The organism is Bdellovibrio sp. GT3 (genome assembly GCF_037996765.1).
In the GTDB taxonomy this organism is placed as follows: domain Bacteria; phylum Bdellovibrionota; class Bdellovibrionia; order Bdellovibrionales; family Bdellovibrionaceae; genus Bdellovibrio.
Map to the genome: position 1 here is coordinate 57672 of NZ_JBBNAD010000006.1, position 57671 is coordinate 115342.

Sequence of the window (57671 nt, forward strand, 5' to 3'; positions counted from 1 at the left end):
GGCTCCACTTTACCTCCGGGGAACTCCCAAAAGCCCGCACCGCTTTGACCGGGTCCTCGACGCACCAGCAAAATGCGCATTTCCGAGTCATCCTTTTTGCGAATGACCGCCGCCACAACCAAAACCGGCTTTTTAAGATCTGCCATGAAACTCTCCTCCGAGGTGGACTCAGCATAAATCAGAATTCGCCCTTCCTTAAACGAAAAATGGTGCTATGATGAATCTTTATGATTGATACACAGAATTCCTATTTCATCATCTTGATCAGCGGCGTGGCTTTGTTCCTGTACGGCATGAGCATGACCAGTTCTTCCCTTGAAAAACTGATGGCCGGTAAAATCACCCATCTTCTGAATCACCTTTCGCAAAACAAGCTGCTTTCCATTTTGACGGGCGTGGGGCTGACAACCCTGATGCAAAGTTCAGGAGCGGCGACCTCGATGCTGGTAGGCCTCGGCTCTGCCCGTGTTATCAATCTTCGCCAAGTGATGGGTGTGATCATCGGAACTGCGATTGGTACAACGATCACGGTTCAATTGATCTCGTTTGACCTGACCCAATATGCGCTGCCCTTGTTTGCCATTTCTTTTGCGTTTTATTTTAAATCCAAAAAGACCGTATTCAAAAATCTGTCTCTGGTCTTGATGGGATTTGGTTTGTTGTTCCTGGGGCTGAAGCTGGTTTCCACATCTTCACATCACTTTGCCGAAAACCCGATGTTGACGGAGTTCTTTCAAAGTGTCCGTGATAATCCTGGATACTCGTTGCTGATTTCCATCGTCTTTTGCGCTTTTGTGCAAAGTTCGGCGATCACCATTGGTCTGGCGATGAGCTTGGCAGCAGTTAAAGCGATCACTTTTTACGATGCCATGATTTGGGTTTACGGTGCCAACATTGGAACGACTTCGGTGGCCTTGATCTCGGCCGCTGGTGGAAATTACATCGGACGCCAGGTGGCCTGGGCGCATTTCTTCTATAAAACCATCAGTGTCGTGATCTTCTATCCGTTCACGCAGATATTCATCGACTTCCTGATGACCTTTGATACGACGGTGGCGCGATCCATCGCCAATGCCCATTTAATTTTCAATGTCATTTCTGCGATCATCTTCTATCCATTCATCGATAAAGGTGCCCAGTGGATTGAAAAGATGTTCCCGAAGGCGGCTTCCGAGGAGTTTGGTACCGAGTTCGTGAACATGAACAATTACCAAAGCTCCGCCCTGGCGGTGTCCTACGCAAATCGCGAAATCATGCGCACAGCGGATATCGTTCTGGGTATGATCAAGGACTCCATCAAACTCTTTGAAACCAATGATCCCAAAGTCTTTGATTCCATCAAGGATCGCGATAACAAAGTGGACTTCCTGTACCGCGAAACCAAAATGTTCCTTTTGGACCATGCCAATAAATCCAGCACAGTCGTGCATCAAAATATCATGAACATGATCATGTTCCTGTCTGATGCGGAACGTGCGGCGGATGCCATCGACATCAACATCCTGGCCTTGGCGATCAAAAAGAACGCCTTGAAGCTTGAGTTCTCCGGCGAAGGCTGGGCCGAGATTCGCGAGATGCACGAGCAAGTGGTGAAGGTTTCTGCCATGGCTATTAATGCCTATCAGAACCGTGAGCTTTGCGAAGAGGCCATTCAACTGAAACGGGATCTCGCGAAATTGGAAATCTCCCTCAGAGAGAATCACATTAGTCGTTTGAACCGTGGTTTGAATACGTCCATCAACACCAGTTCCATCCATTTGGATTTGCTGAGTGAGTACCGCCGCATTGCCAGCTTGCTGTGCAATCACGCTTACAACCAAAGGTCTCATAAATAATGCTTCAGTATGTAAGCCCTCTCGTGCTGCTATTGATCTCCAACGTCTTTATGACCTTTGCGTGGTACGGACATTTAAAAAACTTCAAAAGCTCGGCCCTGTGGATTGTGATCCTGGGAAGCTGGGCCATCGCATTGTTTGAGTATATCTTTCAAGTGCCGGCGAATCGCCTGGGTTCTGAAGTCTACACACTGCCACAGCTTAAGATCATTCAGGAAGTCATCACCATGGTGGTCTTTGCCGGGTTTTCTTATTGGTATATGGGACAGCCTTTAAAGCTGGATTACCTGTGGGCCTCCCTGTGTCTGGTCGGTGCGGTTTACTTTCTATTCAGATAAATTCCCACATCGAGACAGTGGTCCAGTAATCTGGTTTTTAGTCTCATTCCAATATACAATAGTAATATGAAGTTCATCCTGATTTTGGAAGACGACGAGAGAACCAGTCAGGATCTATATGACAGCCTAAAAAGTATAGATCCTCAGCTCTCTATTCGCTTTTTCAAAGACTTGGCTTCATTTCATGAATTCCTTAAGATCGCGATGGTTGAGGGCCCCAAAGCCCTGGCAAACGCAGGTCACAAACACCCCTCTGATCTCTCTGACACTCCAGAACCCACTGTCGCTGATGAACTGCGCCTGGTGGTTGCCAAGAATGAATTCTTGGGCACGCAAAACATGGGACTGGTACGCAGAGCCCGGGATTTCTTTATTCGCAAAAAAATGTGCTCTGAACAAGAGCCGACAGCCCTGATCCTGACAGCCTTCGATAATCCGGATTTTGATATCAAACTGGCTGAGGAGCGCATCATCAATAATGTGCTCTACAAGCCCTTTGATAAATTGATCGTCAAAGAACATCTGCAATACGCCCTCACCGGACATCATCCTGTGACCAGCACAACACTGACGGCGGCGAAAATTTCAGCCACTATTGAGATGCTTAAGGACATTCAATTTCAATCCCTGTCTGAAATCGGCTTCACCAGTCTGAATAATCACGAAATTAAGATTGGCGCGATCACCAAGTACTACAGTGATTCATTCTCATCAGACAGCAAGAAAAGTATTATCGCGGTCTGCGTGGCCTGCAAGGAGATATCCATTAAGGAATTTCTGTGCACATTCCAATTCGTCGCCGCCGACCCCGCGCAAATCACGAAAATCCGCCGCGACATCATCCAGAACAAAGACCACAAGACCATTGATTTGCAGACACCCAAGGGCAATACCAAAACCAGCATCATTCTTTTGAATGACGATGAGACTTTGGATATTGAATTCAAAACCATGCTGAATCAACGCTTCCAGAATGTGGAGGTCTTCAGCTATAAAAGCCAGGGACAATTACTTTCAGACCTGCAGGATCTGGACAGTAAAGATCGCCAGAATCCCGCAATCAATCCTGACCTTGTCATCGTGAACTATCACATGCTGGATGTTGAAAAGGAAAAAACCTGGCAGTCCCTGGTTGAAAAGATGCAGGCCCGGGGCAAAAAACACAGTGTGGAATGGAAAGGCACTCCGCAGTTAATCATTCTTTCCAGAACCAAGATCGCTCCGCCGGAGGTTATGGACATGAGCCGCTGGTGCAAAGACATTTTCTTTGCACCGCTGGATAAACCTTATATCGCGAAAAAACTGATCACGAATTTCGCGATCACCACGGTAGAGTCCACGTCCCTCCCCTATATCAAAGGCATCGTATCAGCCAAAGTTGCAAACCCCGTTGAGATCACGCAGATTTCCGAGGCTGGACTTGTCATGAAGTATCACCGCGCCATTTCCACCGGAGCCTTCCGCGAATTTATCCTGTGGCGGGTTCAGGAGCACCAGAATCCCGAAATCATTGCCACCGTGAATTACTCCGAGGAAAACAAAGCCTCTGAGGGCTACTTAAACCATTTCGTATTCTTTGGCATGAAAGACGGATTTCTAAAACACATCAGACTTTGGTTGGTAGATGCTCATATCAAAGCGAAGGAAAAAGACTCCGCCTAATCAGGCAGTGGAGTCCTGTATCATTCAGAGACATTCTGATTTCGCCCGGCTTACCATTAGCCAGTCTAAACAATAATGAATCAAGTTTCAGTGAAATAATCCGAAAAATTATTCATGAAAACAACTATGATTTCAATAACATCTCTTCTTCTGATGACTGCTTCCTTGACTGCCCACGCGGATTGGATGAGCGAGCAGGAAGCGAATTTCACCATCGTCAATTCAACAGACACAGTCACTGTGGATAAGAATGGCCTTGCAGAAAGCGTGATGGAATCAGAGCTGCAAGTGCTCAATGAAAAAGGTCGCAACGAGTTAGTGTTGCAGACCATTCCTTTTGTTCCCGATGCCGTCACTGTTACTTTTATCAAAGCCTCCACAATGACAGAGGGCGTGGAATCCCAGGTGAATGCCAAAGACGTTACGATTCGTGCTGCCAAGGGCCCTGTTCAGGGTTTAAGTCATTTACGTGAAATGGTGATTCCGTTTAATAACCTGAAAATCGGTTCCGTCACCAAATACTCAGTTAAAATTAAATACAAAAAAAATGTTCATACGGGACTGTTTAATCAATCCTATGTGATCGGGCTTCACGCCCCGGAAAAAGCCGGCAAGGCCAAAATCAAATCCCTTCTTCCCTTGTATTGGCACGTGAACGATCCGTGGAATGTACTGACAAAAAAAGAAAGCCGCGAAGGCGAATACTACGTGTTTGAGTTTGAACAGATTAAACCCCTCTTCAAGGTACCCAAAGAACCCCTGGCGGTTTTAAACAGGGATCTGGTTTCGCGCGTGGACATCTCAACCATGAATGACTGGAATAATTTTGTCGCTCCGCTGGCAAAAAAGTACGAAGCCATTCTGGCGGTTAAATCCCTGCCCGCGCCATTTACCCGCATCGTGACCAAAGCAAAAAAAGGCAAAACAACGGCCGAGAAGATCGACATCGTCACTTCTGAGTTATCGAATATCATGACTTATTCCGGCAACTGGACAAGCCTTGAAAAAATGGTGATAGCCCAGCCATTAAAAGATATCTCCAGAACTAAAACCGGCGATTGTAAGGACTTTTCCCTGGCGACAACAGCGATGTTAAGAGCCTTGGGGATCGACGCCAAGGTCGCTCTGGTTCGCAGAACCTCCATCCAGGAAGCAAGCCGCATCACCATGGAGGCCATCGCTCCGAATCTGGTTATGGCCGAACGCTTTAATCACGCGATTGTGAAAGTGACTGAAGGTGACAAGATTTACTGGGTGGATCCAACGAATATCGTCAGCAACTCTGACTTTGTTTTCTCTGATATCGCAGGCTCCAAAGCATTGGAAGTAAGCCTTGCCGCAAAGGACCTTGAAACTGTTCCTCACCCCACTGCTGCCCAATCCCGTCTGACTTTTGATAAGACCATCAAAATCAACATGGACCGCAGCAGCGACACCGTCACAAACTTTGAGGCTCTGGGCGACTATGCCAAATATATCTCCGAAGCTTCTTTTGCAACCAGCGAAGACTCAGCCAAGAAAACATTGATGACTTATCTTCGTAACGACAGCAAAAATGCCAAAGGTATCTACGAAGGAATTAACTTCCGCAATCGTATTGCCAGCTCCCTCACGGGCACACAAAAAACCATCGGCGAGGAAATCGTCAAATGGGAAGATCAAAAACTTCTCTTGAACCTGGGCTTCCCCTTGTCCGCTTTGACGCCGATGGCCCTGAACGGCTACCGTGTCACCCCGGCCACTTTGATTGGAAGATTTTCTGAATCCACTGTGACTCACATCACTGGCTATGACTTTGTCGGCTATGAGCTGGGCTGCAATATTTTGACCCCGTGGTATAGAATCACCCGCGACTTCATCAAAGAAGACAAAGGTTTCAAAGTCGTCGACGAAGTCACCTTTGAACAGGTGCAGGTCTCTGCAGATGATCTGAATTCAGAAAAATTCCAATACATGCTGGGCTCCCTGGCTGACTGTATGGAAAGCAGTATCGTGAAAATAACGCCACTGGCGCCAGCCGATACCCTGCAAGGTCGTCTTGATAAATACACAGTCCAAATCGCAGAAGACAAAATGGCAGTGGGTGGACCAAAATCCATTGATGGTGCCCGCGAGGCCTATCACATTGCCGGACAGATTTTATCAAAAGAACCAGAAAACAAAGAGGCTCTATTAATTCGCGCACGCGCAGTACGCCGAGTGAATTACTTTAACAACAGCATCGACAGTTCGGAATACCTGAACGAGTCAGCAAAAATTCTGGACGCTCTTGAACTTCGCTACCCGCAAGACCCCAAAGTCCTGCAACAAAAAACCTGGGTGGCGGTTTATCGCAATGATAAAGAGAAAATCTCCGGGCTTTTCAACCAAGCGTACAAAACGTCTCAGAAGGACTATGAGTTGTACAAACTGGGTGGCCGCGTTTTGGAAGACATGAAACAAACCCAGGCTGCCATTGGCTCTTATACAAAGGCCTTCGAGCTTGCTAAAAACCCAAGAGACAAAGCCACTGTGGCCGAGTCATTGGGCCACTTGCTGATCACCAACAATCAAATTGAAAACGGCATCGGCTACTACAAGTACGCGATCAAAGCAGATCCCGGAAATGCTTGGCTTGCGGGCAACTTCGCATCTTTGATTCAGCACTATGGCCGCTGGGATGATGCCATCACCGTGGGCGAAGAAGTCGTAAAATCCAATCCTTATGGCATGGCCAAAACAACTCTAGCCAAAGCCTATGCGGGAAAAGCCAACACGATTATGGCCGTTCCCGTGAACAATCCTTTGGATCAGGCCAAGAATCTGGATGCCTCTGAAAAACTGTATTCCAAAGGCCTCACCCACGTCCCGAACAACGAGGAATGTCTTTTGGGGCTTTCCAAGATCTATCACATCCGCGCTAATATTGATTTAAATCCAATGACGGCGCAAAAATCTTTGCGCTATCTGGATAAGGCTTTGGAAAGTAAAAAGATCTCTGTGGAGCGCGTTGCGCACATGAAGAAAAATCTTTTGATGATTGCTGATGGCAAGAAGCCCACTCCGAACAGCTCAGGCACCACTGAGTTTGCAACCGAAGTGATTCCAGCTGCGAGCCCGATTGTGGTCACTGTTCCACCGAACCAAAGAGTCCCAGCAGCAGCTGCTGCTGCTGCTACTCCTGCCGCGGCACCTCAAACTCCGCCGCCTGTGGTGGCGCCAGCCGCGAAATAATCAGACAAACAAATCAGTCTAACTTCTTGCTCTTTAAGAGCAGGGAGTTACTAACGACGGAAACAGAGCTCATGGCCATCGCAGCACCGGCGATCACCGGATTTAGCAAACCCAATGCCGCAAGCGGAATTCCCAGAGTGTTATAGAAGAACGCAAAGAAAAGGTTCTGACGAATTTTCTTAAGTGTCACTCTGGAGAGCTGTATAGCCTGAGCGACACCTTGCAAATCATTATGCATCAACGTCACATCCGCAGTCTCGATGGCAATATCAGTCCCCGACGACATTGAAAAACTCACATCCGCCATCGCAAGGGCCGGCGCATCGTTGATACCGTCCCCCACCATGGCCACTGTTTTCTTTTGTCTTTTTAAGGTCACAATGACATTGGCTTTATCCGAAGGTTTAACTCCGGCTTTGAATTCAAGAATCCCCGACTGGCGAGCGATCTCCTTGGCAGTCCCTTGGTTATCACCCGTTAACATCATGACCTGTACACCCAAGGCCTGCAATTCCGCGACCGCTTGTTTTGAACTCTCGCGAATTCGATCGGCCACTGCGACATAACCCAAAATGCGCTCTTCTGCTCCAAGCACCATCACAGTTTGACCTTGCGATTCCAGCTTTTGCAGCAAATCCAGCTGCAGAAATCCGCCGCTAGAAACCCAATCCGGTCGTCCAAGTTTGTAGCAAATTCCCTCTATAGTTCCTGTAACACCATGACCGCTAACAACTGCAAAATCCTGCACCGATTTTAATTCAATCCCCCGATCCAAGGCCCCTTGAGTCAGAGCGTGTGCCAAAGGATGAGAAGAGCCATTTTCCAGACTTGCTGCAAGGGTCAGAACTTGATCTTGATTGAACGATGAAACTCCATGCACCTCGGTGACAACGGGTTTCCCCTCAGTTATGGTGCCGGTTTTATCAAGCACCACGACGCTGATCTTTTCAGCCTGCTCCAGCGCACGGGCATCTTTAAACAAAATCCCCAGACGTGCCGCTCGACCTATCCCCACAACCACTGCGGTCGGCGTCGCAAGTCCCAAAGCACAAGGACAGGCAATAACCAGCACTGAAACTGAAGCAACAAAGGCCGCCTGCATATCCTGCACAAACAGCCATGTTCCAAAAAAAGTTAAAATGCTGATCACAACCACGACAGGTACGAAGATGCGGGAAATACGGTCCGCCAAACGCTGAATGGGTGCCTTGGAGCCCTGAGCTGCCGTGACTATCTTGATGATTTGTGCCAGTTGAGTTTTAGAACCCACACTGGTTGCTTTAACTTGCAAGGAGCCTTGTTGATTCAAAGTGGCTGCATAGACATGACTGTCTGGATTTTTTTCCACTGGCAAACTCTCGCCGGTCAACATGGACTCATCCACCGATGAATTTCCCGCTACTACAATTCCATCAACTGGAATGGCTTCACCATTTTTTACCAGGACCTTGTCACCCGTATTCACCTCAGAGATGGAAATAGAAACCCAAGTGCCGTCCCGCTCTACCAAGGCCATCTTGGGTTGCAGTCGAATCAGACTCTCCACAGCTTCAGAGGTTTTGCCTTTGGCTCTGGATTCCATCAGCTTACCTAACAGGATCAATGTAATCACCGCGGTACTGGCTTCAAAGTAAACGTGCTGATCATGCCAATTCTTAAGTGTCACGACGGCACTCAATACATAAGCCATGGTAGTTCCCAGTGCGATCAGAACATCCATATTGGCACTTTTAGCTTTTAGTGCGTGGTATGATCCCACATAAAATCTCCAACCAATCCAAAACTGCACTGGCGTTGCCAGCAGTAGCTGCAGCCAACGGGGGATCAACTCGTGATCGTGACGAACAAACATCACTATCATTTCCACGATAAATGGCGCCGTTAGTATTGCCGAAATAACAAAATGCCGTAGATCCCGACGGTATTCGGCCGCGGCAATTTCTTTTACATTTTGAACATCAATATCAGAATTAATCTCAAAAGCCTGGTAACCCAGGTTTTGAATGGCTTTTATCAGAGTCTCAGGAGTGATTGAACTTGGATCAAATTCAACATGTGCTTTTTCCGTTGCGAAGTTAACGGTGGCCTGAACTTCAGGAAGTTCATTAAGTGCTTTTTCAATTTTGCCGGCACAATTCACACAGGACATGCCTATGAGCTGCAATTCCATAATTCACCCTGGCACCTTTGGCCCTTACCCACTATTAGGACATGGGGAGCCATTTTGTGACAAAGATTTAGGGAACTGGTCGGACTTTTTGAGTGGCTATTGTAATGGACTGGAACTCTTTTGTGAATAATGACATCAAATGATGAGCTGTCTCTCGAGGATCCAGCTTAAAATCCCCCAGACACGCCGTTTTCACCGGGGTGCCTTCGTTCGTCACATTCATTGCAAAGTGAACCATTGTTGAAACCGGTGATTTCGTGGCGATACTGATGGAAAGCTTGCGATCCCCCCAGTAAATATCATCCCCATCGCGAATCAAGGTATCGGACTTAAGATGAGTGCCGGCATGAGCCTGGATATAGTCACGTGCGATGGCAGCAAACAATCTTTGCAAAGCCACACCGCTAAATAGATCACGATCAAATACTTCAATGATAAAGTGAAGCATCTCGTCGCCTGCGATCACAGCATTAGCCAGCAAATCCTCGCCATCCACCATGTGTGCCGCCGGGATATCACATTTGCCAACCCAGGAAATAATGGAAGGTCCCAGTTTCCCGTGATCCAGATATGCAAATAGCGAATGAAGCTGACTGCCATCGTAGGCGAATTTCTTTTCGATAAAATGCATTTCCATAACTTACCCCTTAAACAAACTTTTCACATCGACCTTGGCGGAAGCAAAGGCACGCTTGGCGCGCTGACAGGATTCACACTGCCCACACCATTCCTCTCCGGCAAAATAACAGGGCCAAGTCAGCTCCCAAGGAACATCCAGTCCCTGTCCCAATAGAACAATGGCTGGCTTGTTCAAATGAGCCGTGTAACAACCCACGGTCACTTTGTTTGAAGTCGAATATGAAAGCGCGTGAGTTGCAGCTTTTAGGAAGTCCACGGAATTATCCGGGAATGTCGCTGCTTCTTCAGCATTGAATCCTGGAATGACAGAGTCCGCGCCCAAAGCTTCCGCGTAGGCTGCAGCAATATTCAGGAAAATCCCATTGCGATTTGGCACCCACACGGATTTGGCTGTTTCGCCGGATTTTTCCAGATTATCAATTTCAACGTCTTTACCCGTGGGAACTTCTTGATCCTCCACCAGCAAAGAAGATTTATTGAACTCCTTAAACCACGTCACATCCAGGACCTTATGGGGCACATTCAGAAACTTTGCGATTTTAGCAGATTGTTCGATTTCTTTTTTTGCGGCCTTCTGCCCATAATTAAAAGTCAGGGCCAGCACCACTTCGTGGTGATGCTTGATGGCTTCAAAAATATTAACAGTCGAGTCCAAGCCCGACGACAGCAATACGACGACTTTTTTCTTTTTCTTCATGACATGGCCTTCAGATCACGAACCAGGATTTGTATGGTTTTTTGCCCAGCAAAATAATTCCACTGCAGCTCCCCCAGAATATCATAAAAACCCGGCACATTGTGCAAAGTTTCCACCTGACGAGGAGTCGGAGTAAATAACAAAGCTTCCATAGTGGCATTGCTGTCTGGATCAAATAGCTTCAAACGCAGATGTCCACCTTTGAGTTCCCGTTTTGACAAGACTTGAATATTGGAAAAATGAATAAGCGGAATCGCGAAACCGGCACCAAACGGACCGACAAAATCATACCACTTCATTAGATTGGTACTGACTTCCGGCAAACTCGCCTGAACGTCGTAGAAAATTTCCAATGGCTTTGGTTTTTCGCGAAGATCTGAAAAGTGTGAATCCAGGCGATTCACAAATTGTGACACCTTGGCTTCTGCGATCTCAAAACCTGCAGCCGCAGAATGCCCACCAAAACGACTCATTAGTTCCGCTGCCGTGGACATCGCCTCGACCAAGCAGGCTTCCTGTCCCTGAGGCAAACGCGCAGATCCCACGATCATCCCATCGTCACCAACAGAACCCACGAAAGCTGGTTTGTTGTAGACCTGAGTCAACTTTGTAGCAATCAGTCCAACCACCCCACGGTGGAAGCTGGAAGAAGCCACAAAAACAAAGTCCTTATGAGGCCAGTCTTTAAGTAACTCTTGAGCTTCAGCTTCCGCATCACTTTGCAATTGCACCCGTGTGGAATTGTTCTTCATCACCTGGCGAACCATGTCGCGGGCTTTACCTTGATCTTCCAACAAGAAGATATCAATTGGCAAAATCCCCGATTCCATACGTGATAGAGCATTCAATTTTGGTGCGAAACGAATTGCCACATCCTGACTGGTCAGTGCGCGATCCTGCAGATCCAACTCTTCAAGTAATGCTCTAAGTCCGGCTCTTTTCGTCTCTGCCAACTTCACCAGGCCGTGCTTCACCAGGACTCGATTGTCGTCCACCAAAGGCACCATGTCGGTCAAAGTCCCAATCGTGAAGTAGTCCAGCACCTCTTTAAGATCCCAATTGTTTTTAGGTAGTTGCGCGTGATCATGAAAGTATCTTTTCAATCCACGCAGAAGATAGAATGCAACTCCCGCACCACACAAATAACCTAAACCACTTTCGCAAGTTCCTTGGTTTGGATTAATAATCACGTAGGCCGATGGCAACGTATCTGCTGGTAAGTGATGATCTGTTAAAATAACATCAACACCCAACTCGCGGGCCTTATCGATCGCCGCATGCGCAGTGATGCCAACGTCAACCGTGATAATCAGGGAAACACCTTGAGATTTAAGCTCCTCAACCGCGGCCGCATGGAAACCATATCCCTCAGACAAGCGCTTCGGTTGGTAGTGCAAAACTTCGGTAAAACCCAAAGCCTGCATCCCGGTTTTTAACAAAGCCAATCCGGAAGTTCCATCCAGGTCAAAGTCTGCATAAATGCAGATCTTTTCTTTATTAATATATGCCTGACCCAGACGCTCGAGTGCTTGAGACATCCCCTTCAATAGAAGTGGATCTTTCAAATCTCCAAGTTTTGGAAACAACAGCTTATCAACATCACCGGCTTGAGTGAATCCACGGGCCGCAAGAAGCTTGCCGATCAAGGATGGCCATTGCCCCTCGACCTTTGCGGGTGTTGCCACCTCGCCATTTGCTTCTCTAAGTTTCCAAAGTGGATTCACTATCACTCCGCGGGAATAATTCCCCAGTTAAAACACAAAGGCCCCTTATCGGGGCCTTCGATTTATTAAGCCTTTTTACTAACCAATTTATCCATGTACATAACAAACGGTGCTGCTACGTAAATGGAAGAGTAAGTACCGAATGCGATACCCACGCAGATCGCGAAGGCGATATCGCCCACTGTACCACCCGAGAACAACCACAAGCACAAAGCTGAAGTGAAAACTGTTCCGGAAGTCATGAACGTACGACGAAGCATATCGTTGATCGCTTTATTGATGATAAATTTGTAGCCTTTATCATGATACAAGCTATCAGTTTCACGAATACGGTCGAATACGACGATCGTGTCATTCAGTGAGTAACCGATCAAAGTCAAAATCGCCGCCAGGATAGGAACGTTCACTTCCTTACCAACTGCTACAAAGATCGCCAAAGTGATTACCGCATCATGGAACAAGCAGAATACTGCGCCCGGAGCGTATTTGTAATCGAAACGAAGACCTACGTAGATCAAGATCACCAGCAAGCAATAGAAAACTGCCAGCAATCCGTTACGTTTCAACTCCGCACCCACTTGAGGTCCCACGGTGTCGACACGACGGATATCAGGGCTATGATCAGCAAACTTTGTTTCGATCATAGTTCTGATTTTAGCGATATCCTGATTTAGGATTTCATTTGTTTCTTTATCAGTTTTACCCTGTTGTCCTTGGAAGCGAATGATGAATTCGTTGTTTTCGCCGATAGCTTGAACACCGACATCACCCAATTTCAAATCGTCAACGGACTGACGAACTTGATCGATCGCCACGCCTTGAGCAAATTTAACCTGGAACTCAGTACCACCTTTAAAGTCGATACCGTAGTTAACACCCTTGATCGCCAAGTAGGCCAGGGAGATCACAACCAACAAAACGGAAATACCTGTGAAAAGGTTTGTTTTGCCGACGAAATCGATTTTGCCCCAAGATTCAGTTGTCGTAGTTTTTGTATTATTAGTCATTTTTGCACCAATCCTAGATGGACAACTTTTTCACGTTAAATTTGTAAATCAACTGATCCACGATAACTTTGGATACGAACACGTTCGCAAACATAGTTGTCACGATACCAATCAACAAGCTCACCGCGAAACCACGCACCGGACCTGTACCGAAGTACAATAGGATCACAGCAGTAGCACCTGTAGTTACGTTGGAATCGATGATCGCAGACATCGCACGGTTGTAGCCCTCTTTGATTGCGGCTTTCAAACTGTGCCCTTGCGCCAACTCTTCCTTGATACGCTCGTTAATCAACACGTTCGCATCGACCGCGAAACCCACCGTCAAGGCGATAGCCGCGATACCAGGCAACGTCAAAGTTGCACCGAAAGAAGTCAATAGAGCCAACACACCCAGAACGTTCAGTCCCAAGCACACTGCCACCACGCAACCCATGCCTTTGTAGTAAACAATCATGAACAAGCAGATCAATGCGGCACCAATGTAAGCACCCATTTTCGCTTTATCGATAGAGTCAGCACCCAAAGTTGGACCCACGCGACGCTCTTCCAATTGCTCCAAAGAAGCAGGCAATGCACCCGCGCGAAGAGCTGTGGAAATCATTTTCGCTTCGTCCATCATTTGGTTACGATCACGGCCACCACCCAAAGTGATTGTCGCCTGACCGCCACCAATACGCTCACGAATGCTTGGAGCGGATTTGATGATTTTATCAAGTACGATCGCCATTTGTCTGCCCGAGTTTGAACCCGTCAAGTCAGCGAACTTTGTCGCACCTGCAGAGTTGAAACGAAGAGAAACCATTGGCGCTCCGTAGTTGTCATAACCAACGCTTGCATCATCCAATGCAGAACCACCAAGATCCGTGTCTTCTTTAAGAAGGTACGGAATGGCGCCCGTTTCCATTGAAGTCGCATTCGCAGACTTTTCAAAGTAGATCACAGACTTTGCAGGCAATTTACCTTTAAGGTCCGCATTCAAACGAGTCACGTAGTCTGAATACTTCATGGAATCCATTTTATAACCGCCCGCTTTTTCAGCGTCAGCGATCATCACTTGAAGTTCCTGTGGAGTTTTCTCAGTGGATACGATCATGAAATCAAGCTTTGCAGTTGTATTGATCAACTGTTTTGCTTTTTCAGCATCCGCCATACCTGGCAATTGAACCAGAATACGGTTTGTACCTTGTTGAGAGATGGAAGGCTCAGCCACACCAAACTCATCGATACGGTTACGGATTGTTTCAATCGCCTGTTGAATCACGCGATTTTTGTAGTCATTCAAATAAGCATCAAAGTAACGGTACGTAGCCGTTGTATCCGTGGAACCCACTTCTTGAAGGTCCGCTGGATGCTTTTCAGACATGTATTTTTCAACTTTGGCTTTTTCAGCCGCCGCGAAAGACAAAGTCACTTCACCCGCCTCAAGGCGCTCGGATTTAACATCCGTCAAAGTGATGCCGTCTTTGGCAGTGTCTGTTTTAAGGGAGGAGATCAAACGAGTCGTGGACTCTTTCACCACGCCGTCTACGTCAACGCCCATAACAAGGTGCAAACCACCTTGAATATCAAGTCCATAGTTCATCTTTTGTTTAGATGGCCACCATGAGTTTCCGAAATTCACTACGTTTGGCATAAACCAAACGAGAGCCAAAATGATACCCAAGGCCGCAGCCAGGGTTCTCCAACGAAGTCCGTCCATTATTTCTTTTCCTCTGTCGCTGTTGCTGCTTTCTGAGTTGTCGCAATTTGAGTACGAAGCATTTTAACTTTCACGCCATCCGCGATCTCAACAGTCACGAATTGGTCAGTGATGCCCTCGATACGACCCAAGATACCTGAAGAAGTGATAACTTCGTCGCCACGTTTGATTTCATTCAAGAACTTTTGATGGTCTTTTTGGCGCTTGGATTGAGGACGGATAATAAGGAAGTAGAAAATAACGAAGATAAAGATAAACGGAACAAACATCTCAAGAGTGGATGGTTGTCCAGCTGCTGGAGCTGCCGTTTGCGCGTGTGCTGTATTAACAAGAAGTTCGAATAACATGATTCCTCCAATGATGCTGCTTCAGCCTCCACCCCTACCGGGGTTTCGGCACTGCCCGGCAAAGCCGGCACTAAAATTCAGCATTATTCCATGGAAGAATCAATAGTTATGTCAGTTAGCCTTTCTTTACGAAACGCGTTAGACAGTCGTCACGGAACGCCGCCCAACGACCTTCAGCGATCGCTTCGCGGGCCTTTTCCATCAATTTCATATAGAAATGAATGTTGTGGATTGTGTTCAAACGAGAGCCTAAAATTTCACCACTCAAGAACATGTGACGTAAATAAGCCTTCGAATAATTCGTGCACGTATAGCAATCACACTCTGGATCAAGCGGTGATGGGTCTTCTTTGTATTCACTGCGCTTGATGCTGACTTTACCTTGCCACGTGAAGATCGTACCGTTACGTGCCACTCGAGTAGGCATGACGCAATCGAACATATCGATGCCCGAATCTATTGCAATAATTAAATCCGTTGGCGTCCCAACGCCCATCAAATAACGCGGCTTATTGGCCGGCATTTTTGGAGCTACGTGTGGCAAAAGCTCATGCATCAAGTGAATAGGCTCGCCCACCGAGAAACCACCCAGGGCATATCCTGGCAAATCCACGGAAGTGATTTGCTCAAGGGATTTCAAACGGTGCTTCAAACTTAATCCACCCTGAACGATACCGAACAACAAGCTCTCTTTGCGAGTCATCGCTGCTTTGGAACGCAACAACCAGCGATAGGTCAAAGCCATGGAGCTTTCAATTTGCTCGTCTGTTGCCGGATACTGCAAGCATTCATCAAAAGCCATGATGACATCAGAGCCCAGATCCATTTGGATCTCCATGCTCTTTTCAGGAGAGATAAAATGTTTGGCGCCATCCAGGTGAGAACGGAACTCCACACCTTCTTCATTCATATTGCGAAGTTTGGACAAAGAGAAAACCTGAAAGCCGCCGGAATCGGTCAGGATCGGACCGTGCCAGTTCATGAACTTGTGCAAGCCACCCATTTTTTTGATGGTCTTTTCACCAGGGCGCAAATGCAGATGGTAGGTGTTGCCCAAGACAACTTGAGTTCCGCATTCTTTTAGCTCTTCAGGAGTCATGGCCTTAACAGTGGCTTTTGTACCGACGGCCATAAAGACCGGTGTTTGCACAGGTCCGTGGGCAGTCATCAGCGTGGCACGACGGGCATTGCCTTCAGTTTTATGGACAACGAATTGGCCCAGGTTCATTTCAGTTTCAGTTGTATTGGTCGTCATAGTTTTACCATCTAGCATAATTACTTACCTATCCAGACTGTCAGGTCGCCATAAGAAAAGAGCCGGAACTTTCTCTCAATCGCCCATAAGTAGCAAGTTTTAACTGTTTCCAAGGAAGAAAATCCCGAAACCAAAGCAAGCAAAGTGGATTCCGGTTGGTGGAAGTTGGTCAGAAGTCTTTGCACCACTTTGAATTGGTACCCAGGCTGAATCAACAGCTTGGTGAAGCCCCGATAGCCCTCAGAATCCGAACCTTGCAACAATCCCCCTGCCGCACTCTCCAAAGAGCGCGTGGTGGTTGTTCCCAAGGACCAGATCAAGTGCCCCGATACCCGGGCTTTTTGAATCGCCTGCCAGCTGGCTGCGGAAATCTCCACGTACTCCTCATGCATGTCGTGATCGTTAAGGTCCTCCGCCGTCACCGGCAGGAAAGTCCCCAACCCCACATGAAGTGTGACTTCAATGATTTGCACGCCTTGAGCGCGCAACTGTTCCATATCGGCGTGAGAAAAATGCAGACTTGCGGTGGGAGCAGCAAAACTCCCCGGAGTTTTCGCCCAGGCGGTTTGGTACCAGGATTCATCCGCATCCACGGTGTGGCGCTCGTTACGAGCTTTTTGTATATACGGCGGAAGTGGGAGTTCGGCCACTTTTTGAAAGTAGTCCTCGGTGACAGCCTGACTCAAGGTCACCTTTTGCGGACGGCCTTTTTCCTTTAACGTCATGGAGACGCCCAAAGGCAGCTCCAATGCCTGGCCAATTTTGAATTTCTTTGAGGGAAACAGTACTTCCCAATCAAACTCTGAAGTTTGCTTTAGGAACAGAATTTCAACATCACCGGAAAACACGCGACGCTTTAGAACCCGAGTGTTGTTCACGACCAACACATCCCCATTGTTCATTTTGCTTTTCAAATCCTCGATGGAAATTTCACATGGCTGGTTGTTTTCAACCCACATAACACGTGAAGGACGCTGAGGAGCGGTTGCTACCAACTCTTCGGGATAGGAAAAAATGAGGTCAGTGATTTTCATAGGAGGCCTTCATAGCATAGCTCCTTTGAAGATAGTAGCTGCGAGAGTAACTTTTACCTGACTTTTACAATGCGACTTGATCCCGCCGGCCAATTGCGCAAAAGTACACAGCAATTCATGAAATTCACCAGAAACTTGATCCTTACTTCCGTTTTCCTCTTAAGTCCTGTGCTTTTTGCAATGGACAGCGACCTGTTTGGTGAATGCCCCACATCTAATACTTCTTGTGAATTCTACCGCTGCAAAGCTGCGCAACAGCCTTGCGGTAAAAATGGCTACTGGGAAAACTTCGGCATTCCTTACTGCGAAGTCTTCGTCAAAGATGAACATAAGTTCAGCCCAGACAGCCAGATCTGGCTTCAGGACGTGCGCCTTTGCCTGCAAGTTCGCCTGCAGGAAACGGCTACAGGACTGACTTGTTCCAAAATCAAAAAAGCTGCGATGCACGACCATGTCAGCTGTTACGTCGACACCGGCTTTTGCAACCTGACCATGCGGGAACAGTTTAAGATCATGTGGTACCTAAAAGGTGCTCTCCGCGACCTGAAAACTTGGCAAGAGGCAGAGCTTTTGCGTCGTGCTTGTCAAAACACCTATTTTCCCCAGTAGATTCATAAACTCCATCTCGTTAACATAGGGTCCCTTAGGAGAACACTATGACGAAATGGATTCTGATACTGATACTGCCCTTCTTGCCGGCTCTTGGTTTTGCCAAACCTGAAATGCGCGGACTCCGCGTGGACCCCTCTTATTTCTATGAACTTTATCCTGAAAAAACCGCTCCTGAAATCGCACAATTGGTTGTTCATAAAGCGATGCAGGCCCATGTGAATACTTTGTTTCTGTATGCTTATGTTTCAAACCATGGCGCCTTTTATCCTACGGACTATCCTTTAACCACCGTCGAAACTCATTTTGGTGAGAAGAATATTTTCAATGAAATTTACACTTTGGCCCGGGCCCATGATTTTCATGTGGTGGCCGTCATCAACGTCACCGATAATAAATCCGTCTGGGATGCCCGTCCAGAGTGGCGATCCAAAACACCGAATGGTGGTGACTACAAACCGATGTCACAAACTTATATTCTGTCGGCTTGGCACCCTGAGTATCGCCAATGGCTTCAGGGTTTTGTAAAGGATTTGACTGATAAATTTCCACATCTTTATGCGGTCGAAGCTGTTGAACCCACCGTCGATTGCTTTTGGCGCATGGAAGCTGATTTCAATCCCGAAGCCAACAAGGCCTTCTTTGCCCGCCACCCTGATGGACAGCTTGGAGATAAAAACTGGCTCGTAATGCGCGCAGAAGGCGTCACGGATTTACTGGGAATTATGGCTGAAGTCAGTCATGCCAAAGGCATCAAAGCTGGTGTTGTGCAAACCTGGCCGGCATTGGCGGATGGTAGTCTTTCCACTCCGGAACAAATTCGCGATGATGTGGGGTTTGATCTGAATGGTATTCTGAATCTTCAAGGTGCCAAGAAAATGGACTTCGTTGTTGGTGAGCTTTTATGGCAACAATGGCGCGGTGAATTCGGAAATCCCGTTTTCAATCCAGCGTGGACCTTGCCGGCAGCTTTGGAATTCAAGGACCTGGTTGCAAATCGCAGCGAAGTGGTGATTCATATTGAAATCTCCACATGGCATGGGCAACACAGCAGCGTCACTCCGAATCTTGCAGAGTTTCAGGAAAGCCTGGAAGTCATCAGTGAGGAGATTCCTCACATAGATGTTTATGACTACAGTCAAATTGAAAATCGCCACGCATGGAATGCGTTGGCGGCGTGGAAATAGTTGAGGTTGATAAAGAATCACGCTAAAGTTTGCGGATGAACATAAAACATCTTGTCACTTTCAGCGTGATTCTCACATTCATGATCTCCCCGTTGGCTTGGGGACAAGAAGAACTTCCGGAAGCATCTCAACAAGAACCCATCACAGGCTATCAAGGCATGCTGCCTTATATTCAGGAAAATGCAGCTATTCGCAAAGAAGCTCAGCAAAAATATGGTTCTAAAAAGTCCCGCAAAAAGGGCAAGAAAAGTAAAAAAAGCAAAACCTCTAAAAAATCCAAAACAAAAAAGAACCCTGGCAAAGCCAAGGGTTCTTGAATTCACTAAACGCGGCAGTCTTATTTGCGACTTTCTGAGTGAGATCCTTTTTGTGAAGACTCACGATTTTCGCTTTCACTGGAAGCAGACTCTTCCGCATGTGGATCTGCTGAATGATCCGCCTGTTTATTATGGGCGGCCCGCCTTTGCTCTTTAATACTTCCATCATAACGTTTGCTGGTCTGGCTAAATCCTCTGCCTTTATTATGTCGAGACATTTTACACCTCCGTGCCCTTCCAATTTACCAAGAATACTCATTGCTGAAACCGTCACGATGGGCGAGGTTTGCTATACGAAATGGCAATCTTGATGTGGCAATTGTCGAAATCGAATTATTATGTCTCAATCTGAGCCATTCGCAGTCAAAAACCGCACAATACTGACTCCTATTCACTCAAAGAAAACGTTCGTTTAACCGATAAATAGATAGAACAAAGGGGATTGTTTGAACCATCAAAGTACGTTTCATAAGCAGTTGTTGCGCTCGCAACAGGGCTCCGTTCTACTTATGGCGATCATAAGTGGCGTGATCGTATGTATCATGTTCTTCGCCTCCATTGCCTATATTGAAACTCAAGCAAAAATGATGGCTCGCTCGGCGAACAAGACAGATCGCCGCATCGTGATGGATGGTTTGTATGCCTACACCGTCAATGCTGTGAAACAAAGCTGGTGCTTGTCCTCGACTTGGGTTGAGGAACTGAACTGCACCATGAATCACCCACGCAACACTCAACGACTTTTGCTATCGGACGAAACACTTCTATTCATCCGCAACTCTGGCACTCCACATCCGGAACCACTGTCTTCAACACGTTTGAAATCGATTTCGACAACTGTTCAATTGAGCAATTTCACAGAGTCGCATCCTCTCTATTCTGTCGTAAGACCACTTAAGGAAGAATACTCCCAAGCCACCTTTACAATCGAGCGTGATGCAACGGCGATCTCTGCCGTTCGTGGTAAGGAAGTTCCGTTGAAAGTCACGATCTTCCTGAAACACAAATCTGAAAGACAGTATGATGAAACACTGGTTTCAAAAAACATCGTCTATCCACGCGAGCTCAGCTACTTCTCGTTGATTTTAGCAAATGATTTATATCTGAATACAAAAGCCAGCAGCGCAAGCAGCGGCAATAATCGCATCAATTCCGCACCTATTGGATCAAGCCCCGGTTTAAGATTCGAAAGCCCGGTTTTCGTCAACGGTGATATGCATCTGCCAGCCTCTGGACTTCGCCCTGCCATGAAAAACGTGACCTTCGTGGATAAGGTGGTATTGGGCGGCGGGAAAATCATGCAGGACAATCAGCCTTTCATGGTTAAAACTGCCGGTGGTGAAGGCTCCATGTTTAACTATGAGCTGCCGAACTTTGCGGGACTTCTGGGTGGATATGAACTGGATCCAGGTCGCGATACAGGTTTGGATTTCCTTTATAACATCGCTCCCGGCGACACAAACAGCTTCAATTCACAGGTTCTGTGTCGCGCCCGCTTGATGGCTTCCTACGATCTTTTGATCACGAACCCTTCACAGCTTTGGGCTCGCGCCAACTCAGCTTCGGCGAATCGCGCGCAATTAAGCTTCAATGTCGGCAACGTGGATAACTTTGTCGAGCAAGCCACTATCAATGGATACGAAGCAATCACGACAGTGCCAAACGTAGCTACGGCTGCTATGTCAAACGCCTCGACAACGGCGGGAACTCCGATCATGAAAGCCCGCGTGTACTACAACGGTCTTCAAGCACCGGGAGGTGCGCGTGGTGCCTATATCACTGACTTCTACGTACACCGTGAAGGCACGGTAACGCTGTACCCAACGGGAACAGCGGGTTCTTCGATCACCATCAGAACCGCTCCTTTGGTGGTTTCGGGACGCACTCAGTTCAATCAAGTCGATATGACTGTTGAGTTTAACGGCTCCTTGGACATAGCTCCTTATAAAACCAATGGAAGTGTTTTGTTCAACTCATCCCCTTCTGTGAAGTTTGTATTTGAGGCCTACGATTACGGTTATCTAAATGGAACCAATCTGCGACCTCCCGGTGGTACGCCATACTTCAAAAACAAAACCAACGGTGTGACTTTCACACGTTCTGGCGCCGATATGGTTCTGGTGGCCAACACCAACAATCTGGGTGTGAACTTTAACAAATGGCAGACGAATTCAGGCCTTGAAGCCTCGGCGAACTACTCTTTCCCAATTACTTCAGAATACATTGGTTTGCATGTACCAAAAGACACTCCGGAAAATCTGGCAGAATTCGATGACCGCTGTTTTGCAACGCCGGAACCAGGAAATTCCAATGCGGATTTTTCAGCCTTCCCTGCTGCAACTTGGGACACATCATTCGCCCGCCAGGCGCGCAATGCGTGGATGTTCAATGCGGACTGGTCGACCCGAACAACGCCAGGATACTATGAAGGTGTCTGGACATACGGCACCAGCTCGACATTTACAACACACTCGCTGGTCAGAGAATGCCGCATTGATCCTGATGCAACACTTATTGCGGGAATGTTTGCGTGTGAAACATTCCGAATTATGGCGCGCTCAAAACCACTGCGTATCATTGGAACTGTGATCACCAATCAGTTGATTATTGATCCTTCGGCATTCAATGCCGGCATCCGTTGGAGCAGCATCTACCACCCGCAGGCAACGCAGGAGCTTATTAATGCCGGCATTTTGGGTCGGGATAAAGCAGGTGCCTTGATGAGTTGCGCACCTGGGACACTGGCACCGCTATGGCAGGCCAACATTGGTATTTCTGACCGTTACGCGCACTGGGTGTGCAACCCTGTGAGCCTGCGTAAAGCAGATCCATTCAAGTGGACCACGGTTGATCCAGACTGCGGTATCGTAAATGCCCGTGATACTTTGGTTAAATGCAAAAAACAATCGAAGCGCTTCCTAATCAAGGAAGTCAGCCGCGGAAAGGGGTTGTAGGATGAAACTGAACAACAACCGCGGTTTTTCAATGATTGAACTTTTGGCAGCTATCGTGGTGGGCGTGATCGTCAGCTATGCCACTTATTCCTACATCACTTATATTTCCAATCTTTCGGCGCAAATGCGACTTACTCGCGCCTCGAACGACAACGTTCAGGCTATTGTGGAAAGCATTCGTTTCAATCTGTCCCTGTATCAGGTGTCTTTTGAAACCAACATGGCTAAAGAGGAAGCTCTTTTGAAAAGGGATGTTTTGCCCTTTGGGCTTTCCTACGGGACCATGATCCCGAAATCAGAATGCTTCAAAAAGGATCCTTGCCAGGCCTATTTTGGCTACGTCATCGTACCAAGTTTATTTGTTAGAAATTTATATCAGGTCGACCTGAGGGTCGCCCTGCCCGCAGATAAAAGAGTCATTGGTAAGCAGGAGGAACGGTGGAAACAATACACCTACTTCATCACAGTGAAGTAAAAAGTAAAAATCCCCTGCAAAATGCAAAGGGCATGACCATCACGGAACTCCTGGTGGTTTTGGCACTTGTGGGCGTGGTCGCCTTGGGCAATGCCACGTTCCTGTTTGATTTCACCAATCAATTAAAACGCATTAACTCCGCATCTGAAGGCGACACCGAGTTGTCTGTTTTGAATATTGCCACAGTGAATATTCTGAAAAAATCAGCGGCCAGCTTCAATAAAGTTGATTTACGCGACGATAATAATCGCAACTTCTTTGACTATTATCCTGACGTTCCCTACTCCACTATCGAGGATCAGGCGAAGAATTCTGCGCAAAGATCTTTCACTATGACGCCGGGTCAGGCCAACCGCTATTTCTATTTGCTTCAGTCGGAAGAGGCTGAATTTGACTCGGTCATTTTCGATCCGATGTTCGCCTACCGACAATCCTCAGTACCAGCCAACCAACTGCTGAACGGAACAGTTCAATATGTGGGATTGAATTCCATCCCGGATTTAAAGGGCACAACGGGTTCATCTCCGAATGGCTCCATGACTCAGATTTTTCAAACGCGCTGGGCCCCAGGAAAGCTATTTATGTTAAGCTGCCCTACTTATTTGCGCCCCATTGTCGGTGGTTCGATCAGCATCATGACTGCTCCCCGTTTTGCTTCTTACCTTGGAAAAGTAAGCGGCAGTGACCTTGGACTGCTGTCAAATGCAGAGTCCAAAGTGAACATCATTAATTCTCACCCAATCACCCTGGCCAACTATACAAACGTTGATGGATTCATGCGCACACTGCCCGCTGTGGGTGGAGCTGCACCTTTTGTCAAAATTGAACCTGTGACTATGGTACGATTTGAATTACGTGTAAACTCGGTGACAAACAAGTCGGAGCTATGGCTTCAGGAACTGACAAATGGTCAATATAAAGACGTCAATATGCTGTTATCCGGCGTAAGCGAAGTTAAATTTGTAAGAAAAGCGATCACCCTCCCTATTATCAGTCTTGAGGTGAAACGATGAAAAATATGAACTTGAAACTTATCATCGCCGCCAGTTTAGTGGTTCCGCTTTCCTTGCAAGCGCAAACCAAGAAGTCCTCAACGACCAGCGTTCTGCCTTTTACCGGGCCTAATATGAACGACGTCGTTCTGGATTCACAGCTTGTGATGAACGGGTCAAACTCGGACGTAACCACTTTGGATATTTACGTCAGCTGTTTTGGTACAAATCTTCGTGCCGTTCCAAATCCAATTTCTGAGCAATCAGATATCACGGCGACCTTGTATTATCTAACGGCTGCCGGTGGTAAAAGAAAACTCGATATCACTTTCCCGGCAACTGCAACCATGCGGACCTCCGCCAGTACCGATGTGGATTTAACCAATGCGACTGTCCTGGACAACAATACCAGCACGCGCTTGCGTGCACGCTTAAAGGGAAATTTAATCCGCATTAACCTGGAAGGTGCCAAAACCATCCCTGTGGATGTCCTGGCAACAGGTACTAATTTCACTAAATTGGATGCACTGGATGTCAAATCGGACTTCCTCAGCGGCATCACCTTTGCGCAAAAAGTTACCAACAGCAATAGCGAGCGCCGCTACATGGCTTTTGATGGCCCCATTACCGCCGCCAGCAACTGGTATGCTTCTGAAAACGGAAAATCCCTGACCATGCTGGCAGCCTTTCCGGGTGAAACCTCTTTCTGTGGTGGTTACTTCTCCCCGTTGGTTTTAAAATTTGATGATGAACTGCCGAAGGTTGAAAAGACCTCCAAGTTTCCTCTTATAGCCAACCAAAACGGAAGAAAGATCTCCTGGCCGACATTTGATGACGAGATGTACTTCCTGGTCCATGATCAAAATGGAAACAAAAAAGTCGACGGTGGTCACGAACTCTTTGGCGACATTAACAACTTCCAGGACGGCTTCAAAAACCTTGAAGTCTATGACTTCAATAAAGATGGCTTGATTGACTCCAAAGATCCGGTCTTCGCAAAACTGCGACTTTGGAAAGACAGCAATCACGATGGTAAAAGCTCCGCCAAAGAGCTTAAAACCCTCAAACAACTGGGTGTTGAGTCGATTTCCGTGAAATATACGGATGCGACCCAGGATCTGGGCCCTAACGCGCGACTTGTAGGACCGGGCGAGTTCACCTACAAGGATAAAAAGGGCGAAGAAAAGAAAGGGCGCGTCTGGGATATTTTTCTTAAAATTGTTCCTTAATTGAGATAGCATTTTTTTTTGGGAGGATTCCATGAAAAGGCAAACTCAACTGAAATTAGCAACTGGCGTTTTGCTCTTGTTTACGATCGCAGTCATTTCCGAAACCGGGTTTTCAAGACCTGGCAGCAATGGCAACCGCTGGGAGTACCGCTTTAAGAAGGACTCTCCGACGGATAAGAGCCCTAGAACGGATAACAGAGGAAGCGTCAGCGCCCCCGTCAACTTGGGAAGCGATGGAACCCCTTGCCGTGATGCCTTCATCATGATGAGCACCATCTTTGATGATGCCTCAGTGGGAGCTGCAAAATCCCGCCTGGCGGTACCGCCGTTGGCTCATGGCGAAACCAAAAACTTTAATTGCACAGAACCACAGCCAGCCATGTCCAATAAAAATGAACAAAAAGTTATTGGCGGGACTTTGACGGTTCAGTGTATCAATGGGGTGGCAACTTTAGCAGCGGCAAGCTGCGATCTTTCCGCACCACCTCCACCGCCGCCTGTACCAACACCCACACCAACCCCTACTCCGGGCGACTGCACGAACTGTAACACGCTCGTTGCCACCAACTCTACTGAGGTTCAAATCAGTAAAAACGCAACGGGCACCCGTGTGACTTCCAAAGTTTATCGTTGTGACGGGCGTGCCTACTTGACGGTGTACGTAAGTTCCAACAAATCTGTTTGTACTCCGCCAGCATCGCAACCTGGATGCGGAAGCACTTGTGACGCCATCGGTGTTACGACTACAAGCTCATACCAAATCTCCAAGAATGCCACGGGTACCAGAACTTCCACGAGCTACCAATGCGACAACGGCAAGGTACTGGTTAAAGGCTCCACTGGAACATATTGCCGCTAAAATTCACAAACAGGGCGCCCCCGAGTGGGCGCCTTCTTTTTACGGATGAAGAATGATTTTACTGCTGGCCCTGTTCTCGGGCCTTTTAAATCTTTCAGCACAAGTTCTATACCAAAAAGTCGTGTCGGTGACTTTGGGGGATCTTTACACCACGTTCATTCTGGTGACGCTGCTATTCATCTGCGGCTCGGCGCTTGGTAATTTATTTTCTTCAAAACTGCGCAAACACCTGCCCCTGCTGGAAGTTTTAACCGGCATTTACAATTTACTTCTGTTTTTTAAAACTCCACCCGACACTTTGCTGATTGCAAGTCTGCTTATTCCCGCCTTCTGCCTTGGGGCACAGCTACCTTTGTACAGCTATTACTTGCGCCAAATTCGCTATCGTTGGATTTACTCTCTATACCACTTGGGTGCAATTGCAGGTCTTTTAGCCTTTGAAATTTACTTCACTCACGGTTTGTCCATTCGGACAGCGCTGGCAGCACTGGGCTTAGCCCAGATCTCACTGGGAATTGCTTTGTACCTCCTGGCTCAAAAAGAACGTTTCCATCTGACTTCAAATCCGCAATTTCATCTGAAGAAATTCTTTGCACCCAGGCATCGCCTCAGCATCTTCGCCGTGGTGGCGATCTCAACACTTAGCTATTATCAAATATTCTGGGCCGTAAAAACCCAGACTTTCTTAACTGAAGCCTTCCGTCTGCAGGCCACACTGATCACCATGGCTGTCTTTTTTTGGATGAGTTTTGCTGGTGCCGTTGAAAAATGGGCAAAGACGGTCCCTCGTGCGGTATTATTCATCGCTTGGGCCTGTGTTCTGTTGATCATTCAGCTATTCTTTCCGAGTTTGCCCGTATGGTTGCGGGACTTGATGAATGGATCTCTTGCAAATTATTTCGCACTTAGTTTTGTGCAGGCCCTATTCCTTACCGTGCCAGTCTTGTTTTCCAGTCTGATGTTCATTCGCGGCGCTGAAGAAATTTCCGAGGACATGGCGATAGATGAGTCTTCAAGCTTATTGAATATCCTTGCCAGCGCTGGCAACACGGTGGGGATGCTGGCAGCCGTATTGATGTCTTCGCAGCTTTGGTTCAATTCTTATTTTGCCACGGCTATTGTTATTGCCAGTGCCTGCGCGCTGGTTTTTGCGCATTTTGAAAATCGCTATTTTAAAACTGCAACTGCCTTGGCCGGCGTGGCCATTCTGGCCTTTTTCGCTTTTAAAAATAGCCAGGCGGATTCTTTGCTTGGCAATCGCTTGTCCAAAGAAATCCGCGCGCAATCAATTCCAAGCACCACGACGATACACTCCGAAGCGTTTTCGTCCATCGCCATCCATAATACATACTCAAACGTCCCACCCCATGAACCGGTGCGCATGTACTACATCGACGGCCATGCATCTCATGACTTGAATTTATTCACTGAAAACCTGGTGGGATTGATTGCAGCTCCCTATTTCCCAGGAGCAATCGATAAATCCCTGGTTATCGGCGTGGGTTCCGGACAAACCTCCTGGGGTGTCGCGGCCATCAGCGCAAACACCGATCTGGTCGAAATATCACCCGCCGTTCGCAAAACCTTGAACCTATTCTCTTTTGAAAACAACCAACTGGCAACTCGCCCTGGGATTCAGCTTCACCTGCAAGATGGAATGAATTTCTTAAAAGCCTGTCCGACTGGAACCTACGACCTGATCGTCAACACCTCCACCTATCCGGGGAACTTTAACGCCGGGAAACTGTTTACGGACGAGTTTTTGTCTTTGGCAAAATCATGCCTGAAAACACAGGGCGTCTATCAGACTTACTTTGATATCGCCTCGGTCATTGATATTAAACAACGAAACGAATTCCTGGCTCCGCTGCAAAAGCACTTTAAGTATATTGATATTGTGAAAATACCCTATCCAATCGTGATAGCCTACAATACTCCCCGTGCACTTAGAAAAACCAGAATCTCTGATTTACTTAAAAATGAAGACCTTAAGTTTTATCAGAATACTCTTGTTAACAAGGAATCCTTCAAAGACCCCTGCTTCACGGTCTATCGAGATATTCCCACGACCAACGATGTCCGCATGAACACTTTGGATGAGAGTATTTTGGAAGCCAATTCCATCAGCAATATGGTGCAGGCCTTGAACCCACATTTTTTAGGTGAGCACCTTCAAGACACCACCTCTGACTTGAAATCCTCCGGCTGCTGGCAACCTGAGCCCTAGTAGTCCCTTGGATAATTAAGAAACAAATCCGTCGCGGATGTTCGGCTTTTCTCAATCAACAGATTATCATCCGTGACTATGGCATCATTCACACCGACCTCACGGCGGATGTACTCGATCCAACTATTTGCCACTTTCTCTGCAATATCGAAATCATTGGGTGTATTCAATCCATCCTGATCCCAGGAACGGCTTGGCATCAGCTTTTCTGCCCGATCCCAACGAGCCGCATCCCACGATGTAAATGGCTCCATTTTACCCAGGAAGATAATTCCATCATAATCGTAACCCGGCAAAATCTTGTAGTACGGAAAACTCTGCTTAGCCGTATTGATCAAGGCTTGAATGGAGTGCTGGGACCCAAACAACAACTGTGCATAGACTCCGCCCGGCGCCAGATTCTGAGTCACGATTTTGTAAAACTCTGCTGACATCAAATGCGTTGTGCCGACTCCATAGGGATCCACATTCACAGTCAGCACATCCCACTTTTTGCCAGAAAGTGCGACATAACTACGACCGTCGGCGGCGATATTTATCACTCTTGGATCTTTCAGATAGTCGTTGTTTTTAAAAGTCATTTCACTTTGCGCCCGCAAAACCAACGGCAGCAATTCAACACTGGTGATATTTTGTTGCACTGGAAGCTGTACAAAGGCTTCCGTGGTAAGTCCGTACCCCATCCCCACGACCAGGACATTATTCAGATCCTTGGCAAAAAGGGCCGGATACAAAGCCAGATTCTTTTGCACCACTTTTGTTTTATCAAAACCATATGGCGCCACCAATGAGCTGAAATTATTGAACATCGCCCAGCGAGTTAAATCTGGCTGAGCGGGATAGGGCTTCAGTTGAACCAGGGATAAATACCCGAACTCATCTTCGGCTTCAAACAACACTGTCTCGGCGGAATTAAGACTGAGCGGCTTCAATATAACGAAGCCCAAAAGTACGAGCCCAAAAATCACAGTCAATCCGCGCCGCGCGCCTTGAGTAAATTGAACCGCACCGAAAAGGGCCAAAATCAAAAGTGCCGCGCACAAAAACTTCAAACTGTTCACGGTGCCAAGATATCTGAACAGAACATAAGTAGCTAACAGACTCCCCAATACCGAGGCGAAGGTGTTTACATAAATTGCCCGGGACAAACTTTTCGTGCGCGCCAAGGCAGAAACCTCCCCAGCCTGAATCAAACGCAGCGACAAAGGGAAACACAAACCTAAAATCACACCCGGCACGATGGCCAAAACCAACAATGCCGCCGCAAAAACAAAATGCAAACTCTTGTGGTACGGACTTACCAAATCAACTGCCAAACCCATGGTGTGATTAAAAAATAAAAAGCCCACACACACTGAAAATACCGCGAGCAATAATAAATTGATCAATCGGGAAACCTGACTCCGCACCGGCAAATCTTTCCAACGTGGACTTAACGCTGCACCAAGAAACAGCGACAATAAAAGCACCGCCAAAACCAGACTGTGCACGTAGACACGCCCACCTAACAGCAATGAGGCCAGGCGAAACCACAACTGTTCCAGACTTAGAACGAAAAAACCACTGAGTCCGCTTAAACAAACCGCCCAGATTTTAATGGTTTTTGCAGACAATCCCTCCGCTGCCATTTGATGGCTGGGAGTATTTGCTGTCTTCTCGGATGAGAAATTCTGAAATTTATGTCGAAAGAAAATCACACCTGCCAGAAAGTTCAAGCCAATCCCTAGAGCCAGGGTCTTGCCAAGCCCCGCATAGTAAATCAAAACCGTATAAGACAATAAGGCCCCCACGGCCCCGCCAAGACAGTTCACGGCATAAAGCCATTGGTGCTGACTGGCTTCCGAAAACTTGTAACTGATCACCGGGAACGACAACCCCATTAAAAAGGTGGCCGGGAAAATAAAGATCCCCGTCAGTAAAAAATGGGAGATCAAACTTGGACCGGAAAAGTCCCGCAACCAATGCGTGATTGACTCTGTGTTTCCAGTGAGAATCGCAAAACTGGCGCAAACAACCACGACAATCGCAAATTCACAATAGGAATAAAGGGGAATCTCTTTTCGAAATGATCGTCGAAGCAACTTGGGCGCCCATGCCGTCCCGAGCCCAAGTCCCAGCATGAAATGCGCAATCACGCAGGAAATAGACAATGTGGTTCCGCCCAACAAAGTTGAAAAAACGCGGATCCAAAGAATTTGATAAAGCAAACCAGAAAATCCCGTCAAAAACATTGCTGTGATACCCTGACTGAACATTCCTGATGCCTCCACCTTAGATGCTTGTAAAGATGCTACCAATCGTCTAGCCTTAAAACCAATGGAATTTTTCAATAAAAAATCTGAACTAATTCTTTTGATGACTCTGGCCGTGATATTTGTGGTCAGCTTCTTCACACGCCCACTATTTCCTGTTCAGCGGTATCCCCTGTTTGCGGATGCTCCGACGACGTATGAAACTTATCATGCAAGCCTGCCCACAGGAGAACAGATCCCCTTGCTCAGTTTGCAATTGCAAAACAACTATGACGGCGATCCCACTTACGACGTCGGGCGCCACCCAGCCACGGTCTACGCTTGGGGTGAAATCCTAACCACAGAGCAGTTACAGAATCACTTCTCCACCCTGTCCAAACAAAATCAGATTCCTAAAGAGTTTTGTCTTATCAGAACCATTTGGGGGCAGCGCAGTGATCAGAATTTTGGAGTCATTAAATACTCCCTATTTTGGTGGTCCAATGAACATCTCGCAGAAAACAGCGATTCAGCACCACCGGTCTGTAGAGGAACGGTTATATGATTTGGCCAACGTCTATTCGTTACTTTGATGGCTTTCGCCGCTTGGTCTTACTGTGTTCCATTTTTCTAGGCTTGGATCAGTTATTTATCCCTTGGCGAACGGCAGGTGCTATCCTGCCAGTTTCGGTGATCGGCTATTTACCGGAAGCGTTTATTGAAAACAAAATGGCATTTCAAATTTGCACGGGCATTTTTCTGGTCAGTGCGACCCTATGGTTGCTCAAATTGGTTCCGCGGTTGTCTTCAATTGTTTCATCGTTGTTTTTCATACTCAGCACCTCCTGGTATTTACAGAATGAACCCTTCGGCGATCACCGCCAATCGGTGTTTTCTCTTTTACTAATCTTATTAACCCTGCGTGAATGGGGTTTACTACAGCGATATTTTTATCAGGCAGCGGCTGTCGTGGTGCTGTCATTTTATTGCCTGGCCGGCTGGGAAAAGATTTTTTATTCAGGCCTTTCATGGCCCAACGGCACCACTCTGCAAATTTTTGTACACGCCATGGGCTACATGGAATCTTATTTGGGAAAAGTCATTCTTCAAAACCACAGCTTGGCCGTATTTCTTCAATGGGCAATACTTATTATGGAATGCGGAGCCTTCCTTATCCTGACCGGACCGCGCCTGCTTAGATGGATTTGGCTAATTGCTCTGTTGGGGTTTCATATCGGCATCGAGGAAGTCTTCCATTACCGCTACTACCTGCATTTCATGATAGTTATTTACTTGTTCGCACTACCGGGTCTTTTGGAGAAAAAACATGTTCAGTCTTGATAGGTTCAAAACGAATTCTGAAAAGATTTTTCTCCTCTGGTTCGGAATTCCTGTGCTGCTGTACCAGGTTCTTATTTCCAGAATTTTATCGCAAATTTTCGGCAGTCTTTTTTTCATTCAACTTTTCCTGATCGCAGTGGCCTACCTGGGCACCTCCCTGGGCAGCTATTTTGCGGATCGCTGGAAGTTCACTCTTTCCAACAGTCACCTCTCGCTGGTGATACTTAACGTCGCCCTGCTGGGGTTCTATTTAAACGACACAACCTTATTGGCTGCCACCCATCTAAGTTTGATTCTGGGCTTTGTCCTGTTTTTTCTGATCAGCTTTGTTTCGGCCATGATTCTTCCGTTGTATTTCTTAAGAACCGGCACCGAAACTGGATCCTCCACCAAACGCTTCAATCAGGTTTATTTTTATTTCCATCTGTTGGTGGTCGGGGCCTTGATATGGACGGAGTTGGATTTACTTTCTTCCGTCGGCATCACGCAAATCCTGATTGGCCTGACGCTGCTTGAAGCCTTCTGGAGTATTTACTGGTGGTTTCGCGACAAAGACCGCATCCAACCAATCAGCCGCTCTGCAAATGAAATGCTGTTCTCGACTTCAGCAAAAAAGCTACTCCTGTCCCTTTTTGTGTTTTCGGTGATCAGCGGCGTGATTCAGTCGATTCTTTATCGACAAGTGCAAACCACACTGGCGCCCCTGGCCTTTCACTACACTTTGTATTTGGCGGCATTGCTGCTGAGCTGGGCCGCCTCCAGTTTGTGGTTTCAAACGCGCAAAGGCTATCAATGGCTGAGCTGGACAGATTTCAAAAGCAAATCGGCGATATTGATTTTTGCACTTTTGGTTTGGACTCAAGCTTGGCCCGTGGCTTGGGCCTGGATGTTGGATGTTTGTGGATTAAGCACCTTTGATGGAGCTGCACTTCACTCCTCTGTGACACCTGAAAACACCCCGTACATCATCTTTATGATTCGCGCCGTATTCACCCTGGGGCTGATCTTTCCATTTGGTTTCTTTTTCGGAAGCCTATTGCCACTGGTGAAAAAAGAAAATGAATACATCCCCTTGGGAATTTATCTAAGCATCAATTCTTTGGGAAATGCCTTGGGCATTCTGGTTTTCATTTCGATACTTTTTGAAGTGTTGGGGATTTTTCAACTCTGGGCTTTACTGGGGCTGTGCTGCCTGATTTTCGCAGTTCGCACCATCAAACTCCGCATCATCACCAGTTCGCTGATTGTGATCATGGGCGGCTTATCTTGGGGGCTGTTAAGAACATATTCCTGGGATTTGGGCAGCTTTAATATGCGTGGTTTTGCGCAGTGGTATTCCTATTCTCAGGAAATCAGCAAAGTTCAGACCTTCAAACACAACAGCAGCCAGGTTAACTTTGTAGAGTTCGCTGGACAGTACTCACTAATGTTCATGAACGGTCACACGTCGGTCTTCCTTCCGCACCAGGAACCGATCCCCTTGATTGATACTTTGATGGGCCTGACGCCTTTGGCTTACGTGAATAATTTTAATAATGCCCTGGTGATCGGCATGGGCACGGGCGCGACGGCTTTGGGAGCGGAACAGCTTTTTGCTCATACCGACATCGTGGACCTGGATCCGACGATGTTAAAAGTTGCCGGCAGCCTTAAGTTTGTCGCCGATAAGTTATTGCATAATCCCAAAGTGACTTTCACCGAAGCCGACGGATTGACTTATCTAAGGACGACGAAAAAGAAGTACGACCTTATTTACAACAACGTGCCTTCACCGGTTTATTTTGCTGCAGCGAAACTATGGACGCGTGAAGCTTTACAGGCCGTTTCATCAGCCCTTCATGACGACGGAATTTTTGCCCAGTGGCTGGATGGGGAAATATCACCCTTGGCCTTGGACAGTTTGATTCGTTCCTCAGAGGATCTGTTTTCCCAATGTGATTTGTATTTGCTGAATATCGAGTTTTATTCACTGGTTTGCTCCAAAGGTGCTGCACCCCTGAAGTTTAAAACCTACCCCGACAGCTTGGCGAGCCTGATGCAAACCACACCGCTGACATTCAATGCCTTTCTACAGGCTTTACAGTTCCCAAAGGTGCCCATGAAGGCCGTCGATCCTGACGTCCCTTTGAACACCCTGGACAAACCCCTTATGGATGTACTGGTTGCGCAAAACCCACCGGGCTGGCTGCACAACGCCCGCAAAGACTCCGTGGCCGCCCGCTTTAAGATCGGCGAAGCCCTCACTCCAGAGAAGTGTTCCCGCATCCGGGGTTGGCTGTTCAATCGGCACTTTGTTGAAGCTCCAGGCGATTGCGCAGAGCTTTTCTGATTGCATGGGCGAGCTGGAATGCTAGAGTCAGCCCATGCAAAACAAAACCGTTAAACTTGGCAAAATCGAAGTAGCAAATGACAAACAATTCGTCCTGTTTGCAGGTATGAACGTGCTGGAAAGCCGTGACCTTGCCATGCAAGTGTGCGAGCACTTCGTTAAAATCACTGACAAACTTAAAATCCCGTACGTGTTTAAATCTTCCTTTGATAAGGCCAACCGTTCCTCTATCCACTCCTACCGCGGCCCGGGCATGGATGAAGGCCTTAAGATCTTTGCTGAACTTAAAAAAACTTTCGGCGTAAAAATCATCACGGACGTTCATGAAGTCGCACAGGCAAAACCAGTTTCTGAAGTTGCTGACGTTATTCAATTGCCGGCGTTCCTGGCGCGCCAAACTGACTTGGTTGAAGCGATGGCTCGCACAGGTGCGGTGATCAACGTCAAAAAACCCCAGTTCCTAAGCCCCAGCCAAATGGGCAACATCGTGGAAAAAATTGAAGAGTGTGGAAACGACAAAGTGATCTTGTGTGAACGTGGTTCATGTTTTGGTTACGACAATCTTGTCGTGGACACGCTGGGCTTTAATATCATGAAAAAAGTTTCTAAAGGTGCGCCCGTTATTTTGGATGCAACTCACGCGCTTCAGTTCCGCGATCCAATGGGTGCGGCTTCTGCAGGTCGCCGCGGTCAGGTCGCAGAGCTTTCCCGCGCGGGATTGGCTGTGGGCCTTGCTGGCTTGTTCATTGAAGCTCACCCGGATCCAGCGAATGCAAAATGTGACGGCCCTTCTGCATTGCCTTTGGCGAAAGCTGAAGCGTTCTTGCAGCAGATGAAAGCCATCGACGATTTGGTTAAATCATTCCCGATTTTGGATACTGAATCCTAATTGAAAACTCGGCCTCGAAAAAATCATTACAGGTGATTAATTTTTCTTGCAAATGTGTGGTGGTTCTATAAAAGGACCCCACACTTTTTTTTATTTGCGAGGAACACGAGTTGAAACTTCTAAATGCCTTTTTACTGGCTGTTGCTTTCATCACTGTGGGTTGCAGCGCTTCTGTTGAACCCACACTAGTATCAAATAAGTCTGCTACGCCTATTATTGGCGGCCAGTTGGTTAAAGAGGACTCTGCGCTGGCCCACAGTGTGGTAGGAATCTACGACAACAACTTCGGCTTCACATGCACGGGTTCGCTTTTGCCAGGAAATCTGGTTTTGACTGCAGCTCACTGCATCGGCGAAAAAACTTCGGAGGTCTATGTAGTTTTCCATCCGAACATGGAATCCATCCTGAATCTTGGTAAAAATTTCAGAACTCACCCAGCTGTTCGCCGCGTGGTTAAAATGAAAGCTCACGAAGATTTCGCTGGCAGCCAAGACAACATGGCAATCCCAGGACACGACATCGGTTTGATGATGTACGAAGGCGAAACTCCAAAGGACTATACTCCAGCAAAAATCCTGACTGAACCCGCAGCACTAAAAAGAGACGCTTTGACGATTCTTGCTGGTTACGGTGTGAACTATGCTGAGGTGATTCCAGTCAACCCGCGCAAAGAAAAAAATCTTCAACAGATGATCAATAATGGCGAAGTTTACTGCGACAACGACGATGCACGTAAAGCCACAAGCTGTGTTCGTGAAGAGATCAGCGGCCCTGCAATTCTTAAAGCTGTGCAGGTAAAAATCAAGTACACGCCCAATGAAGGTGAAGTTGTTTTGGACCAAACTGGCGGTCAAGCGGCTTGCTCCGGAGACTCTGGTGGTCCGGCTTACATCCAGGTTGGTAACGAATACCAGCTTTGGGGTGTCACCAGCCGCAGCGGCTTGGGTTGCAACACCGATATCATTTACATGAACATTCTGTACTATGCAGTTTGGATCACAGACACCGCAAAATCTTTCGGTGCTAAATAGTCAAAAGGCGGCCTCAGAGCCGCCTTTTTTTATGTTCTATTTTCGGTTTTTATCGACCACGGCCGTGATAATCAGCAAGAAAGCCAATAGTCGCATGGAGAATATCCAGGTATTTTCCTCCCCTTGTGTTGGCATGAAAACCAGAAACCATCTCTCCGCTGCCAGAATAAAAAATGAAGCGGCAAACATCGCAAAGAAACGATCCGCTGTCTTTCTCCAGAATTTAAGAAAAAACAAACCGGAAACCAGCGATGCCATCATCACGGCGCCATAAATAAATTGTTTTACAATTTCCTGACTCATTCTACACCGTATCCCAAATCAAACCATAAACCATGGCCGCCATTCCGCCCAAAATCAACCAGGCACGAATCATTGTGAGGTCATAACTGGGCCCCAAAAGGAAATCCACCGACAGTAATATATTATTCAGAGCCACGCCGACAAAACAGATACTACTCCAAAACAACAATCGGGAACGGCTGCGAAAATAGGCCCGCCCCAGGAAAACAGCACAGCCAAAACTGGTAACCGAACAAAGTAAGTAAACGTAAAATGCCACGATTAATCCTTTTTGATTTTAAAGGCATTGGCGAAGTCGCGAATGCTATCAATCGGTTGTGAATAAATAAAGTTCGTAATTGTGGAACGTCGGGTGCTGTATAGAACTTCCAGCTTCCCCGCCAATTCCCCAAGCTCGCCATTGTGATAACGATAACTTCCATTTTCTTCACGCAGTAAATCCATCGCCACCAGTTCCAGAAGTTGAGAACGTGCATACCCCGGATTACTGCGCATTTCCAGGCTGACTTCCTCTGGTGTCCAACTCCGCTGTTCGTTGGCCTTTAGTAGAAACAAAACGTCCAAAAGTGTCACAGAATGTATGTGTTTTCTGATGAAGTTTTTTATCTCCAGCGTGACGTCTCCAGAATCATCAAATGGCACAATGATCCTCCCGCACACCTTTATCCCTATGTATACCCGCCAGTAAATCTATCAACTGATTGAAGTTCACGGGCTTCGCCAAATGGTGCGTGCATCCCGCATCAATACTCTTCACTGTCTCCTCCTTAAGTGCGTGGGCTGTGAGCGCAATAATCGGCCGCTCATACCCCTGAGCCCGCAATCTTCGCGTGGCTTCATAACCATCCATAATCGGCATTTGAATATCCATCAGGACGGCATCGTAGTCATGGGCCAAGGCCGTATTCACCCCTTCAAGCCCATTCTCAGCAAAATCAACCGTAGCTCCCACGATTCCCAGGAAATGGGAAATCAACGCCTGGTTGTCCTCCACATCCTCAACCAAAAGAACTTTCATTCCCTCAAGTTTTTTGTTTCCTTTAAAATTAAAACCTCCATCATCGCGAGGAGTTACCGAATTCAAACTACTAATATAAGCAGTGCCGCTGACAGGTTCCGCATTGACTTCAATCATGAAAGTGCTGCCCTGACCTGGTACACTACCCGACAAGACAACATCTCCGCCCATGGCCCGGGCCAACTGCCGGGACAACGCCAACCCCAATCCCGTGCCACCAAAATTTCTTGTGGTCGCACTGTCCTCCTGAACAAAAGGTTGGAACAAATGACTGGCATGCTCGGGATGAATACCCACACCAGAGTCTGAAATATAAATTCGCATTTTATTGTGCAATTCAAATTCAGTGCGTGGAACCCATTCCACATCAACATGAACATAACCTTCACTGGTGAACTTTATTGAATTTCCAATAAGATTCAGCAGAATCTGGCGCAACCTGGTTGGATCAGAAATGATCAACTTCGGAATGCTGTTATCCAGATCAATGCGGAAATCCAGTCGTTTATCCAACGCCTGAAGACGAAGAAGGGAACGAATGTCCTCTAGGACACCTTCCACATCCACTTCCACCCGCTCCATCTGCAGTCTTCCTGCCTCCACTTTGGAGATATCAAGAATTTCATCGATAATTTTTAACAGCTGATCGCCATTTCGCTGCACGGTTCGAATCCATTTCGCACGCTCCGCGGCGCTTTGTTCCTCATCCGCCATCAGCTCCGTGAATCCCAAAATTGCATTCATCGGAGTCCGAATCTCGTGGCTCATATTGGCTAGGAAATTTGTTTTGGAAACACTGGCTGCACTTGCTTTTCTTTCTGCATCAATCAACTTCAACTCGACCGTTTTACGATCGTGTATGTCAGTACAGGTTCCAATCCAGGAGCGAAATCCCTGATAGTTTGTATCAGACACAGCCCGTATCCAAAACCAGCGAGTTTCGCCATTTTTACTTTTCAAACGACATTCCGTTTCAAAGGCGCTGCCGTCGTCCATTGAATTCATCCAGACCTTCAGTAACTCCCGAAGATCACCGGCATCAACTGCAGACTGCCAGCCATTGCCAAGACTCTGTTCGATCGTAAGACCGGTAAAGTCTGTCCAGCCCTTGTTAAAGTAGTCAAAGGTGCCATCGCCCTTCGCCCGCCAGATAATATGCGGAATTGCATCCGCAAGACTGCGGTAGCGTCGCAAACTTTCAACTTCCAGCTCCGCCAGCCTGAGAAAGCGCTCCCGTGCTTCTGACGTGCGAATCATTTCAGCCTGCTCTTCGAGCTGCTTGGTCTTTAAGAATAACTCCACAAAGATATGAACCTTTGACTTCACAATGTAAGGTTCAAAAGGCTTAAAGATATAATCCGCTGCTCCGACCTCGTATCCCTTATGAATATATTGTTCATCTTTATTGATGGCGGTCACAAAAATGATCGGCGTTTGAAGGTGGCGCGGATTCAAACGAATCCGTTGGGCCGTTTCAAAACCATCCATTCCTGGCATCTGCACATCGAGCAGGATCACCGCGAAATCATACTTGTCCACAAGCTCCAGAGCCTCGGCGCCTGATTGCGCCTGTACCAGATTCAGATTAGGCGCCGTCAATACCGCTTGCAAAGCCAACAGACCATCCAAACGGTCATCTACAATAAGAATATCCACTTTGTTCATGGTTACAAACTCCTAGAGCTGCGGGTTCACATTTGCCTTTGGCAACCAGGAGTACATTACCGATAACAGATAAACTTCATCGACCGGTTTTGTCACATAGTCAGATGCCCCGGCAGCCAGGCACTTTTCGCGATCCCCTTTCATCGCTTTCGCGGTCAAAGAGATAATCGGCAATTTCTGAAATTGCTCGATTTTGCGAATCTCGTGGATAGCCTCAATCCCATCCATTTCCGGCATCATGGTATCCATAAGCACCAGATCGGTGTCAGGATTTTCATTTAATGTTTTAATACCCTGCTTGCCATTCTCCGCAAAAACCACGTTCATGCCGCGCATTTTTAGAACGCTGCTTAGAGCAAAAACATTCCGTACGTCATCATCGACAATCAATATCTTTCGACCGGTAAATTCGGCATCAATCGGTAGCGGCAACACTTCAGAGTTTTCATCACGCACATTGACCGTTACCCCCTCAGGAGCTGAGTACTTTACTGGCAGAATCAAATTGAAACTGCTGCCCTGACCTGGCATGCTTTCCACATTGATCACACCACCTAAAAGGCGTGCAATCTCCCGACTGATCGTCAGGCCCAGACCAGTACCGCCGTATTTGCGACTGGTTGTTCCGTCCGCCTGCTGGAAGGCTTCAAATATCAACTTCTGCTTATCCGCTGGAATCCCGATACCCGTATCCTGTACCCGATAAACAATCGCTCCACCCGGGTAATTTCCGGCGGCATCATAACTGACATCCAGATTCACATGCCCCTTGTCCGTAAACTTGAAGGCATTGGACAAAAGATTCTTCAATATTTGGTGCAGTCGATTTTCGTCCGTGACCATGGCTTTCGGTAAGTCTGGTGAAGCCGTTATCAAAAATTCAAGTCCCTTGTGTTCGGCAACTGGACGGAATGTCTGCTCCAGATATTCCTGAACTTCCTTGATCTCGACAGCTTTCGGTGTGACTGGCATTTTTCCAGCTTCCACTTTGGAAAGATCCAGAATTTCGTTGATCAAGGCCAACAGATCCTGCCCCGCAGAGTGAACCGTGCTGGCAAATTTCACCTGCTCACCGCTTAGATTTTTCTCGCGGTTATCAGCCAGGGTTTTTGAAAGAATCAATAAACTGTTCAACGGAGTTCTCAGCTCATGCGACATGTTTGCAAGAAATTCGGATTTGTATTTGGAAATCAACGACAACTGTTCTGCTTTTTCCTCCAAGGAACGGCTGGCAAGCTCCACTTCCTGATTTTTCACTTCCAGAAGTTTTGCTTTGTCTTCCAGTTCTTTCGCCTGGGCTTCCAGTTCGACATTCGAACGTTTCAGCTCCTGCAAAAGCTCCTCAGTTCTCATACTTGACGAGATCATGTTCAGGATCACACCCACGGAGTCCATCAATTGATCCAGGAAGTTGATATAGTTCTGTGTGAACGGAGTTAAGGAAGCCAACTCGATCACAGCTTTAAGTTCACCTTCGAACAACACCGGCAATACGATAATATTGCGCGGTTTTTCTTCGACGATGCTTGAGCTGATCATGGCATAGTCGCCCTGTGGATTGGTCAGAAGAATTCTTTTCTTCTCGAATGCACATTGACCAACAAGGCCTTCTTTTAATTTATATTTATTGGATACTGAACGACGCTCAGAGAAAGCATAACTTGCAATCAGATTCAAAGAGCTTTCAGCCCCTTCTGCTTCAAGCATGAAGAAGGTCCCCTGACGGGCATCTACCAGCGGTGTCAGCTCTGACATGATGAGCTGGGCCACCGATGCAATACTGCGCTGACCTTGCATCATTCCCGAGAATTTTGCGAGATTCGTTTTCAACCAGTCCTGCTCGTTATTCTTTTGAGTCGTGTCTTTCAGATTGCTGATCATCTGATTGATATTTTCGGACAATGCCGCAACTTCGCCTTCGGCCTCAACCGAGATGGATCGGGTCAAGTCACCCTTCGTTACCGCCGTCGATACTTCGGCGATGGCACGAACCTGTGCGGTTAAGTTTCCCGCGAGCTGATTCACGTTGTCTGTTAAGTCCTTCCAGGTACCAGAGGCACCCGGTACGCTTGCCTGACCGCCCAGCTTTCCTTCGATACCCACCTCGCGGGCAACGGTTGTTACCTGATCCGCGAAAGTTCTTAATGTATCAGTCATTGAATTGATGGTTTCGGCAAGTGCGGCAACTTCCCCTTTGGCTTCCAGAACGAATTTTTGTTCCAAATCCCCATCGGCAACAGCGGTTACGACCTTTACGATACCCCGTACTTGGGTCGTCAGATTCGAGGCCATGAAGTTTACGTTATCTGTTAAGTCTTTCCAGGTTCCGGCAACACCCGGCACGCGCGCCTGAGCTCCCAGTTTACCTTCGATACCCACCTCGCGGGCAACGGTTGTTACCTGATCCGCGAAAGTTCTTAATGTATCAGTCATCGAGTTGATGGTTTCCGCAAGTGCGGCAACTTCCCCTTTGGCTTCAAGGACGAATTTTTGATTCAAATCCCCGTTGGCAACGGCGGTTACGACCTTGACGATACCACGTACCTGTTTCGTCAGGTTCGAGGCCATGAAGTTTACGTTATCCGTTAAGTCTTTCCACGTACCGGACACTCCGCGCACTTCCGCCTGACCTCCCAGTTTCCCTTCCGTACCCACCTCTTTCGCCACACGAGTTACCTCGGCCGCGAATGAGTTTAGCTGATCCACCATCGAGTTGATGGTGTTCTTAACTTCCAGGATTTCCCCACGGGCATCAACGGTGATCTTTTGTGACAAGTCGCCATTGGCAACCGCGGTGGTAACTTTTGCGATGTTACGTACCTGTGCTGTTAGATTTCCGGCAAGACCATTTACGTTATCTGTTAAGTCTTTCCAAGTACCAGAAACCCCTTTTACTTCGGCCTGACCACCTAGCTTACCCTCGGTTCCCACCTCTTTCGCCACACGAGTTACCTCGGCTGCGAATGAGTTCAGCTGATCCACCATGACGTTGATCGTATTTTTTAACTCAAAGATCTCACCCTTGGCATCAACGGTGATTTTTTGTGACAAGTCACCTTTGGCAACCGCGGTGGTTACTTTGGCGATATTACGTACCTGATCCGTTAAGTTTCCAGCAAGGCTGTTTACGTTGTCAGTCAGATCTTTCCATGTACCCGACACACCTTTTACATCGGCCTGACCACCCAGTTTACCTTCAGTACCCACCTCTTTCGCCACACGAGTTACCTCGGCTGCGAATGAGTTCAGCTGATCCACCATGACGTTGATTGTATTTTTTAGTTCGAAGATTTCTCCGCGGGCATCAACCGTGATCTTTTGTGATAAGTCACCTTTGGCAACCGCGGTGGTTACCTTCGCGATATTACGTACCTGCGCGGTCAAATTCCCGGCCAGACCATTTACGTTATCTGTTAAGTCTTTCCATGTTCCAGACACTCCGGATACTTCGGCCTGACCACCCAGCTTACCTTCAGTACCCACCTCTTTCGCCACACGAGTTACCTCGGCCGCGAATGAGTTCAGCTGATCCACCATGACGTTGATTGTATTTTTTAATTCAAAGATCTCGCCTTTGGCATCAACCGTGATCTTTTGTGATAAGTCCCCTTTGGCAACCGCGGTGGTTACTTTGGCGATATTACGTACCTGATCCGTTAAGTTGCCGGCAAGGCTGTTTACGTTGTCCGTTAAGTCCTTCCAAGTACCCGACACACCTTTTACATCGGCCTGTCCACCCAGCTTACCTTCGGTACCCACCTCTTTCGCAACACGAGTTACCTCGGCCGCGAATGAGTTCAGCTGATCCACCATGACGTTGATCGTATTTTTTAGTTCCAGGATCTCACCCTTGGCATCAACCGTGATCTTTTGTGACAAGTCACCATTGGCAACGGCGGTGGTAACTTTTGCGATATTACGTACCTGCGCAGTCAAATTATTCGCAAGACCATTTACGTTATCTGTTAAGTCTTTCCAAGTTCCGGAAACCCCTTTTACGTCGGCCTGACCGCCCAACTTACCTTCGGTACCCACGTCTTTCGCAACACGAGTCACCTCAGCGGCAAAAGAGCGCAGCGTATCCACCATCGTATTAATAGTGTCCTTAAGTTCCAGGATCTCACCCTTGGCATCAACTGTGATTTTTTGTGATAAGTCCCCGTTCGCAACTGCGGTGGTAACTTTTGCGATATTACGTACCTGCGCGGTTAAGTTATTCGCGAGACCATTTACGTTATCCGTCAGATCTTTCCAAGTTCCCGACACACCTTTTACGTCGGCCTGACCGCCCAACTTACCTTCAGTACCCACGTCTTTCGCAACACGGGTCACTTCGGCGGCAAAAGAACGAAGCTGATCCACCATGACGTTGATTGTATTTTTTAACTCGAAGATTTCCCCACGGGCATCAACCGTGATTTTTTGTGACAAGTCCCCGTTTGCAACTGCGGTGGTAACTTTTGCGATATTACGTACCTGCGCGGTTAAGTTATTCGCCAGACCATTTACGTTGTCAGTCAGATCCTTCCAGGTACCCGAGACACCTTTTACGTCCGCCTGACCACCCAGTCGACCTTCCGTACCCACCTCTTTCGCAACGCGAGTCACCTCGGCCGCGAATGATGAAAGCTGATCCACCATGACGTTGATTGTATTTTTTAACTCGAAGATCTCCCCACGGGCATCAACCGTGATCTTTTGTGACAAGTCACCTTTGGCAACGGCCGTGGTTACTTTCGCGATATTACGTACCTGGTCGGTCAAGTTGCCCGCCAGACTGTTCACATTGTCCGTCAGATCTTTCCAAATACCAGATGCTCCTCGAACATCCGCCTGTCCACCAAGCTTACCTTCGGTACCAACCTCTTTCGCAACACGAGTCACCTCGGAAGCAAATGAATTCAGCTGATCCACCATCGAATTCACGGTGGTACCGATACGAAGGAACTCCCCCTTAACCGGGCGTCCATCAATTTCCAAAACCATTTTTGAAGACAAGTCCCCTTTTGCCACCGAGGTGATGACACGAGCAACTTCCTGAGTCGGTTGAACCAGATCACCAATAAGTAAATTCACTGAATCAACACTGATCGACCAGGCTCCCTTCACAGAGCCCATCGATACACGTTCATTCATTTTACCTTCTTGACCAACGGTGGATCGCACACGAACAAATTCGTCGGCCATGCTTTCATTCAGTTCAATGATATCGTTCAGGACTTCACCGATTTCACCAATGATACCTTCCTGATTGAGCGGCATTCTAACGGCAAAATCACCACGTCGGACGGCTTTCACTGTAAAGAGCAGCTGACGCAACTGTTCTTTTGCGATGTTATCAAATCCCAAAGTCTGAGACGTAAACTCCAGATCGCTGTCAAAAGAATCTTTATGTTTTGTTTTTTTAGCTGAGAGGGCTTTTTTTCCCTCTGAAAACGGCTTTAACTTTGTTGAAATATTTTTAGCAGATTTTTCTTTTGCTTCCGGTGCGGAATCGACTTTCGCCACAAAGGCCCCCTCATTGTTCGATTCCCTTAATTAACCTTAGGTAATTTTTTATATGTAACTAAAACTTGTGTATTACACGGACTTAATCGTTTTAACTACAGCTGGTCAATTACAGAACCGTCATTTGAATTAGTGCACGCGAAGAGTTTTTAATTTATTCCCTAGAAATCAAGATGTTAAGAAAACGCAACAACTAAGAAAAACGAAAAAACCGCAACTTTCTTGCTGTTTTTTTTCTGAGATTTTTTGTTTAATTATGGCTTTAACAAAAACAATTCTGAATCTTTGGTTTGCTTGTCATGAACCTTGATTTTAATTTCCTTGTTAAGTGGCATCTCTTCCTTGAACTTGTATCCTTCAGCCACTGATATCAAATCCAGTTGTTGCTCCAGCCCTTTCGCATCTGTTGTTGCTGCTGTCACTGCATAACGAGAAGAACTCAAACCCTTTACTGTTTTTCCCACCAAAGAGACACGAAACGTTTTTGCCTTTGTATCAAAGTCCACGGCAAACAATCGTCCTTTGCGGGGAACAATTGTATTTTCAAAGTATGGTCCTTCTTCTTGGGCCTCCGAAATACCATGGAACAAAAACAACACAGAAAACAAACAGATCACTAAAGCTTTCATACGCATCCCCCACGCTCAATGATTCCCCCAACCTCTGGTTATCACAAGTTCTTTTCATCGATCTGTCCAAACTCTGGTCAGATCCACCTGGGAATTAGAAATAATTATGCGGGGCTGGAAATGGCGGCAAATCACGTTAGAATACACTCTCGCAAAGGAATGTTTTTACTCATGAAGTTGGTCAAACTCCTCACGATACTGTTTGTGCTTTCAAGTGCTGCCTGCACTCAGGTCGGCCATGACTCTTTGCAGACTCGCAATTCGGAACAGATCATTGGCGGCAAACTCGTAAAAAAAGATTCTCCTATTGCAAGATCGACTGTCGGAATTTACGACGTCAATACCTCCATGATTTGCACCGGCGTTCTGCTTGATAATAACATCATCCTGACAGCAGCCCACTGCCTGACACCTAATCTTGATGAAACCTTCGTTGTTTTTGCACGGGACATGGATCCCATTATCGAAGACTATGACTTGCTTCACAAATCGCCTAACACCCGCCGGGCTCTGGCTGCCGTCGTTCACCGTGAATTCAAAGTGCCGGAAGAAATCCGGGGAACAAACAATCCGGCAAACGACATCGCTCTTCTAAAATTCAAAGGATCTGTCCCTAAAGACTACAAAGCGGCGCGTATTCTCCAAAATCCGTCATCTCTTAAGGCAGGCCTATCTACAATTGTCGCAGGCTATGGTGTCGAATCAGACGAAGTCACCGAAATCGACACCACTCAAACCGAGGACCTTCAGGCCCTGATCGATGAAGGTGTTGCTATCTGCTATTTTGATGACGAGGAAAACAAAGAACGCTGCTTCAGCGAAGAGCTTTCCGGTCCCGCTGTTCTAAAATCTACTTCCGTGAAAATTGGCAGTTTCCCAAACCCATTTGAAGTGATTTTGTCGCAGGACAAAACCCACGGTCCTTGCCTGGGTGATTCCGGTGGTCCGGCATTTATCAAGTCCGGCTCTGAATACTTCGTCTGGGGTATCACCAGTCGCGGCGACATTGGCTGCTCCACTCGCACCTTCTACACCAGCATCCAGGCCTACAAAACATGGATCGTAGAGAACAGCGCTCGCCTGACTCCAATAAAATAACTCACCCCGCTCCAGCAGTTTCCATCACTGCAGAAATAAAAATCCACCTAAGTCGGGATCTCATGCAGATTGTTTGCTGACTGATAGAGGATGTTTTTATCATGGGATATGAAAAATAAATTTCTGCTTCCACTTATCGTTTCCCTTTCTATGATCTCTACACAAAGCTTCGCGGCCTTCACACCTTTATCGGTGGCGATCGTGCCGCCGATTCAGTTTCCTCCTGAGGATTTTTCCATCACAGGTTTGCGCCTAAGCGCACTATGGGGACAGCACCGCGATGTCTATGGTGTGGATCTGGGCTTGTTGGGAAATATCACAGATCAGGATTTTGTGGGTATTGGTGTCTCTGGGGTTTTCAATGCCACTTACGGCAACACTCGCATCATCGGCTTGCAGCTGGCCGGCATGGGCAACTACAACAAACAAAAAACCTCGGTCGTGGGTCTGCAAGCAGCTTTGATGACCAACTACAACGTGGCTGAAAGCAGCGTCTACGGTGTTCAGCTTTCCTTGGCTAACATCAGCGCCTTCACAGCTATATATGGCTTGCAATTGGGACTTTATAATCGCGCCAAGTCTGTCTATGGCTTTCAAATTGGCTTGATCAATGTAACCGACAATCTTCACGGTCTTCAGATCGGCCTGGTCAATATGAACAACACCGGTCCCTTTAAGATCTCTCCGATTTTAAATGTGGGCTTCTAGTCTGAAAATAGATCATCGACACCAATAAAATCCCGGTGGTAAACGCCGGGATTAAAAATCCTGAAAATCCAACCACAGGGAATAAAAAACCACCAACAACGGATCCCAGGACGAACATGGCGATAATCCCCACGCGCATGAAGGTCGCCTTGTGTTCACTCTCAAGCAGCTCACCGTGCTCTTTACTAAGGTTTTGCTTATTTAACAGTCGCACCAACCCAATCCCCAAGTCCGTCGTAATACCGGTCAGATGAGTGGTTCGCACAACGGATCTTGAAACACTGGTGATAGTTCCATTCTGAATGCCGCAAGTAAAACACAACAGGATCAACAACAAATATCCTTTTCGTGACTCCTCAAGAAAAGCCCCAAAAGGACCAAACCATCCAAGCCAGCCGCCCAAAGTCGTCAGCAAAATCAGAATCAGCATCACTGCATAGGCAATATAGTATTTGGGTTTCTTGTGAAGCTTTAAGCGCAGATCCACCAGATAACCGCTTACCATCGCACCAAACAAAAAGAACAATGGCACGATCAGCATACCTAAAGCCTGACTTCGGTTCTTCTGACTGAACTCATGACCAAAGAAAGTCGCAAACCCCGTCACATGAGAAACAAATCGATGGCAGGCCATAAAGCCACCCATATTCAAAACACCCGCCTGAAATGCCATAAGCATCCAGATAGTGATATTACTGCGAGTATAGTGAGAAATGGATTCGTTACCGTAAAGCATAGTTTCCGCTGGTGATTGGAATAAAAAAAGGGCTTCGTTTCCGAAGCCCTTTTAGGATTTACATAAACATTCCGCGAAGTTTGCGGATATCCGTCAACAAACCCTCGACCATTTCGTTCACATTGTCGAGTTTGTGATAGACCTGACTCATGTCTTTTTCTTTGCGCACATGAGCTTTAAGTTCCTTCATCGCATTTCTTGCACCTTCAATCGAAAAACGATCACGATGCAGAAGTTTACGAATCAAGAGCGCATTCTCAACATCTTTGCGCGTATACATGCGCTGATTGTTGGAAGCTTTTTTCGGCTTAAGAACATCAAACTCCGTTTCCCAGTAACGAAGAACGTATTGTTTGATACCCAAAATCTCAGCCACATCGCCGATCTTAAAAGCCATCTTATTCGGGATCGCCTTGATCTCATCCATCAACTTTTCATCACACAGCATGGCTGGGATGGAAATCTGCGGCATCTGAGAAGCCTCTGGGTTTGCACCTTGAGTTTCAGCCTCCACGAATTCCAGATGCTGATCACCCAGTGAAAGCTCAGAGCTCTCAAAGCTCATTTGCCCATCATTGGCAAATTGATCAACGATCGGAGTCATCGGATACTCAGTACGCTCACTTGTAGCTGCCGTGGTATCCGCTTCAGGACTATTCATCGTCGCCGTAGTCATCATCGTCATCGTCATCATCCTTGAGATGTTCGTACTCTTCACCGTTCAACATTGCCTTCAACACTTGTGAAGGACGGAATGTCAGAACACGACGAGCAGAGATTTTGATTTGTTCGCCCGTTTGCGGATTGCGCCCGATGCGCTCGTTTTTTCCACGCACGACAAAATTTCCAAATCCAGAAATCTTAACTTTATCGCCATTTTGCAGAACGTGCTTCAAGGTATCAAAGCACAGTTCAACCAGTTCAGAAGCTTCCTTTTTGGAGAAGCCGATCTTCTGGTAGACGTTTTCGACGATATCGGCCTTCGTCACAGTTGATTTACCCAAGTTTTGGCCAGCCATTGTGATCCTTCACTTTGTTTTAATATCTTACTTTAACTTCAAACGTTGCTTCAGCTTACGTCCCTACCGGGACTTCAGCACTGCCTGCTCCCGCAGAGCTTCAGCTTACGTCCCTGCCGGGACCTCAGCACTGCCTGCTTTCGCAGACTAAAGCGTAACAAGCATCTGAAAACAATCAACAATTTATCTCACGGAAAGGTCAAAATTCTTCTTCAAAGACTCTAGAACCTTCGATGTCACTCCGGAGATCTGCTCTTCTTGCAGTGTGCCATTTTTATCCTGAAGCCACAAACGGATCGCCACGGACTTCTTGCCCGCCTCCATTTTGTCGCCTTCATACAGGTCAAACACATCCACATTCACAAGAAGTGCACCCGCAGCTTTACGGATATCTTTTAGAACATCGCCCACCTTCAGCGCTTTTGGCATCACGAAGGCAAAGTCACGCTCCACCACCTGGAACTTGGAAACGCTTTGAATACGGAATGGACGAGGCTGACCTTTGTACAATTGATCCAGATCAAACTCACCGATCGCCGCAGGCACACGGATTTTTGCGTCATCCAAAATAACCGGATGAACAGTTCCGATAAAGCCCACCTTCTTACCTTCCACCAACAACTGGGCAAATTGCCCTTGGTGCATGAATGCTGGAACCTCTGCTTTGTTGGCAGGAGTCACCCAAGTGTAAGAAGAAATATTCAAAGACTTCAAAAGAGTTTCCACTGTCGCTTTCAACTCAAACACGATTGGATAATCCAAAGACTTATTCCAAAGGTTTTCATTGCGTCCCCATAAAGCAAAACCCAAACGCGGATTTTCTCCGTAAGAACCATCATCACCCGTATAGAATGTGCTGCCGATCTCAAACAATCGACCCATCATATTGCCGTAGTGGAAGTTCGTGGAAAGATTCTTGAACAAGCCGAAGCTTAAAGAAGATCTCATTACATCCATTTCCTCGTTCAGAGGATTCATGATGCGGATTTCTTTTGCCGTCGCGTTCAAGCCCGCTGCTTTCAAAGCGGAAACATCACCAAGGAATGGTTTCTCGCCTTTGGAGCCCACAAATGCAAAGTTGAATGCCTGCTGGAAACCATCCGCACGCACCAGCTCGCTCACTGATTTATTCAGCAGGAAGCCTTTATCGTGATGAGCTGGAGGATTTGTGAATACCGGCAACGCTTCAGGAATATGATCATAACCATTCAGGCGCGCATATTCCTCAACCAGATCCATGTCCTGCTCAAGGTCAAAACGGAATGTTGGAGGCAACACCTTGAAAGTCTCGCCATTTTTTTCAACACCGCAGCCCAGGCGTTTCATGTAATCCACGAATTGAGATTCAATCGCCTCATAGCCCAGGCGATCAGAAACAGTTTTCACAGTGATCGTGATTGGATTTTTCTTAACTGGATTTGGATAGAAGTCATGGTGATCAGCAAATGCTTCGCCACCGGCGACTTCCAAAATCAATGCAGTCGCACGATTCAAACCGCGCAAAGCCCCATCTGGATCCACTCCGCGAGAGAAGCGGTAAGCGGAATCAGAATCCACACCGTGCGTGCGTGAAGTTTTACGCGCACTCATTGGCACGAAGTAAGCGGACTCCAGGAAGATTTCTGTGGTTGCATCCGTCACACCGGAATTTTTACCACCGATAACACCCGCCAAACACATTGGATGAGAAGCATCGCGAATCGTCAGCTCTTCACCGGTCAATGTCTTTTCAGAACCATCCAAAGTGATGAACTTTTCACCCGCTGTGGCGCGATCCACGACGACTTTTCCGCCACCGATGAATTTCGCATCAAAAGCATGCAATGGTTGACCCAATTCCATCATCACAAAATTCGTCACGTCGACGATGTTGTTGATGGAGTTCATGCCCACAGATTCCAGACGGTGTTTCAACCATTCCGGAGACGGACCAACTTTTACACCTTTGATCACGCGAGCTGTATAGCGCGGGCAAAGATCAAAAGCTTTCACTTCCAAGGCGATTTCTTTTTTGGAGGAATTTGAACCCAGTTTTGGTTCTGCTTTAGGAGTTTTCAATTCTTTTGAAAGCAAGCACGCCACCTCGCGTGCAAGACCGAAATGACTTAGGCAGTCCGCGCGATTCGGAGTCACTTTCAATTCGAAAGTGATATCGTCATAACCACCGTACTCTGCATAAGATTTACCGATCGGCGCATCCACTGGCAAAATTTCGATGCCGTCAGATTCCTTTGCCAGGCCCAGCTCTTTCAAAGAACAAAGCATACCAGCAGAGTCCACACCACGTACCGCAGATTTTTTAATTGCGAAATTGCCCGGCAAAACTGCCCCTGGCAAGGCCACGATCACGCGGTCACCCGCTTTGTGATTTTGCGCCCCGCAAACGATTTGGTGTACCACATCGCCCGTCGAAACACGGCACAAGGAAAGTTTATCCGCATTGGGATGTTTGTCTTTTTCAAGGATGTGACCAATCACCACGTGATTGAAGTCTTTGGCAAGATTCGTGATCTCCTCGACTTCCAGTCCCGCGCGAGTCAAAGTTTCTGCAAGTTCTTCCGGCTTGGTAAAGAACTCTTTCACATCCACATATTCTTGGAGCCATTTTAGACTGATTTTCATTTTACAAACTGCCTTAAGAAACGAACGTCATTTTCAGGGAACAAACGGATGTCTTCGATGCCGTACTTGATGATGGCCATACGCTCAACACCAAATCCGAATGCGAAACCTTGATATTTTGGATATTCAATTTTCGCCATTTGGAAGACTTTTGGATTTACCAATCCACAACCACCGATCTCGATCCATCCAGTTTGCTTACAAAGACTGCAGCCTTTGCCTTTACAAATCGGGCAAGAGCAATCCACTTCCGCAGAAGGCTCTGTGAATGGGAAAAAGCTTGGACGGAAACGAGTTTTCAAACCTGGACCGAAATATTCACGAACGAAGAAACTGATCGTGCCTTTAAGGTCTGCCATGGAAACTTTCTCGTCCACACACAAAGCTTCAATTTGATGGAAGTTCGGCAAATGCGAAATATCGCTATCACAACGGAACACCGGACCGGTACCAATCACGCGCAGTGGAAGTTTTTCCTCTTCCATCGTGTGGATTTGAATCGGACTCGTGTGAGTTCTCAAGACGTGAGTTTTATCGATGAAGAATGTATCCTGCATGTCACGCGCCGGGTGATCAGCTGGAATATTCAAAGCTTCAAAGTTGTAGTAATCTTTTTCGATCACAGGTCCCGTGCGTACGGAGTATCCCAAACGCGACATGATGGTGAAGATCTCCTCGATCACCATGTTCACCGGATGCTGCGAGCCCTTGGCACGCGAAGCACTTGGCAACGTCAGATCCAACTCTTCAGAAGACATCTTGGCATTGATCTCAGATTTCTTAAGAGCCTCTTCCGCTTCTGTGTAAGCCGCTTCAAGAACTGCCTTCACTTCATTGACCTTCTTACCAAACAGAGGTTTTTCCTCTTTCGGCAAGGAAGCCATTTCTTTCATGATTTCTGTAAGAGAACCACTTTTCCCAAGGTATTGAACCTTGAGATCGTAAAGTTCCTTGGAACCAGGAGCCGCTTTGAAGGCCGCCAGTGCCGCTTCTTTGATGGAATCGAGTTTGGACGTTGTCATAGAAGTCAGTTATCCCGCCAAAAGCCCCTATTTTCAAGGATTTGGCCGACATAGCCCATGGCGGCAAGGACAACATGCTTTTGAATTAAGCAAAAGCGGCCACTTTCCCGCGCCAGAGTCCTGTCTCAAGATGATATTGTCCCTCGAAAAATCAACATTTGTTCCGTGAGAAACAGGTCCAGAACCGTTCAGCCGCCCCCCGTCGGCGCCGATATATTCCCTATGGGAGTCGTTATGAAATACTTGCTTTTAGCTCTGGCAATCCTGACATATTCACACCAAAGCTTTGCTCAGCTGGATTCGGATATCGAAGCCGAAATGTCCATGGGCATGTCTGAGGAAGCGAAAATCGATGCCCAGGAGCAACGAAAGTTCCTGGAGCGTGAAAAGGTTCGCCGCGAACAAATGCGCCAACAGGCCGTAAAAACAACCAGCGAGGCGAAGAACCTTGAAGCACAGGCTGCCCGTGAAGCTCAACAGACTCGCGTGGAAAAAGAACGCCTGACGGTTCAGGTGAAAGAATATCAACGCCAGATCAAAATGAACGAAGAGCGCAAACTCAAGGCGCAAAAAGAAATTCAGTATCAAAAAGACGAGGCGGCTCGCTATAAAAAGTTCGCCCAGGAATACAAAGACAAGCGCGATGTCACCAACAAGGAAATCGAACGCCTGAATGAAGACGGTCGTAATATCGCGAAATGGACGGCTGAGGCGAAAGCTGAAGCGGCCAGAAGCCAGCGCGATGCTGCCTATGCAGCTGCCAAGGCCAAGCAACAAGAGGCCTATAACGAAAGAGCCCGCCAGGACGGTAACCGCGTCTACCGCGGCATCAGTTCCGAGCGATAATTGAATCTGATCAGTGTCTAAAATCCCGACGAATCCCCCGGGTCCCGGGGGCTTTTTACAGGGCCCCTTTCCACAGACTCCGCTTTTCCGCTCGAAATAAGCTAAACCCTTCTATCTTAAGACAAAAACGGCTATAACAGCCGTTCCATGGCACATAAGAACAAATCGAACTACAGTCCCTATAAAGCCCGTCAAGAAGCCCGTGCGCAAGCAATGGGTGCCAAGTTCGCCAGCGCCCCGCCGGCTGAACAAAAGGGACGCCATAAAAAACCTGAATCCATTTTCGAGTTGAACGAAGCCAACGATCGTCTGGCTGATATTTTTCGTAATCATGATTTCAACCTGGTGAACCACAGCCAGCGTCAGCAATTGGCCCACTTCTATCGCCTGTTGATGTTGAATCAGGAAAAAGAAAACTTCACGCGCCTGTTGAAGCTGAAAGACATCGCCATCAAGCACTTCATCGATTCCATCATCATCATGAAGCACACGAAACTTCAGTTCCCGCTTTTGGACGTCGGTACAGGGCCAGGCTTCCCGGGCATCCCTTTGAAAATCATGTACCCGGACGAACAGATTCTTCTGGGCGAGGGCGTGCAACGTCGCGTGGAATTTTTAAAACACGTGCGCACTGAAATGAAACTTCCGAAGCTGGACATCCTGGGCCGCAATATCAACAAACACTGCGTGTACCCGGTCAATGGCGCCATCACACGCGCGGTGGAGGATATCGGAAATACTCTTGGAAATGTCATCAACTGCCTGAACATCGGCGGCCGTGTGTATTTCATGAAAGGTCCCGGCGTGGATCCGGAAATCAAAATGGCCAAAGAGAACTGGTCCGAGTATTTCAAATTGGTCGAGGACACGGCCTACTCCCTGCCCCACACACCTCATGACCGCCGCATGGTGGTCTATGAGAAAATCAAACACATGCCTTTACCGGATGAAGATGAAGGCGAAGAGATGTTGTTTGAGGAGCTGACAAACGAAGAGAAAAGACGCTGGGCGGTTTACAAATGATCGAAATCTCCTCTAAAACGAATGACCACTTTCGCCGCTGGATGGATCTTTCGTCCTCCCGGGGTATTAAAAAGCACGGTGAATTTATTCTGATGGGCGAAAAGCTTATTCAGGAGTTTTTGCAGAATCCAAATTTTAAAATCAAAGCGGAGATCTTGCACGAAGACTTGAAATCCGTAACGTTAACTCATGCGGTTTCAAAAACTCAGCGCATTCCGGTTTTTAAATTGCCGAAAGCCCTTTTCAACGAAGTCGACGTTGTGGGCACGCACTACAACCTTTTGGTTTTGGAACCAAAATCAATCGAGTCACTGAACGCAGCTGCCAAACCCGAAGGACTGGAAGTGATTGCTCCCCTGGGGGATCCATCCAACTTGGGCGCCTTGGTTCGCTCTGCTGTTGCCTTTAAAGCAAATAAAATTATTCTGACCGAGGAAAGCAGCTCACCTTACCATCCGAAAGCCATCAAGGCCTCGGCGGGTGCATTGCTAAAAATTCCGCTGTATAAAACCGGAAAATTTTTGGAGTTCGTTCAGACGAACAACGAGATATACGCTTTGGATATGAAGGGCGAAAACGTAGCCAAATTCAACTGGCCCAAAAACCTTCGCCTGGTTATCGGCGAAGAAGGCCCCGGCTTTAGCGGCGTCAAGGGCCTGAACCGCCTGTCTGTGCCGACAGACGGTGTTGAATCTCTGAATGCGACTGTTGCCGCATCCATTGCTTTATTCAGCTACGCTCAAAAACATTCTTAATACTAGTTCTGTGTGGGCTGTCTTGGTACCACACAAACTACACCACAACGATAGAAGCCTTTTTTCCAGCCGCCCCAGCAGTGTTTGTGCATGCGTTTGTAAGGCTTGTAGCAAGTCTTACCATCTGCAGGCACACACGTGTTGCCTTCATAAGCTTCGCCCGGTTTTTGATTTTCACAAATCTTGGCAGGACGATGCAAAGCCACTGTGCCCTCTTCGTTCATGGCGAAAAGACCGGAAACTGTCTCTTCAGCAAAAAGATTTCTTCCACCATGGCCTTTATTGCCACGGCCGTAGTCACATTTATAGTCACCATGTGGCGCCCATTTGCAATTTGCACGGGCATTACAAGCATAACCGCAGTGATAAATGCCCTTCTTCCAACCACCCCAGCAGTATTTGCGTGAGTTTACATATCCATCTGGACAAGTTTTTCCTGCTGGATCACAGGCACGTTGTAGCTCCATTTCGTCTGCAGCCGCTGGCTGTGGCACATCAGAACATTTTGCTGCCAAAGGATTCAAAACAACGGACCCATCAGCCGTCATTTGAAGTGTTCCTTGATATGCTTGAGCAGAACCGAAACCCAGTACGCTCAACAAAAGCAGTGTAGATAGAAATCTCATAGTAGTAATTCTCCCTTTAATAAAGTTCCGCAATCAGACCAAGAATTGAAACCCTTGTCACTTTTGAAAAGCGTAATTTTTAACAAGAGCGTTCCGGAATAAAAAAAGGCCCCCGAACGGGAGCCTTTGAAAATCAGAAATTTGATTTAGCAACTAGTCGTGGAAAGGGCCGCCGAAGCCGCCGTTGCCATCGTCATGTGCGTTGCGTGATTTTTCACAAACATAACCACAACGGTGGATACCTTTTTTCCAACCACCCCAGCAGTATTTATGCATGCGTTTGTAACCAGAGCCGCAGTTTACACCGTCAGCTGGACGACAAACAACCCATTGTTCCATGTCACCTGCAGTAGGACCTTGATCTTCGCAGATAACTTTTGCAGTTTTGAATTCAACTGCGCCATCTTGTTGAAGGTTCAAGATACCAGAGATTTCACCAGCAAATGCTTGTGGACCCGGAGCTGCACCAGCTCTTGGACGGCTGCATTTCCAGTCGCCACTGTGATTCCAACCGCATTGCTCTTGTGGCTTACAAGAGATACCGCACTTCTGGAAACCTTTTTTCCAACCGCCCCAGCAAAGCTTCGCGAATTGGTCGTAACCCGTTGGGCAAGAGTTGCCTGCTGGCTTACAATAGTTACCGTTTGCTACCGGTGTAGCAGGGCAAACGCCACCTTTTAGAGGTTGGATTTGTGCGCCTTCAAGTGTTGGAACAAGGGCACCTTCGAATGCCATTGCAGTAGAGCCAACAAAGCCCAAAGACAAAAGAATCATCAAAAACTTTTTCATTTTGTACTCCTGTTTAGTATTTAATTGTCCAAAGATTATGGGCGCAATCTAATGAAGACCACTTAACTAAGCAAGCGTTGTCGACTATCAAATTGCTATCGACGCGGGAGACAATCGTATAGAATAACAAAATCATGACAATTCATTCAGAAATTTCAAAATTGCAAAGCAAACCGAGAGCGAAAGTTCTTCAAAGATTCTTTAAAACCGGCCATGGTGAGTACGCCGAAGGCGACGTGTTTTTAGGGCTAACTGTCGGTCAAAGCCGCGCTATCGCTAAGCAATTCAAGGAATTGCCTCTCTCAGAACTAACTCATCTTCTATCGTCACCCATTCACGAAGAGCGACTTATTTCCTTAATAATTCTGACACAGCGTTATCGCAAGGCAGATGAGAAAGAGCAGAAAAAGATCTTCACCTTTTTGATTAAAAATCGAAAAGGAATCAACAACTGGGATCTTGTGGACACTATTGCTCCGGCGGTTTTTGGCCCTCACCTCTTCGACAAGGACCGCGTGATCCTTTATAAATATGCAAAGTCAAAAAATGTTTGGGAGAGAAGGATTGCGATCATCTCGACTTTCTATTTTTTGCGCCAACACGACTATCTGGACACATTGAAAATCGCAGAGCTGCTTCTGCAAGACGAACACGATCTTATTCACAAAGCCGTGGGCTGGATGTTGCGCGAAGTGGGCAAACGCGATGTAAAGACCGAAAAGAAATTCCTAAACAAACACGCGGCAGTCATGCCACGGACCATGCTTCGCTACGCCATTGAAAAATTCCCCGAGAAGGAACGCCTGCGCTATATGAAAATGAAGAAGGCCTAAACGCACAATCCCTCACATCCGCGAAAACCGCACCCACAGCGGATTCCCCGACTATCGTACAAATTTTTGACTCTTCTCAAAGACATTCCTTCTAAGCCTTAGACAGTTTTAAAAACAGTAAAGGTTTTCCGGGCCATGACCGATCATCTTGACATGGCAAGATTCATTATAAAAAACC

General features: G+C 47.2%; 50 protein-coding genes (2 of these 50 cut by a window edge). 25 read left to right on the top strand and 25 right to left on the bottom strand.

The window, feature by feature from the left end:
* Positions 1–146 carry the 5' end (the start) of a (deoxy)nucleoside triphosphate pyrophosphohydrolase gene (locus AAAA73_RS15655; RefSeq protein WP_340599430.1) on the bottom strand. The gene continues 268 nt to the left of window position 1, outside the view, so 146 of the gene's 414 nt are visible here — the first part of the coding sequence; its start codon is at positions 144–146; the stop codon falls past the left edge of the window.
* A gap of 81 nt (positions 147–227) precedes the next feature.
* Between AAAA73_RS15655 and AAAA73_RS15660 the strand changes: the two genes are divergently transcribed.
* The 4 genes from AAAA73_RS15660 to AAAA73_RS15675 all read left to right on the top strand — a co-directional run bounded on the left by AAAA73_RS15660 (position 228) and on the right by AAAA73_RS15675 (position 7048).
* A complete protein-coding gene (locus tag AAAA73_RS15660; RefSeq protein ID WP_340599431.1) occupies positions 228–1835 on the top strand; it encodes a Na/Pi cotransporter family protein in 1608 nt (535 codons plus the stop codon).
* A complete protein-coding gene (locus AAAA73_RS15665; RefSeq protein ID WP_340599432.1) occupies positions 1835–2173 on the top strand; it encodes a DMT family protein in 339 nt (112 codons plus the stop codon). Before AAAA73_RS15660 ends, AAAA73_RS15665 begins: the two co-directional genes overlap by 1 nt.
* A gap of 66 nt (positions 2174–2239) precedes the next feature.
* Positions 2240–3835 carry a hypothetical protein gene (locus tag AAAA73_RS15670; RefSeq protein WP_340599433.1) on the top strand — a complete coding sequence of 532 codons (1596 nt, stop codon included), beginning with the start codon at positions 2240–2242 and terminating at the stop codon, positions 3833–3835.
* Between the two features lie 114 nt (positions 3836–3949).
* Entirely contained in the window at positions 3950–7048 is a 3099-nt protein-coding gene (locus tag AAAA73_RS15675; protein ID WP_340599434.1) for a DUF3857 domain-containing protein, read from the top strand.
* A gap of 13 nt (positions 7049–7061) precedes the next feature.
* Here AAAA73_RS15675 and AAAA73_RS15680 read toward each other — a convergent pair whose 3' ends face one another.
* From AAAA73_RS15680 to queA, 9 genes are all read right to left on the bottom strand, one after another.
* Entirely contained in the window at positions 7062–9218 is a 2157-nt protein-coding gene (locus AAAA73_RS15680; protein ID WP_340599435.1) for a heavy metal translocating P-type ATPase, read from the bottom strand.
* A gap of 67 nt (positions 9219–9285) precedes the next feature.
* The gene (locus AAAA73_RS15685) at positions 9286–9855 is read right to left on the bottom strand and encodes a DUF366 family protein (RefSeq protein ID WP_340599436.1); all 570 of its coding nucleotides are present in this window, start codon (positions 9853–9855) and stop codon (positions 9286–9288) included.
* Positions 9856–9858: 3 nt separating this feature from the next.
* A complete protein-coding gene (queC, locus tag AAAA73_RS15690; protein ID WP_340599437.1) occupies positions 9859–10554 on the bottom strand; it encodes a 7-cyano-7-deazaguanine synthase QueC in 696 nt (231 codons plus the stop codon).
* Positions 10551–12278, bottom strand: a complete 1728-nt coding sequence (recJ, locus tag AAAA73_RS15695; RefSeq protein ID WP_340599438.1) for a single-stranded-DNA-specific exonuclease RecJ — start codon at positions 12276–12278, stop codon at positions 10551–10553. The genes queC and recJ overlap by 4 nt, the downstream gene beginning before the upstream one ends.
* Before the next feature lie 65 nt (positions 12279–12343).
* A complete protein-coding gene (secF, locus tag AAAA73_RS15700; RefSeq protein WP_340599439.1) occupies positions 12344–13285 on the bottom strand; it encodes a protein translocase subunit SecF in 942 nt (313 codons plus the stop codon).
* A gap of 13 nt (positions 13286–13298) precedes the next feature.
* Positions 13299–14987 carry a protein translocase subunit SecD gene (secD, locus tag AAAA73_RS15705; RefSeq protein ID WP_340599440.1) on the bottom strand — a complete coding sequence of 563 codons (1689 nt, stop codon included), beginning with the start codon at positions 14985–14987 and terminating at the stop codon, positions 13299–13301.
* Positions 14987–15334, bottom strand: coding sequence for a preprotein translocase subunit YajC (gene yajC, locus AAAA73_RS15710; protein WP_340599441.1), 348 nt, complete (start codon positions 15332–15334; stop codon positions 14987–14989). Before yajC ends, secD begins: the two co-directional genes overlap by 1 nt.
* Positions 15335–15449: 115 nt before the next feature.
* Positions 15450–16589 carry a tRNA guanosine(34) transglycosylase Tgt gene (gene tgt, locus AAAA73_RS15715; protein WP_340599442.1) on the bottom strand — a complete coding sequence of 380 codons (1140 nt, stop codon included), beginning with the start codon at positions 16587–16589 and terminating at the stop codon, positions 15450–15452.
* Between the two features lie 20 nt (positions 16590–16609).
* Positions 16610–17623, bottom strand: coding sequence for a tRNA preQ1(34) S-adenosylmethionine ribosyltransferase-isomerase QueA (gene queA / locus AAAA73_RS15720; RefSeq protein ID WP_340599443.1), 1014 nt, complete (start codon positions 17621–17623; stop codon positions 16610–16612).
* Positions 17624–17740: 117 nt separating this feature from the next.
* Here queA and AAAA73_RS15725 point away from each other — a divergent pair, with 117 nt between their 5' ends.
* From AAAA73_RS15725 to AAAA73_RS15735, 3 genes are read left to right on the top strand one after another with little or no spacing between them, the layout of a single operon-like run.
* Positions 17741–18232, top strand: a complete 492-nt coding sequence (locus AAAA73_RS15725; RefSeq protein ID WP_340599444.1) for a hypothetical protein — start codon at positions 17741–17743, stop codon at positions 18230–18232.
* Positions 18233–18279: 47 nt separating this feature from the next.
* Positions 18280–19419 (top strand): hypothetical protein, encoded by a 1140-nt coding sequence (locus AAAA73_RS15730; protein ID WP_340599445.1) that lies wholly within the window; start codon positions 18280–18282, stop codon positions 19417–19419.
* A 35-nt stretch (positions 19420–19454) separates the two neighbouring features.
* A complete protein-coding gene (locus AAAA73_RS15735) occupies positions 19455–19736 on the top strand; it encodes a hypothetical protein (RefSeq protein ID WP_340599446.1) in 282 nt (93 codons plus the stop codon).
* A 20-nt stretch (positions 19737–19756) separates the two neighbouring features.
* On the opposite strand, the gene AAAA73_RS15740 is transcribed toward AAAA73_RS15735, so the two are convergent.
* Positions 19757–19954 carry a hypothetical protein gene (locus AAAA73_RS15740; RefSeq protein WP_340599447.1) on the bottom strand — a complete coding sequence of 66 codons (198 nt, stop codon included), beginning with the start codon at positions 19952–19954 and terminating at the stop codon, positions 19757–19759.
* 228 nt (positions 19955–20182) lie between these two features.
* On the opposite strand from AAAA73_RS15740, the gene AAAA73_RS15745 reads away from it, so the two are divergent.
* Genes AAAA73_RS15745 through AAAA73_RS15770 form a run of 6 tightly spaced genes read left to right on the top strand, consistent with a single transcriptional unit; the run spans position 20183 to position 28472 of the window.
* A complete protein-coding gene (locus AAAA73_RS15745; RefSeq protein WP_340599448.1) occupies positions 20183–22690 on the top strand; it encodes a hypothetical protein in 2508 nt (835 codons plus the stop codon).
* A 1-nt stretch (position 22691) separates the two neighbouring features.
* Positions 22692–23165 (top strand): PilW family protein, encoded by a 474-nt coding sequence (locus tag AAAA73_RS15750; RefSeq protein WP_340599449.1) that lies wholly within the window; start codon positions 22692–22694, stop codon positions 23163–23165.
* Positions 23129–24178 carry a prepilin-type N-terminal cleavage/methylation domain-containing protein gene (locus AAAA73_RS15755; protein WP_340599450.1) on the top strand — a complete coding sequence of 350 codons (1050 nt, stop codon included), beginning with the start codon at positions 23129–23131 and terminating at the stop codon, positions 24176–24178. Before AAAA73_RS15750 ends, AAAA73_RS15755 begins: the two co-directional genes overlap by 37 nt.
* On the top strand, positions 24175–25386 hold the full coding sequence (locus AAAA73_RS15760) for a hypothetical protein (RefSeq protein WP_340599451.1): 1212 nt from the start codon (positions 24175–24177) through the stop codon (positions 25384–25386). The genes AAAA73_RS15755 and AAAA73_RS15760 overlap by 4 nt, the downstream gene beginning before the upstream one ends.
* Before the next feature lie 31 nt (positions 25387–25417).
* Positions 25418–26245, top strand: a complete 828-nt coding sequence (locus AAAA73_RS15765) for a hypothetical protein (protein ID WP_340599452.1) — start codon at positions 25418–25420, stop codon at positions 26243–26245.
* A gap of 52 nt (positions 26246–26297) precedes the next feature.
* Positions 26298–28472 carry a hypothetical protein gene (locus AAAA73_RS15770; protein ID WP_340599453.1) on the top strand — a complete coding sequence of 725 codons (2175 nt, stop codon included), beginning with the start codon at positions 26298–26300 and terminating at the stop codon, positions 28470–28472.
* Here the strand turns inward: AAAA73_RS15770 and AAAA73_RS15775 are convergent.
* Entirely contained in the window at positions 28469–30727 is a 2259-nt protein-coding gene (locus tag AAAA73_RS15775) for a fused MFS/spermidine synthase (protein ID WP_340599454.1), read from the bottom strand. The two genes, AAAA73_RS15770 and AAAA73_RS15775, sit on opposite strands and share 4 nt — an antisense overlap.
* A 61-nt stretch (positions 30728–30788) precedes the next feature.
* Between AAAA73_RS15775 and AAAA73_RS15780 the strand changes: the two genes are divergently transcribed.
* The 5 genes from AAAA73_RS15780 to AAAA73_RS15800 all read left to right on the top strand — a co-directional run bounded on the left by AAAA73_RS15780 (position 30789) and on the right by AAAA73_RS15800 (position 36293).
* Entirely contained in the window at positions 30789–31268 is a 480-nt protein-coding gene (locus AAAA73_RS15780) for a hypothetical protein (RefSeq protein ID WP_340599455.1), read from the top strand.
* Entirely contained in the window at positions 31265–32044 is a 780-nt protein-coding gene (locus AAAA73_RS15785; protein ID WP_340599456.1) for a hypothetical protein, read from the top strand. The genes AAAA73_RS15780 and AAAA73_RS15785 overlap by 4 nt, the downstream gene beginning before the upstream one ends.
* Positions 32031–34373, top strand: a complete 2343-nt coding sequence (locus AAAA73_RS15790; RefSeq protein WP_340599457.1) for a hypothetical protein — start codon at positions 32031–32033, stop codon at positions 34371–34373. The genes AAAA73_RS15785 and AAAA73_RS15790 overlap by 14 nt, the downstream gene beginning before the upstream one ends.
* A 34-nt stretch (positions 34374–34407) precedes the next feature.
* On the top strand, positions 34408–35262 hold the full coding sequence (kdsA, locus tag AAAA73_RS15795; protein WP_340599458.1) for a 3-deoxy-8-phosphooctulonate synthase: 855 nt from the start codon (positions 34408–34410) through the stop codon (positions 35260–35262).
* A gap of 110 nt (positions 35263–35372) precedes the next feature.
* A complete protein-coding gene (locus tag AAAA73_RS15800; protein ID WP_340599459.1) occupies positions 35373–36293 on the top strand; it encodes a S1 family peptidase in 921 nt (306 codons plus the stop codon).
* Between the two features lie 36 nt (positions 36294–36329).
* Here AAAA73_RS15800 and AAAA73_RS15805 read toward each other — a convergent pair whose 3' ends face one another.
* From AAAA73_RS15805 to AAAA73_RS15830, 6 genes are all read right to left on the bottom strand, one after another.
* Positions 36330–36596: a DUF5985 family protein gene (locus tag AAAA73_RS15805; protein WP_340599460.1), complete on the bottom strand. Its 267-nt coding sequence runs from the start codon at positions 36594–36596 to the stop codon at positions 36330–36332.
* 1 nt (position 36597) lies between these two features.
* Positions 36598–36855 (bottom strand): DUF5985 family protein, encoded by a 258-nt coding sequence (locus tag AAAA73_RS15810; RefSeq protein ID WP_340599461.1) that lies wholly within the window; start codon positions 36853–36855, stop codon positions 36598–36600.
* 2 nt (positions 36856–36857) lie between these two features.
* On the bottom strand, positions 36858–37238 hold the full coding sequence (locus tag AAAA73_RS15815) for a hypothetical protein (protein WP_340599462.1): 381 nt from the start codon (positions 37236–37238) through the stop codon (positions 36858–36860).
* Positions 37228–39279: a response regulator gene (locus AAAA73_RS15820; protein WP_340599463.1), complete on the bottom strand. Its 2052-nt coding sequence runs from the start codon at positions 39277–39279 to the stop codon at positions 37228–37230. The genes AAAA73_RS15815 and AAAA73_RS15820 overlap by 11 nt, the downstream gene beginning before the upstream one ends.
* A gap of 12 nt (positions 39280–39291) precedes the next feature.
* On the bottom strand, positions 39292–44649 hold the full coding sequence (locus AAAA73_RS15825) for a HAMP domain-containing protein (RefSeq protein ID WP_445292048.1): 5358 nt from the start codon (positions 44647–44649) through the stop codon (positions 39292–39294).
* Between the two features lie 392 nt (positions 44650–45041).
* Entirely contained in the window at positions 45042–45416 is a 375-nt protein-coding gene (locus AAAA73_RS15830) for a hypothetical protein (RefSeq protein ID WP_340599465.1), read from the bottom strand.
* A 171-nt stretch (positions 45417–45587) separates the two neighbouring features.
* Here AAAA73_RS15830 and AAAA73_RS15835 point away from each other — a divergent pair, with 171 nt between their 5' ends.
* Both AAAA73_RS15835 and AAAA73_RS15840 read left to right on the top strand, forming a co-directional pair.
* Positions 45588–46514: a S1 family peptidase gene (locus tag AAAA73_RS15835; RefSeq protein WP_340599466.1), complete on the top strand. Its 927-nt coding sequence runs from the start codon at positions 45588–45590 to the stop codon at positions 46512–46514.
* A 108-nt stretch (positions 46515–46622) separates the two neighbouring features.
* Positions 46623–47222 (top strand): LA_2272 family surface repeat-containing protein, encoded by a 600-nt coding sequence (locus tag AAAA73_RS15840; protein ID WP_340599467.1) that lies wholly within the window; start codon positions 46623–46625, stop codon positions 47220–47222.
* On the opposite strand, the gene AAAA73_RS15845 is transcribed toward AAAA73_RS15840, so the two are convergent.
* The 5 genes from AAAA73_RS15845 to pheS form a co-directional block, all read right to left on the bottom strand.
* Complete coding sequence (locus tag AAAA73_RS15845) at positions 47188–47958, bottom strand: YoaK family protein (protein ID WP_340599468.1); 771 nt, start codon at positions 47956–47958, stop codon at positions 47188–47190. The two genes, AAAA73_RS15840 and AAAA73_RS15845, sit on opposite strands and share 35 nt — an antisense overlap.
* Positions 47959–48016: 58 nt before the next feature.
* Positions 48017–48643: a MerR family transcriptional regulator gene (locus tag AAAA73_RS15850; protein WP_340599469.1), complete on the bottom strand. Its 627-nt coding sequence runs from the start codon at positions 48641–48643 to the stop codon at positions 48017–48019.
* Positions 48612–48947: an integration host factor subunit alpha gene (locus tag AAAA73_RS15855; protein WP_088617065.1), complete on the bottom strand. Its 336-nt coding sequence runs from the start codon at positions 48945–48947 to the stop codon at positions 48612–48614. Before AAAA73_RS15855 ends, AAAA73_RS15850 begins: the two co-directional genes overlap by 32 nt.
* A gap of 213 nt (positions 48948–49160) precedes the next feature.
* Positions 49161–51599, bottom strand: coding sequence for a phenylalanine--tRNA ligase subunit beta (pheT, locus tag AAAA73_RS15860; protein WP_340599470.1), 2439 nt, complete (start codon positions 51597–51599; stop codon positions 49161–49163).
* The gene (gene pheS / locus AAAA73_RS15865; RefSeq protein WP_340599471.1) at positions 51596–52621 is read right to left on the bottom strand and encodes a phenylalanine--tRNA ligase subunit alpha; all 1026 of its coding nucleotides are present in this window, start codon (positions 52619–52621) and stop codon (positions 51596–51598) included. Before pheS ends, pheT begins: the two co-directional genes overlap by 4 nt.
* 234 nt (positions 52622–52855) lie before the next feature.
* On the opposite strand from pheS, the gene AAAA73_RS15870 reads away from it, so the two are divergent.
* The 3 genes from AAAA73_RS15870 (at position 52856) to AAAA73_RS15880 (ending at position 55245) form a co-directional block, all read left to right on the top strand.
* Positions 52856–53467 carry a hypothetical protein gene (locus AAAA73_RS15870; protein ID WP_340599472.1) on the top strand — a complete coding sequence of 204 codons (612 nt, stop codon included), beginning with the start codon at positions 52856–52858 and terminating at the stop codon, positions 53465–53467.
* Positions 53468–53614: 147 nt separating this feature from the next.
* Positions 53615–54490 (top strand): 16S rRNA (guanine(527)-N(7))-methyltransferase RsmG, encoded by an 876-nt coding sequence (locus AAAA73_RS15875; RefSeq protein WP_340599473.1) that lies wholly within the window; start codon positions 53615–53617, stop codon positions 54488–54490.
* Positions 54487–55245, top strand: coding sequence for a TrmH family RNA methyltransferase (locus AAAA73_RS15880; protein WP_340599474.1), 759 nt, complete (start codon positions 54487–54489; stop codon positions 55243–55245). The genes AAAA73_RS15875 and AAAA73_RS15880 overlap by 4 nt, the downstream gene beginning before the upstream one ends.
* 2 nt (positions 55246–55247) lie before the next feature.
* On the opposite strand, the gene AAAA73_RS15885 is transcribed toward AAAA73_RS15880, so the two are convergent.
* Complete coding sequence (locus AAAA73_RS15885) at positions 55248–55871, bottom strand: hypothetical protein (RefSeq protein ID WP_340599475.1); 624 nt, start codon at positions 55869–55871, stop codon at positions 55248–55250.
* A 153-nt stretch (positions 55872–56024) separates the two neighbouring features.
* Positions 56025–56660, bottom strand: coding sequence for a hypothetical protein (locus tag AAAA73_RS15890; RefSeq protein WP_340599476.1), 636 nt, complete (start codon positions 56658–56660; stop codon positions 56025–56027).
* A gap of 134 nt (positions 56661–56794) precedes the next feature.
* Between AAAA73_RS15890 and AAAA73_RS15895 the strand changes: the two genes are divergently transcribed.
* Positions 56795–57493 (top strand): DNA alkylation repair protein, encoded by a 699-nt coding sequence (locus AAAA73_RS15895; protein WP_340599477.1) that lies wholly within the window; start codon positions 56795–56797, stop codon positions 57491–57493.
* A gap of 153 nt (positions 57494–57646) precedes the next feature.
* A protein-coding gene (locus AAAA73_RS15900) for a transglycosylase SLT domain-containing protein (RefSeq protein WP_340599478.1) crosses the window boundary here: on the top strand, positions 57647–57671 show its 5' end (the start). The gene runs 722 nt beyond the window's last position; 25 of the gene's 747 nt are visible here — the first part of the coding sequence; the start codon lies at positions 57647–57649; the stop codon falls past the right edge of the window.

Coding starts and splice junctions, on each gene's coding strand:
- AAAA73_RS15660 (WP_340599431.1), top strand. CDS start 228: ATGATTGATACACAGAATTCCTATTTCATCATCTTGATCAGCGGCGTG.
- AAAA73_RS15740 (WP_340599447.1), bottom strand. CDS start 19,954: ATGTCTCGACATAATAAAGGCAGAGGATTTAGCCAGACCAGCAAACGT.
- kdsA (WP_340599458.1), top strand. CDS start 34,408: ATGCAAAACAAAACCGTTAAACTTGGCAAAATCGAAGTAGCAAATGAC.
- AAAA73_RS15750 (WP_340599449.1), top strand. CDS start 22,692: ATGAAACTGAACAACAACCGCGGTTTTTCAATGATTGAACTTTTGGCA.
- AAAA73_RS15805 (WP_340599460.1), bottom strand. CDS start 36,596: ATGAGTCAGGAAATTGTAAAACAATTTATTTATGGCGCCGTGATGATG.
- AAAA73_RS15730 (WP_340599445.1), top strand. CDS start 18,280: ATGACGAAATGGATTCTGATACTGATACTGCCCTTCTTGCCGGCTCTT.
- AAAA73_RS15735 (WP_340599446.1), top strand. CDS start 19,455: ATGAACATAAAACATCTTGTCACTTTCAGCGTGATTCTCACATTCATG.
- AAAA73_RS15850 (WP_340599469.1), bottom strand. CDS start 48,643: ATGACGATGATGACTACGGCGACGATGAATAGTCCTGAAGCGGATACC.
- AAAA73_RS15775 (WP_340599454.1), bottom strand. CDS start 30,727: ATGTTCAGTCAGGGTATCACAGCAATGTTTTTGACGGGATTTTCTGGT.
- AAAA73_RS15895 (WP_340599477.1), top strand. CDS start 56,795: ATGACAATTCATTCAGAAATTTCAAAATTGCAAAGCAAACCGAGAGCG.
- queA (WP_340599443.1), bottom strand. CDS start 17,623: ATGAAAATCACTGACCTCATTTTTTCCTATCCCGAAGAGTTGGTAGCA.
- secD (WP_340599440.1), bottom strand. CDS start 14,987: ATGGACGGACTTCGTTGGAGAACCCTGGCTGCGGCCTTGGGTATCATT.
- AAAA73_RS15665 (WP_340599432.1), top strand. CDS start 1,835: ATGCTTCAGTATGTAAGCCCTCTCGTGCTGCTATTGATCTCCAACGTC.
- AAAA73_RS15870 (WP_340599472.1), top strand. CDS start 52,856: ATGAAATACTTGCTTTTAGCTCTGGCAATCCTGACATATTCACACCAA.
- AAAA73_RS15835 (WP_340599466.1), top strand. CDS start 45,588: ATGAAGTTGGTCAAACTCCTCACGATACTGTTTGTGCTTTCAAGTGCT.
- AAAA73_RS15760 (WP_340599451.1), top strand. CDS start 24,175: ATGAAAAATATGAACTTGAAACTTATCATCGCCGCCAGTTTAGTGGTT.
- AAAA73_RS15785 (WP_340599456.1), top strand. CDS start 31,265: ATGATTTGGCCAACGTCTATTCGTTACTTTGATGGCTTTCGCCGCTTG.
- tgt (WP_340599442.1), bottom strand. CDS start 16,589: ATGACGACCAATACAACTGAAACTGAAATGAACCTGGGCCAATTCGTT.
- pheS (WP_340599471.1), bottom strand. CDS start 52,621: ATGACAACGTCCAAACTCGATTCCATCAAAGAAGCGGCACTGGCGGCC.
- yajC (WP_340599441.1), bottom strand. CDS start 15,334: ATGTTATTCGAACTTCTTGTTAATACAGCACACGCGCAAACGGCAGCT.
- AAAA73_RS15725 (WP_340599444.1), top strand. CDS start 17,741: ATGAAATTCACCAGAAACTTGATCCTTACTTCCGTTTTCCTCTTAAGT.
- AAAA73_RS15680 (WP_340599435.1), bottom strand. CDS start 9,218: ATGGAATTGCAGCTCATAGGCATGTCCTGTGTGAATTGTGCCGGCAAA.
- pheT (WP_340599470.1), bottom strand. CDS start 51,599: ATGAAAATCAGTCTAAAATGGCTCCAAGAATATGTGGATGTGAAAGAG.
- secF (WP_340599439.1), bottom strand. CDS start 13,285: ATGACTAATAATACAAAAACTACGACAACTGAATCTTGGGGCAAAATC.
- AAAA73_RS15685 (WP_340599436.1), bottom strand. CDS start 9,855: ATGGAAATGCATTTTATCGAAAAGAAATTCGCCTACGATGGCAGTCAG.
- AAAA73_RS15790 (WP_340599457.1), top strand. CDS start 32,031: ATGTTCAGTCTTGATAGGTTCAAAACGAATTCTGAAAAGATTTTTCTC.
- AAAA73_RS15875 (WP_340599473.1), top strand. CDS start 53,615: ATGGCACATAAGAACAAATCGAACTACAGTCCCTATAAAGCCCGTCAA.
- AAAA73_RS15670 (WP_340599433.1), top strand. CDS start 2,240: ATGAAGTTCATCCTGATTTTGGAAGACGACGAGAGAACCAGTCAGGAT.
- AAAA73_RS15840 (WP_340599467.1), top strand. CDS start 46,623: ATGAAAAATAAATTTCTGCTTCCACTTATCGTTTCCCTTTCTATGATC.
- AAAA73_RS15770 (WP_340599453.1), top strand. CDS start 26,298: ATGATTTTACTGCTGGCCCTGTTCTCGGGCCTTTTAAATCTTTCAGCA.
- AAAA73_RS15880 (WP_340599474.1), top strand. CDS start 54,487: ATGATCGAAATCTCCTCTAAAACGAATGACCACTTTCGCCGCTGGATG.
- AAAA73_RS15845 (WP_340599468.1), bottom strand. CDS start 47,958: ATGCTTTACGGTAACGAATCCATTTCTCACTATACTCGCAGTAATATC.
- AAAA73_RS15765 (WP_340599452.1), top strand. CDS start 25,418: ATGAAAAGGCAAACTCAACTGAAATTAGCAACTGGCGTTTTGCTCTTG.
- AAAA73_RS15780 (WP_340599455.1), top strand. CDS start 30,789: ATGGAATTTTTCAATAAAAAATCTGAACTAATTCTTTTGATGACTCTG.
- AAAA73_RS15675 (WP_340599434.1), top strand. CDS start 3,950: ATGAAAACAACTATGATTTCAATAACATCTCTTCTTCTGATGACTGCT.
- queC (WP_340599437.1), bottom strand. CDS start 10,554: ATGAAGAAAAAGAAAAAAGTCGTCGTATTGCTGTCGTCGGGCTTGGAC.
- AAAA73_RS15890 (WP_340599476.1), bottom strand. CDS start 56,660: ATGAAAAAGTTTTTGATGATTCTTTTGTCTTTGGGCTTTGTTGGCTCT.
- AAAA73_RS15830 (WP_340599465.1), bottom strand. CDS start 45,416: ATGAAAGCTTTAGTGATCTGTTTGTTTTCTGTGTTGTTTTTGTTCCAT.
- AAAA73_RS15885 (WP_340599475.1), bottom strand. CDS start 55,871: ATGAGATTTCTATCTACACTGCTTTTGTTGAGCGTACTGGGTTTCGGT.
- AAAA73_RS15820 (WP_340599463.1), bottom strand. CDS start 39,279: ATGAACAAAGTGGATATTCTTATTGTAGATGACCGTTTGGATGGTCTG.